57 protein-coding genes and 1 pseudogene (2 of these 58 cut by a window edge) are annotated in these 55444 nt (G+C 71.2%); 29 read left to right on the top strand and 29 right to left on the bottom strand.

The window, feature by feature from the left end; all coding sequences use genetic code 11:
* Nucleotides 1-529: the 5' portion of a hypothetical protein gene (locus VFW71_14820; GenBank protein HEU5004032.1), read on the bottom strand. It extends 164 nt beyond the left edge of the window; the window shows 529 of its 693 coding nt (coding positions 1-529); the start codon lies at nt 527-529; the stop codon falls past the left edge of the window.
* Between the two features lie 18 nt (nt 530-547).
* Between VFW71_14820 and VFW71_14815 the strand changes: the two genes are divergently transcribed.
* On the top strand, nt 548-1180 hold the full coding sequence (locus VFW71_14815) for a VOC family protein (GenBank protein HEU5004031.1): 633 nt from the start codon (nt 548-550) through the stop codon (nt 1178-1180).
* 178 nt (nt 1181-1358) lie between these two features.
* Here the strand turns inward: VFW71_14815 and VFW71_14810 are convergent, their stop codons facing one another.
* Nucleotides 1359-2477 (bottom strand): AI-2E family transporter, encoded by a 1119-nt coding sequence (locus VFW71_14810; GenBank protein HEU5004030.1) that lies wholly within the window; start codon nt 2475-2477, stop codon nt 1359-1361.
* A 236-nt stretch (nt 2478-2713) separates the two neighbouring features.
* On the opposite strand from VFW71_14810, the gene VFW71_14805 reads away from it, so the two are divergent.
* From VFW71_14805 to VFW71_14795, 3 genes are all read left to right on the top strand, one after another.
* Complete coding sequence (locus tag VFW71_14805; protein HEU5004029.1) at nt 2714-3733, top strand: YihY/virulence factor BrkB family protein; 1020 nt, start codon at nt 2714-2716, stop codon at nt 3731-3733.
* A gap of 79 nt (nt 3734-3812) precedes the next feature.
* Nucleotides 3813-5378, top strand: a complete 1566-nt coding sequence (locus tag VFW71_14800; GenBank protein ID HEU5004028.1) for a CYTH and CHAD domain-containing protein — start codon at nt 3813-3815, stop codon at nt 5376-5378.
* Between the two features lie 131 nt (nt 5379-5509).
* On the top strand, nt 5510-5983 hold the full coding sequence (locus VFW71_14795) for a hypothetical protein (GenBank protein ID HEU5004027.1): 474 nt from the start codon (nt 5510-5512) through the stop codon (nt 5981-5983).
* Nucleotides 5984-6042: 59 nt separating this feature from the next.
* Here VFW71_14795 and VFW71_14790 read toward each other — a convergent pair whose 3' ends face one another.
* Entirely contained in the window at nt 6043-6459 is a 417-nt protein-coding gene (locus tag VFW71_14790) for a TraR/DksA C4-type zinc finger protein (GenBank protein HEU5004026.1), read from the bottom strand.
* 101 nt (nt 6460-6560) lie between these two features.
* On the opposite strand from VFW71_14790, the gene VFW71_14785 reads away from it, so the two are divergent.
* From VFW71_14785 to VFW71_14755, 7 genes are all read left to right on the top strand, one after another.
* A complete protein-coding gene (locus VFW71_14785) occupies nt 6561-7490 on the top strand; it encodes an aldose 1-epimerase family protein (GenBank protein HEU5004025.1) in 930 nt (309 codons plus the stop codon).
* 180 nt (nt 7491-7670) lie between these two features.
* The gene (locus VFW71_14780) at nt 7671-9860 is read left to right on the top strand and encodes a glycosyltransferase (GenBank protein ID HEU5004024.1); all 2190 of its coding nucleotides are present in this window, start codon (nt 7671-7673) and stop codon (nt 9858-9860) included.
* Between the two features lie 591 nt (nt 9861-10451).
* A complete protein-coding gene (locus tag VFW71_14775) occupies nt 10452-10862 on the top strand; it encodes a phage holin family protein (protein HEU5004023.1) in 411 nt (136 codons plus the stop codon).
* Nucleotides 10863-10879: 17 nt separating this feature from the next.
* The gene (locus tag VFW71_14770; GenBank protein HEU5004022.1) at nt 10880-11176 is read left to right on the top strand and encodes a hypothetical protein; all 297 of its coding nucleotides are present in this window, start codon (nt 10880-10882) and stop codon (nt 11174-11176) included.
* A 120-nt stretch (nt 11177-11296) separates the two neighbouring features.
* Complete coding sequence (locus VFW71_14765) at nt 11297-11584, top strand: DUF6582 domain-containing protein (GenBank protein HEU5004021.1); 288 nt, start codon at nt 11297-11299, stop codon at nt 11582-11584.
* Between the two features lie 116 nt (nt 11585-11700).
* On the top strand, nt 11701-11955 hold the full coding sequence (locus tag VFW71_14760; GenBank protein ID HEU5004020.1) for a hypothetical protein: 255 nt from the start codon (nt 11701-11703) through the stop codon (nt 11953-11955).
* Nucleotides 11956-12037: 82 nt separating this feature from the next.
* On the top strand, nt 12038-12712 hold the full coding sequence (locus tag VFW71_14755; protein ID HEU5004019.1) for an HAD family hydrolase: 675 nt from the start codon (nt 12038-12040) through the stop codon (nt 12710-12712).
* A 706-nt stretch (nt 12713-13418) separates the two neighbouring features.
* On the opposite strand, the gene VFW71_14750 is transcribed toward VFW71_14755, so the two are convergent.
* Nucleotides 13419-13799 (bottom strand): thioredoxin domain-containing protein, encoded by a 381-nt coding sequence (locus VFW71_14750; GenBank protein HEU5004018.1) that lies wholly within the window; start codon nt 13797-13799, stop codon nt 13419-13421.
* A 144-nt stretch (nt 13800-13943) separates the two neighbouring features.
* Between VFW71_14750 and VFW71_14745 the strand changes: the two genes are divergently transcribed.
* The 4 genes from VFW71_14745 to VFW71_14730 all read left to right on the top strand — a co-directional run bounded on the left by VFW71_14745 (nt 13944) and on the right by VFW71_14730 (nt 16748).
* On the top strand, nt 13944-14948 hold the full coding sequence (locus tag VFW71_14745) for a DNA topoisomerase IB (GenBank protein ID HEU5004017.1): 1005 nt from the start codon (nt 13944-13946) through the stop codon (nt 14946-14948).
* Nucleotides 14949-15072: 124 nt separating this feature from the next.
* Nucleotides 15073-15597: a phage holin family protein gene (locus tag VFW71_14740; protein HEU5004016.1), complete on the top strand. Its 525-nt coding sequence runs from the start codon at nt 15073-15075 to the stop codon at nt 15595-15597.
* Nucleotides 15598-15606: 9 nt separating this feature from the next.
* On the top strand, nt 15607-16008 hold the full coding sequence (locus VFW71_14735; GenBank protein HEU5004015.1) for a hypothetical protein: 402 nt from the start codon (nt 15607-15609) through the stop codon (nt 16006-16008).
* A gap of 74 nt (nt 16009-16082) precedes the next feature.
* Nucleotides 16083-16748 carry a hypothetical protein gene (locus VFW71_14730; protein HEU5004014.1) on the top strand — a complete coding sequence of 222 codons (666 nt, stop codon included), beginning with the start codon at nt 16083-16085 and terminating at the stop codon, nt 16746-16748.
* Nucleotides 16749-16837: 89 nt separating this feature from the next.
* Here VFW71_14730 and VFW71_14725 read toward each other — a convergent pair whose 3' ends face one another.
* A complete protein-coding gene (locus VFW71_14725; protein ID HEU5004013.1) occupies nt 16838-17002 on the bottom strand; it encodes a hypothetical protein in 165 nt (54 codons plus the stop codon).
* 297 nt (nt 17003-17299) lie between these two features.
* Here VFW71_14725 and VFW71_14720 point away from each other — a divergent pair, with 297 nt between their 5' ends.
* The gene (locus tag VFW71_14720; GenBank protein HEU5004012.1) at nt 17300-18316 is read left to right on the top strand and encodes a glycosyltransferase family 4 protein; all 1017 of its coding nucleotides are present in this window, start codon (nt 17300-17302) and stop codon (nt 18314-18316) included.
* A 10-nt stretch (nt 18317-18326) separates the two neighbouring features.
* Here the strand turns inward: VFW71_14720 and VFW71_14715 are convergent, their stop codons facing one another.
* From VFW71_14715 to VFW71_14705, 3 genes are all read right to left on the bottom strand, one after another.
* Entirely contained in the window at nt 18327-19583 is a 1257-nt protein-coding gene (locus tag VFW71_14715) for a divalent metal cation transporter (GenBank protein ID HEU5004011.1), read from the bottom strand.
* A 265-nt stretch (nt 19584-19848) separates the two neighbouring features.
* On the bottom strand, nt 19849-20598 hold the full coding sequence (locus VFW71_14710; GenBank protein HEU5004010.1) for an HAD-IA family hydrolase: 750 nt from the start codon (nt 20596-20598) through the stop codon (nt 19849-19851).
* Nucleotides 20595-22799, bottom strand: a complete 2205-nt coding sequence (locus VFW71_14705) for a glycosyl hydrolase family 65 protein (GenBank protein ID HEU5004009.1) — start codon at nt 22797-22799, stop codon at nt 20595-20597. The genes VFW71_14710 and VFW71_14705 overlap by 4 nt, the downstream gene beginning before the upstream one ends.
* A 276-nt stretch (nt 22800-23075) precedes the next feature.
* Between VFW71_14705 and VFW71_14700 the strand changes: the two genes are divergently transcribed.
* The 3 genes and pseudogenes from VFW71_14700 (at nt 23076) to VFW71_14690 (ending at nt 25001) form a co-directional block, all read left to right on the top strand.
* Nucleotides 23076-24185 (top strand): YbhN family protein, encoded by a 1110-nt coding sequence (locus tag VFW71_14700; GenBank protein ID HEU5004008.1) that lies wholly within the window; start codon nt 23076-23078, stop codon nt 24183-24185.
* A 24-nt stretch (nt 24186-24209) separates the two neighbouring features.
* Nucleotides 24210-24428 (top strand): hypothetical protein, encoded by a 219-nt coding sequence (locus tag VFW71_14695; GenBank protein ID HEU5004007.1) that lies wholly within the window; start codon nt 24210-24212, stop codon nt 24426-24428.
* A 120-nt stretch (nt 24429-24548) separates the two neighbouring features.
* Nucleotides 24549-25001: pseudogene (locus VFW71_14690) on the top strand (phosphatase PAP2 family protein).
* A gap of 28 nt (nt 25002-25029) precedes the next feature.
* On the opposite strand, the gene VFW71_14685 reads toward VFW71_14690, so the two are convergent.
* The 3 genes from VFW71_14685 to VFW71_14675 all read right to left on the bottom strand — a co-directional run bounded on the left by VFW71_14685 (nt 25030) and on the right by VFW71_14675 (nt 25700).
* Nucleotides 25030-25182 carry a hypothetical protein gene (locus tag VFW71_14685; protein ID HEU5004006.1) on the bottom strand — a complete coding sequence of 51 codons (153 nt, stop codon included), beginning with the start codon at nt 25180-25182 and terminating at the stop codon, nt 25030-25032.
* A gap of 84 nt (nt 25183-25266) precedes the next feature.
* The gene (locus tag VFW71_14680) at nt 25267-25464 is read right to left on the bottom strand and encodes a hypothetical protein (GenBank protein HEU5004005.1); all 198 of its coding nucleotides are present in this window, start codon (nt 25462-25464) and stop codon (nt 25267-25269) included.
* A 62-nt stretch (nt 25465-25526) separates the two neighbouring features.
* Nucleotides 25527-25700 carry a CsbD family protein gene (locus VFW71_14675; protein HEU5004004.1) on the bottom strand — a complete coding sequence of 58 codons (174 nt, stop codon included), beginning with the start codon at nt 25698-25700 and terminating at the stop codon, nt 25527-25529.
* Nucleotides 25701-25936: 236 nt separating this feature from the next.
* Here VFW71_14675 and fdh point away from each other — a divergent pair, with 236 nt between their 5' ends.
* From fdh to nrfD, 3 genes are read left to right on the top strand one after another with little or no spacing between them, the layout of a single operon-like run.
* On the top strand, nt 25937-29158 hold the full coding sequence (fdh, locus tag VFW71_14670) for a formate dehydrogenase (protein ID HEU5004003.1): 3222 nt from the start codon (nt 25937-25939) through the stop codon (nt 29156-29158).
* Nucleotides 29155-29946 carry a 4Fe-4S dicluster domain-containing protein gene (locus VFW71_14665; GenBank protein HEU5004002.1) on the top strand — a complete coding sequence of 264 codons (792 nt, stop codon included), beginning with the start codon at nt 29155-29157 and terminating at the stop codon, nt 29944-29946. Before fdh ends, VFW71_14665 begins: the two co-directional genes overlap by 4 nt.
* 3 nt (nt 29947-29949) lie before the next feature.
* Complete coding sequence (gene nrfD / locus VFW71_14660) at nt 29950-30915, top strand: NrfD/PsrC family molybdoenzyme membrane anchor subunit (protein ID HEU5004001.1); 966 nt, start codon at nt 29950-29952, stop codon at nt 30913-30915.
* Here the strand turns inward: nrfD and VFW71_14655 are convergent.
* The 5 genes from VFW71_14655 to VFW71_14635 all read right to left on the bottom strand — a co-directional run bounded on the left by VFW71_14655 (nt 30872) and on the right by VFW71_14635 (nt 34456).
* Nucleotides 30872-31366 carry a MarR family transcriptional regulator gene (locus VFW71_14655; protein ID HEU5004000.1) on the bottom strand — a complete coding sequence of 165 codons (495 nt, stop codon included), beginning with the start codon at nt 31364-31366 and terminating at the stop codon, nt 30872-30874. The two genes, nrfD and VFW71_14655, sit on opposite strands and share 44 nt — an antisense overlap.
* A gap of 85 nt (nt 31367-31451) precedes the next feature.
* Nucleotides 31452-31970: an Hsp20/alpha crystallin family protein gene (locus VFW71_14650; protein HEU5003999.1), complete on the bottom strand. Its 519-nt coding sequence runs from the start codon at nt 31968-31970 to the stop codon at nt 31452-31454.
* Between the two features lie 73 nt (nt 31971-32043).
* A complete protein-coding gene (gene glp, locus VFW71_14645) occupies nt 32044-33264 on the bottom strand; it encodes a gephyrin-like molybdotransferase Glp (protein ID HEU5003998.1) in 1221 nt (406 codons plus the stop codon).
* The gene (locus tag VFW71_14640; protein HEU5003997.1) at nt 33261-33908 is read right to left on the bottom strand and encodes a cytidylate kinase-like family protein; all 648 of its coding nucleotides are present in this window, start codon (nt 33906-33908) and stop codon (nt 33261-33263) included. Before VFW71_14640 ends, glp begins: the two co-directional genes overlap by 4 nt.
* A gap of 5 nt (nt 33909-33913) precedes the next feature.
* Entirely contained in the window at nt 33914-34456 is a 543-nt protein-coding gene (locus VFW71_14635; GenBank protein ID HEU5003996.1) for a hypothetical protein, read from the bottom strand.
* A 103-nt stretch (nt 34457-34559) separates the two neighbouring features.
* Between VFW71_14635 and tal the strand changes: the two genes are divergently transcribed.
* The gene (gene tal / locus VFW71_14630; GenBank protein ID HEU5003995.1) at nt 34560-35669 is read left to right on the top strand and encodes a transaldolase; all 1110 of its coding nucleotides are present in this window, start codon (nt 34560-34562) and stop codon (nt 35667-35669) included.
* A 116-nt stretch (nt 35670-35785) separates the two neighbouring features.
* On the opposite strand, the gene VFW71_14625 is transcribed toward tal, so the two are convergent.
* Together VFW71_14625 and VFW71_14620 are read right to left on the bottom strand one after the other, a co-directional pair.
* Nucleotides 35786-36469, bottom strand: a complete 684-nt coding sequence (locus VFW71_14625) for a DUF222 domain-containing protein (protein HEU5003994.1) — start codon at nt 36467-36469, stop codon at nt 35786-35788.
* Nucleotides 36442-36972: a DUF222 domain-containing protein gene (locus VFW71_14620; protein ID HEU5003993.1), complete on the bottom strand. Its 531-nt coding sequence runs from the start codon at nt 36970-36972 to the stop codon at nt 36442-36444. The genes VFW71_14625 and VFW71_14620 overlap by 28 nt, the downstream gene beginning before the upstream one ends.
* 380 nt (nt 36973-37352) lie before the next feature.
* On the opposite strand from VFW71_14620, the gene VFW71_14615 reads away from it, so the two are divergent.
* Nucleotides 37353-40475, top strand: a complete 3123-nt coding sequence (locus VFW71_14615) for a BTAD domain-containing putative transcriptional regulator (protein ID HEU5003992.1) — start codon at nt 37353-37355, stop codon at nt 40473-40475.
* 85 nt (nt 40476-40560) lie between these two features.
* Here VFW71_14615 and VFW71_14610 read toward each other — a convergent pair whose 3' ends face one another.
* The gene (locus VFW71_14610) at nt 40561-41358 is read right to left on the bottom strand and encodes a methyltransferase domain-containing protein (GenBank protein ID HEU5003991.1); all 798 of its coding nucleotides are present in this window, start codon (nt 41356-41358) and stop codon (nt 40561-40563) included.
* Nucleotides 41355-42422, bottom strand: a complete 1068-nt coding sequence (locus tag VFW71_14605; GenBank protein ID HEU5003990.1) for a phosphotransferase — start codon at nt 42420-42422, stop codon at nt 41355-41357. Before VFW71_14605 ends, VFW71_14610 begins: the two co-directional genes overlap by 4 nt.
* A 204-nt stretch (nt 42423-42626) precedes the next feature.
* On the opposite strand from VFW71_14605, the gene VFW71_14600 reads away from it, so the two are divergent.
* Together VFW71_14600 and VFW71_14595 are read left to right on the top strand one after the other, a co-directional pair.
* Nucleotides 42627-43682 (top strand): class I SAM-dependent methyltransferase, encoded by a 1056-nt coding sequence (locus tag VFW71_14600; GenBank protein HEU5003989.1) that lies wholly within the window; start codon nt 42627-42629, stop codon nt 43680-43682.
* Between the two features lie 88 nt (nt 43683-43770).
* On the top strand, nt 43771-44442 hold the full coding sequence (locus tag VFW71_14595) for an HPP family protein (GenBank protein HEU5003988.1): 672 nt from the start codon (nt 43771-43773) through the stop codon (nt 44440-44442).
* Between the two features lie 3 nt (nt 44443-44445).
* On the opposite strand, the gene VFW71_14590 is transcribed toward VFW71_14595, so the two are convergent.
* From VFW71_14590 to VFW71_14555, 8 genes are all read right to left on the bottom strand, one after another.
* The gene (locus VFW71_14590; GenBank protein HEU5003987.1) at nt 44446-46224 is read right to left on the bottom strand and encodes a glycoside hydrolase family 15 protein; all 1779 of its coding nucleotides are present in this window, start codon (nt 46222-46224) and stop codon (nt 44446-44448) included.
* Entirely contained in the window at nt 46221-47321 is a 1101-nt protein-coding gene (locus tag VFW71_14585; protein ID HEU5003986.1) for an enolase C-terminal domain-like protein, read from the bottom strand. Before VFW71_14585 ends, VFW71_14590 begins: the two co-directional genes overlap by 4 nt.
* A complete protein-coding gene (locus tag VFW71_14580) occupies nt 47318-48913 on the bottom strand; it encodes a GMC family oxidoreductase (protein HEU5003985.1) in 1596 nt (531 codons plus the stop codon). Before VFW71_14580 ends, VFW71_14585 begins: the two co-directional genes overlap by 4 nt.
* Nucleotides 48914-48973: 60 nt before the next feature.
* Entirely contained in the window at nt 48974-49633 is a 660-nt protein-coding gene (locus VFW71_14575) for a gluconate 2-dehydrogenase subunit 3 family protein (GenBank protein HEU5003984.1), read from the bottom strand.
* Entirely contained in the window at nt 49630-50112 is a 483-nt protein-coding gene (locus tag VFW71_14570) for a hypothetical protein (GenBank protein HEU5003983.1), read from the bottom strand. The genes VFW71_14575 and VFW71_14570 overlap by 4 nt, the downstream gene beginning before the upstream one ends.
* A 2-nt stretch (nt 50113-50114) precedes the next feature.
* Nucleotides 50115-51881: a thiamine pyrophosphate-dependent enzyme gene (locus VFW71_14565; GenBank protein ID HEU5003982.1), complete on the bottom strand. Its 1767-nt coding sequence runs from the start codon at nt 51879-51881 to the stop codon at nt 50115-50117.
* A 12-nt stretch (nt 51882-51893) separates the two neighbouring features.
* On the bottom strand, nt 51894-52913 hold the full coding sequence (locus VFW71_14560; protein ID HEU5003981.1) for an SDR family oxidoreductase: 1020 nt from the start codon (nt 52911-52913) through the stop codon (nt 51894-51896).
* A gap of 256 nt (nt 52914-53169) precedes the next feature.
* On the bottom strand, nt 53170-53328 hold the full coding sequence (locus VFW71_14555) for a hypothetical protein (GenBank protein ID HEU5003980.1): 159 nt from the start codon (nt 53326-53328) through the stop codon (nt 53170-53172).
* Nucleotides 53329-53510: 182 nt separating this feature from the next.
* On the opposite strand from VFW71_14555, the gene VFW71_14550 reads away from it, so the two are divergent.
* From VFW71_14550 to VFW71_14540, 3 genes are all read left to right on the top strand, one after another.
* Nucleotides 53511-53747 (top strand): Hsp20/alpha crystallin family protein, encoded by a 237-nt coding sequence (locus tag VFW71_14550; protein HEU5003979.1) that lies wholly within the window; start codon nt 53511-53513, stop codon nt 53745-53747.
* Nucleotides 53748-53829: 82 nt separating this feature from the next.
* Nucleotides 53830-54318, top strand: a complete 489-nt coding sequence (locus tag VFW71_14545; GenBank protein ID HEU5003978.1) for a MarR family transcriptional regulator — start codon at nt 53830-53832, stop codon at nt 54316-54318.
* Complete coding sequence (locus VFW71_14540; protein ID HEU5003977.1) at nt 54315-54809, top strand: universal stress protein; 495 nt, start codon at nt 54315-54317, stop codon at nt 54807-54809. The genes VFW71_14545 and VFW71_14540 overlap by 4 nt, the downstream gene beginning before the upstream one ends.
* Nucleotides 54810-55084: 275 nt before the next feature.
* Here the strand turns inward: VFW71_14540 and VFW71_14535 are convergent, their stop codons facing one another.
* Nucleotides 55085-55444: the final stretch of a TIGR03557 family F420-dependent LLM class oxidoreductase gene (locus VFW71_14535; GenBank protein ID HEU5003976.1), read on the bottom strand. Its footprint extends 603 nt past the window's final position; only the last 360 of its 963 coding nucleotides appear in the window; its start codon lies off the right edge, out of view; its stop codon occupies nt 55085-55087.

Raw genomic sequence — 55444 nt, 5'->3', positions numbered from 1 at the left:
CGGTCAGGTCGCGCGCCGGTTGGCACAGGACGGTCACCGCGGTGCGGGAAGCATCGAAGAGGTTCTGTGGGTCGGCACCCGCCGGCGCCCACCGGCGCCAGGTGGAGGGCAGGACCTGGAGGAACCCCACCGCGTGGTCCCAGACCGGGTCGCCGTCCATCGCCCCGCCGTCGGTGTCGGCGATGATCGCGGTGCCTGGGATCGAGCCGTCCAATGCCGGGCCGATGATGGGGGGCGACACATCCCCGGCGGCACTGATGGCGCGCCCGGCGGCGTTGCCGCTCTCCACCTCGCCGACGGCCAGCAGCACGGCAACCGGCACGACGCAGCCCGCCGGGGCCACCGCCGACGCCCCCTGGTCCGCGGCCAGCACGCCAGCCGGGACAGCCAGCGGGAGGGCCGGATCCCCGGGCGCCGTGCCCGGCAGTGGCGACAAGGACGCCGCCAGCAGGAAGATCACGCCGCAGGGCACCCCGAACAGGGCGACCACCAGCGCCAAGACGACGCTCCAGGCGTGTCGTGGTTCCATACATAGGAGTGTAATCCAGTGTTAAAGATCGATCATATCGTATACAGTGTGACGGATCTTGATGAAGCGGGCGAGCGGCTGCGCCGCCGGTCCGGGCTGGCCTCGGTGCCCGGCGGGCGCCATCCGGGGTGGGGTACGGCCAACCGGATCGTGCCGCTCGGCTCCAGCTACATCGAGCTGATGGCCCTGGTGGACCCCGCCGAGGCACGGAGTGACCCGGTGGGGAGCGGCCTCGCCCAGCTACTGCGGGCCGGGGAGGGACCGATGCTGTGGGTGGTGTCCACCGATGACCTCGATGCGGTCGCCGGCCGGCTGGGGCTCGCCGTCCAGGCGAAGGCGCGGGAGCTGCCCGACGGCAGCCGGGTGTCCTGGCGCACCGCCGGGCTGGAGATGGCCCTGGGCCGCCCGGAGCTCCCCTTCTTCATCGAGTGGGGGGTGCCGCCCGAGCGCCATCCCGGCCGCATGGCCTGCGCCCAGCCCGTGCAGCCCGAGGGCATTGCTTGGGTCCAGGTGCGGGGTGATGCGGGCGCGGTGGCGGAATGGCTCGGGGGCGAGGACGTGGCGTGCCGGGTATCGGGTGGCGGGCCGGGCCCGGACGGCGTGACAGCGGTGGGGATCGCGGCGCCCGGGGGCGAGATCGTCCTGCAGTAAGAGCCAGGAAGAGCTATGGACCCCCCACTTCCTGCCGGAAGCCTGAGGTGCTGCCGACAGGAAGGTTGGGCGCCGCCATTGTTCCCCGCCGACGTGGGCCCAAACCTGGGACCGCCTAGAGTTCTCCCAGGCGGTCGCGGGCCGCCAATGGAGGGCCCAATGGGGGCCGGGGGCGGGACTAGTGGGCCGGTAGCTCCAGCTCCAGCCGGGTCGCCGCCCCCTCGGCCTCGGCCCGGGCCCGGCGCTCCTCGATCAGGTCCTGCAGTGCGATGTTGAGGGCGGCACCGACCGGGATCGCCAGCAGGGCCCCCACGATGCCGCCCAACTCGGCGCCGGCCAGGGTGACCAGGAACACGCCGAAGCTGCCGATGCGCACGGTGTGCCCCATGATCCAGGGGTAGAGGGTGTGGCTCTCCAACTCCTGGTAGACGATGAACAGGACGGCGAAGACCGCCGCCTTCCAGGGATGGGGGTCCAGGACGAAGGTGGCGGCCGTCACCACCAGGCCCCCCAGGCTGGCGCCCACCAGTGGGATGAGGTCCAAGACGAACATGACCGCCGCCAGCACGGCGACGAAGGGGACCCGCAGGGCGAGCAGCGACACCGCCGTCACGGTCGCCGCCAGCAGGCTGATCAGCAGGTTGCCGTTGACGTAGCCGCTCACCGCGTCGCGGATGTCGCGGCCCAGGCGCACCGCCCGGGCACGGCGGAAGTCGTCGAGGATGAGATCCCGGCCCCGCTCGAGCATCGTCGGCCCCTTCAGCAGGAGGAACACGGCGGTGACGGCGACCGTCAAGGCGGCCGCCAAGGCGGTCAGGGCGGACTCCGCCACCCCCAGCACGGTGCTGCGGTGCGTGCCGAGCCACCGGGGCAGCTGTGCCAGGGCGCGCCGGGTGTCCGCCACCAGGTCCACGTGGCGCAGGAAGTGGCCGGCAAGGGGAAGCTTGCGGACCCGGTTGGTCAGGGGCGGGAGCCCCGAGCGGAAGACGCGGGACTGGTGCAGGAAGGGCTGGTAGAGCAGGAAGGCGAAGCCGGCGATGGCGCCCAGGGCCAGCAGGCACACGATGGCCACCGCCAGGCCCCGCCGGGCGAGGTGGAAGTGGGCGTGCACCCAGCTCACGGGATGGTCGAGGGCCAGCGCCAGCACGCCGGCGGTGAGGACGACGACCAGCAAGGTGCGGAGGGCGACGACGAGCGCCGCCCCGGCCACGATGCCCAGGGCGATCAGGATGATCCCGGCGGCGGTCCGGTAGGGGTTTTCCACGGCGGTGGGGTACCCCCGTCCCGCCAGGCCCAATCGCGGCCCGTTTGCGCCCTTGGGGCGCGGGTACCTAAGGGAAGAGGGTGCCTGGGTACCAAGGACCTGCCACGGACGGCGCAACAGGTTAGGCAACACGCAGGAAAGGCGGTGCACTGTGCCCCAGGCCAAGCATCTGCACGCGGTGAGCTACTAGGGGCACCACCTCAAAGGAAATACGTCCTCGAAGACTGCAGCGAGTTGAAAAGGAGATGCAGGGTGTCCAGGGAGGGAGAATGGCGGGGCTAGTCGGGGACGCCAAAGCCCTGTTCCAGCGCTGGCTGCACGCCTTCGACGTGTTCCAGCGGGAGCGGCCGGCCGTGGCCTTTCCCTTCGCGGTGGCCAAGAAGTTCGGTGACGACAACGCCGGGTACCTGGCTTCGCTGGTCGCCTACTACGGATTCTTTTCCCTGTTCCCCCTCCTGCTGGTCTTCGTCACGGTGCTCGGGTTCATCCTCGGCGGGCAGGCGTCACACAAGCTCGTCTCCCAGGTGCTCCGCCACATCCCGATCATCGGGACCACCGACGTCCACCAAATCCACGGCAGCGGGCTCGGCCTGGCGGCCGGCATCATCTTCACGCTCCTCGCCGGCACCGCCGTGATGCAGGCGCTGCAGTACGGCATGAACGAGGTGTGGGAGGTCCCCATCGCCGATCGCCCCGGTGCCCTGCTCGCCCGGGCCCAGGCCGTGATGATGCTCGGCATCCTGGGCGTCGCCAGCCTCGTGGCCGTCGGCCTGTCCGGGCTGGTGGCGGCCGGGGGAACGGTGGTCCCCGGCCTGCGCCTGGTGGCCCCCATCGCCTCGCTGGCCGTCAACACCGCTGTGGTTCTCTTCGCGTTCCGGGTCCTGCCCAAGGCGGACCTCTCCTGGTCCGACGTCCTCCCGGGCGCCCTGGCCGCCGGGGTGGCCCTGACGGTCCTCCAGGTGGTCGGCGGCTTCTACGTGACCCACGTCCTCAACAATGCGGGCAAGACCTACGGCGCCTTCGCCACCGTCATTGCCCTGCTCTCGTGGATCTACCTGGGTGCCCAGCTCACCTTCTACGGGGCCGAGATCAACGTGGTGCGGGTGCGCAACCTGTGGCCGAGGAGCCTGACCAGCCCGCCCACCGAGGCAGACGAGCGGGCCGAGGCCGAGCAGGCGACCAAGCAGCAGCGCCGGGCCGGCGAGTCGATCAAGGTGCATTTCCGCCCGGCTCCGGGTGGCCGTCCCCGGACGCCGTCCGCCCCGCCCCGGGCGGGCTCCCCAGGCTGACGCCCCGGCAGGGGATCGGCTCGGTCCCCACCCGCCGTCACAACTGAAGACCCGTTACGCACCGGTGAAAGGAGGAACCATGCCCGCCACTGACGTTGCCCGCCCGGCCCATTCCCACACCGAGATCGAGGCCAAGCTCCGCGTCGACCCCCTCTTCGCCATGCCCGACCTGCGCGACCTGCCCGGGGTGGCCGGGGTGGTGGCCATGCCCGACGCCGTCCTCCACGCCACCTACTTCGACACGCCCGACCTTACCCTCCTGGCTGCCGGGATCACCCTGCGCCACCGGCGGGAGCCGGAGGCCCCGGCAGGCTCTCCGGGCACCTGGACCCTCAAGCTACCCGGGCAGGCCGGCGGCCTGGCGCTCCAGCGCTCCGAGTTGACCTGGGAGGAACCGGCGGGCGCGATCCCGGCCGAGGCCATCTCCCTCACCCGGGCGCGGGTGCGCCGGGCGGTGCTGGGACCGGTGGCCGAGCTCCAGACCCGGCGGCAGCGCTTCGCCCTCATGGGCGCCGACGGGCTGCCGGCGGCCGAGCTGGACGACGACGTCGTGACCGTGCACGGCGGGCCGGGCGATGGCCGGGTCTTCCGGGAGATCGAGGTTGAGATCACCGATTCCTCGACCACCCGCACGTTGGAGGCCGCCGTCGAGCGGTTGCAGGCCGCGGGGGCCTCGGCGGAGCAGAGTGGGACCAAGCTGGGCCGTGCCCTGGGCGCGCCGCCGGCGGGCCGGCGGGCCAACAGCCCCGTCCGCTTGGGGCCCCGGTCAACGGTCGGCGAGGCGGTCCGGATGTGCCTCGGCGACGGCCTCCGGACGCTTATCGCCCACGACATCGGCATCCGGCTGGGGGGCGACGTCGAGCACGTGCACCAGGCCCGGGTCGCCGCCCGCCGGCTCCGCTCCGAGCTGCGCCTCTTCCGGCCGGAGCTGGAGCCCGACTGGGAGCGTCGCCTGAGCGATGGCCTCAAGCGGCTCGGCCAGGCGCTCGGGGCGGTGCGGGACACCGATGTGATGGTCGCCGGGCTGCAGGATGCGCTGGCCGAGCTGGAGCTGGCCGACGGGGCAGCCGCCGGCTCGCTCCTGAACCGCCTGGTGCGCGAGCGCACCGCCGCCGTCGCGCGCCTGCGGGCCGAGATGGACGGCGAGGCTTACCTGGACCTGCTGGACGCCCTCTCGTCAGCCGCGCTCGCCCCCGAACTGGTGCGGGACGAGGGCGCCGAAGTGCACGACGTCCTGCCCGCCCTCATGCGCCGCCAATGGAAGCGGATGCGGGCGCAGGCCGGCAGCTTGCCGGAGGTTCCCCGAGACGAGGCGCTCCACGAGCTCCGCAAGCGGGCCAAGCACCTGCGCTACGCCGCTGAGCGGGCGGCGCCCGCCCTGCGCGGGACCACCGCCAAGCGCGCCGCGAAGCTGGGCCGCAGGGCCGAGGACCTGCAGGACGTCCTCGGTCGACTCCACGACGCCGGGGTACGTGAGGAATGGCTGCGGGCACAGAAGCGGCTGAAGGAGGGAGCCAGCCTGGCGGCCGGCGAGCTGATCGCCGCTGCAGTCGAGGAGCGCCAGCGCGCCCGCGAGGTCTGGCAGGAGCCCTGGGACGATGCCCGGAAGGCGTGGCGGAAGTTTACGAAGGCGAGTTCTGGGTAACAACCCTCACCTCTATTCCAGAGGTTTGACGCGCCCTTCCTCCCGGGTAATTTACTTCTATAAGGTCCGCACGCTTGTACGTCCCAGACCACGTCTCAGGTAACGAGACATCTGACAAGAAAGGAGCTGCCGTGTCTGAGCAAGAGCGCAGTTACGAAGAGGCAATGAAGAAGGGTCCTACCGGGTCTGGTCCCGTCGGCTTTCAGGTACCCCAGGCGGCCACGCAGACCAAGGACGGCCCGCCCGCGGACGAGGTGAGCCCCAAGGCCATCGGCCCCGAGGCCGACAACGCCAACGGCGCCGCCACGCTGGGTGTGCTCACCCAGGGTGACCGCGAGGGTGCCCTGGAGGCCAACACCCCGATCCGCCAGGAAGTCGTGGGTGCCGCCCAGCCGAGCGCTGACGTCCTGACCCAGTCGGGGCCCAGCCACGGCAGCGAAGGGATGCGCCCGGAGTCGGCACAGGCCAAGGACATCGCGCCCGATGCCGAGTTGCAGGAACGGATCCCCGAAACCCAGCGGGAAAACGAGAGCCCGGCTGGCCTGGGCAAGGGTGTCGGGTTGCCGCCGGGCAGCGCCGGCCGGGAGACCGGTCAGACGCCGTAAGCATTTCCTCCGTCCACGCAGCCGCCCTCACCGGGCGGCTGCGCCGCGTTACGGGTTCCTCAGGAGGCGGCGTGGGCGGCGAAGTCGTAGCCGAGGCTCGCCGAAGCCTTCGATCCGGAGCGCTCGGCCCGGGCCTGGTCGTCCCGGCAGAAGCGGGCCGCCGGCAGGGCGTCCAGGCGCACCTCGCCGATCGGCCTGCCGCACGCCTCGCAGAAGCCGTACGTCCCACCCTCGATCCGCTGGATTGCGTGCTCCACCTCTCCGAGGTTGGCGGTGATCCCATCCAGGATCGACAGGTCCTTGGAGCGGTCGAAGAGTTCCGAGGCGAGGTCGGCGGGATGCTGCGTGTTCCCCCCCACACCCACCGCGTCGGCGGCTTCTGTTGCACTAGTTTCTGCCAGGCTCCGGCGGAGTTGTTGCAGGCGCTCCCGCTCTTCCATCAGGCGCTGGAACGCCTCATTCTCTAGCATCGTCATGCACCCCCTTCGGGCCGGTCCACGAATGATTGCGTTCGTGTTTTCCCCGCGCCACGGCCCGGGAAACACGTAGGTTTGTGAGATCGGCTAGCCTCTGTGGTATGGGCCGATCTGGGACGGGCCGACCGCCGTCCGGGGACCAGTTCCCGCTCGCCTACGGTGAGCAGCGTGCCACGGTGGTCGAGGTGGGCGGCGGTGTCCGGGAGTACTGGAGCGGGGGCCGGGCAGTCCTCGACCCCTATGACGAGGCGGCTATGTGCGACGGGGCGCACGGCACGCCTCTCATCCCCTGGCCCAACCGGCTCGCCGACGGCCGCTACCGCTTCGACGGCACGGACTACCAGGTGGCGATCACCGAGCCTGCCAAGCACAACGCCATCCACGGGTTCCTGCGCTGGAGGCCGTGGCGGGCCACCGAGCGGGCCCCCGATCGGGTGGTTATGGCGGCGACGGTGTTCCCGATGACCGGATACCCCTTCCTCCTGGATGTCACGGTCGAATACCAGCTGGGCCCGGAGGGCCTCACGGTGACCACCACTGCCAGCAACGGGGGAGACGCCGCCTGCCCCTTCGCCTGCGGCCAACACCCCTACCTGTCGCCCGGCGCCGGCCTGCTGGACGACGCCGAGCTGCAGTTTGACGCCGCCACCCGCATTACCACGGATCCCCAGCGCCAGCTGCCGACCGGCCGGGAGGCGGTCGAGGGCACCGCCTTCGACTTCCGCAGCCGCCGGCGGATCGGGGCGCTGGCGGTCGACTACGCCTTCACCGATCTGGCCCGGGACGCCGACGGGCGGGCGATCGTGCGCCTCTGGGGGCCCGACGGGCGCGGCACGGAGCTCTGGGTGGACCGCGCCTACCCCATCGTCGAGATCTACACCGGGGACACGCTGGCTCCCCACCGGCGCCGGCGCGGTCTGGGGACCGAGCCGATGTCCTGCCCGCCCAACGGCCTGCAGGCCGAGGAGGGGGTGATCCGGCTGGAGCCCGGGGAGTCGGCCACCGCTCGCTGGGGGGTACGCCTGCTCTAGTTATCTACTCATTCCTGCCGAGGTTAGAGTCGTCCGGCCTGGGGTACTTAATGCAGCGTGCTGCTGGCGTGGACCTTAACCTGCGTAGTGGCCCTAGGTGTCAGTACGCTTGCGCTGGTACTCCTGGGGTCGAGACTGCGTATTTCCTTTCGGCTTTTGGGGCTAGTCCTGCTCCTGGGAGTGGTTCTGGCGTCCGGTCAAATCGCGGCTGCTATCTGGCACCTCCCCACCACATACGTCCTGCAGGCCGAGATCCTCCTGGTGGTCATCGGCTTGCTGGTCCTGGTCGCCCGGCCAGGGTGGAATCCCATAGGCCACGTCTTCTACGCTTCGTTTTTGGCTGCCTCGATCGCCTACCTGGCCTTCGTCACCGCCCTCACCTTCAGCAGCGGCCTTTCGCTGTTTGGGCTGGTGGCATCCATCCTGCTTCTCGTCCTCGAATTCCTGGCGCTCATCATCTCGGCCTACTTCACCTTCGAGAGCCTGGACGCCACCGTGCGGGCGAAGTTCCGCCGCCGCGACCTCCCCTTTGACCCCTCCTATCTGCCCCGGGTCTCGCTCCAGGTGGCCGCCTACAACGAGCCTCCCGACATGCTGATCGAGACCATCCGCTCGCTGAACGAGGTGGACTACCCGAACCTCGAGATCGTCATTGTCGACAACAACACCCCGGACGAGGAGACCTGGCGGCCGGTGGAGGAGTTCTGCCGGGACATGCCCCGGGTGCATTTCTTCCATGCCGACAACGTGGAGGGCTTCAAGGCGGGAGCCCTTAATCTCTCCCTCCGGGAGTTCACCGACCCGGAAGCCGAGATCGTCGGCATCATCGACGCCGACTACGTGGTGGACCCGGCCTGGCTCAGGCGCACCATCGGGTACTTCGCCAACCCCGACCTGGCTTTCGTGCAGACGCCCCAGGACTACCGGGAATGGCAGGGCGACCCCTACCTCACGGCCTGCTACGACGCCTACGAGTACTTCTTCTCCACCTCGATGCCGTCGCGCAACCAACGGAACTCGATCATCTTCGCCGGCACCATGGGGCTGATCCGCCGCTCCGCCCTGGAGGGCCTGCGGGGGTGGGACGAGTGGTGCATCACCGAGGACGCCGAGGCATCGCTGCGCCTCCTCCGGGCCGGGTGGTCCGGGCTGTACCTGAACGAGTCCTTCGGCCGGGGCATCATGCCGCTGACGTTCTCCGCCCTCAAGGGGCAGCGCTTCCGCTGGTGCTTCGGCGGCGTCCAGATCCTGCGCAAGCACTTCCGGGAGCTGCTGCCCTGGCACCGCGACCCCAACAGCCGCATGACCATCCCCCAGCGCCTCGACTACCTCTTCGGCGGCATCCAGTGGTTCATGGACCTGCTCTACCTGGGCTTCAGCCTGATCCTGGTGGGCACCGGGCTGGACCTGCTGATCACCGGCCACATTGGTCTCCCCCCGCTGCTGGGGGCCGCGCTGTTGCTGCCTGCCCTGCTGATGGTGACCGGGGTGGTGCGAGCGCTCTGGGCGTTGCGGGTGTCCACCGGGATCGGCCTGCGTCGGGCGTTCTTCGCCTTCCTCAACTGGCTGTGCCTGTCGTGGACCGTCTCGCTCGCCTGCATCCAGGCGCTGTTCCGCTCCGAGGGTGTGTTCCTGCGCACTCCGAAGTCCAAGGGCGAGGGCAGCCTCGGGGACGCGTTCAAGGCTGCCCGGCCCGAGACCGCGCTGACCCTGCTGCTCTGGGGAATGGGGATCGCGGTCCTGGTGGCGGGCCACGCCAGTGTCTTCTTCGCGGTCCTGTTCTTCTGGCAGGGGGGCATCTATGCCTCGTCGCTGTTCATGTCCTACCTCAACCAGCGCATGGAGCTGTCCGGGCAGCTGGAGCGCCGCCGCCGCTCGGAGGACCACCGGGAACGCCTCCGGGGCATCGCCGCCTACGCCGCCGGGTTCAGCGCCCTGGCCGGCGTGGGGGTGGTGGCGGCCGCCGTGCTGTTTGCCGGCGCCACGAGCCCATCGAAGCCGTCGCCGCAGCTCCACGTCCCGCAGCGGGCGGCCTCCGACCCGGGGCCGCTGGGCGCGCTGACGCGGATCCCAAGCGCGCCGCAGGACTTCGTGCCCGCCCTGGTCAGCGACAACCCCACCCCGGCCGTGATCGTCAGCCCGACGCCCGGAGCCTCCCCCCTGCCGTCGCCGTCGGAGTCGCCCACGACCGGGTTCTCTCCCAGCCCATCGCCCCGGCGGTCCTTCAGCCCGTCGCCCAGCCCGAGCCCGTCGCCCAGCCCGAGCCCGTCACCGTCGTTCTTGCCCAGCCCGTCGCCCAGCCCGTCGGCCGTGGCCCTGGTGTCGCCGGTGGCCGCGGTCACACCGACGGCCGCCAGCCAGGTGCCGTAACGGCCGCATCGGGTCCTGGGGCTGCCGGGCCGCAAACCAGCTCGCCGGCGGGAGAGCGCGAAAAAGGCGGGCCAATTGGCGGCCCGCCTTTCTGGGAGTTTGCTTACGCTACGGCCTGATCACCTGCCGGTTGGAAGAGTTCGTGGTCCAGTTCCATGTCGGCGCAGTTGGGGCAGACCAGCCAGTACTCCTCTACCCGTGTGCACAACATGCCCTGGCGAATCGGTGCCCCGCAGCCCAGGCACCATGCCGCCTTGTCCTCTTCATAGCGGTCCACTATCGCCTCCTCCCGTGCTGTCCAAGGGGTGACGTATCGGCTTGTAATTACCCTCTGAAGGGGCCCGTCAAACGCCCGGGGATGACCGCCTGGACGTTTGCGGGGGAGATGCCCGGGTATCCGCCACCTCAGTCGTATACTCCCGAGAAAGGACACCCCGTGAGCACAGCGCCCCAGCACGAGACCGACACCCCCGGAAGTGGCGACCAGCCAATGGAAGAGCCGGACGTGGAACAACCAACGGACCCGCAACGCCAGCCCGCCCCGCCCTCTCCCCCGGGCACGCCCGGGTCCGAAGGGCCTCCGGGCGCCTGATGCGCCTGCCCCGGTTCGTCTCCCACGCCGAGGCCGCCGCCGAGGAGGTGCAGACCTCGCTCTCCGGGCTGGCCACCGACGTCGTGCGCCTGGTCCACCTCGAGATCGAGCTGGCGAAGCAGGAGGCGATCGGTCTCGCCAAGCGCAACGGCGTGGCCATCGGGATGATGGCCGCAGGAGGCTTCTGCGCCCTGCTGTTCTTCATCCTCGGGCAGGTCTGGCTGATCGTGGCCCTGGGCCACCCATCGCTGGTGGCGGGGATCGTCACGATCTTCTGGCTCCTGGCGGGAACTATCCTGGTGCTCGTGGGCAAATCCCGGCTGGACATCAAAGCCCCCCGGCGGACGCTGCAATCCCTGAAGGATGACTTGGAATGGGCGAAAGACCAGATCAAACCCTCGCCGAGATAGCGGCGGTGCGGGCGGACATGAGCACCCGGGTCGCCGGGCTGCGGAAGACGCTGCAGAGCTCTTCCAAGTCCGTGCTGCCCGTCGTGCTCGGGGTGGGGGCCTTCGGGGTCACCCTGGGCGTCCTCGTGACGGTGGGGCGCCACCGGAAGCGCTCCAAGGCGATCGACTCGGCGGTGAAGGCCGGCCACATCCCGGAGCCGCTCTCGCACAAGCTGCTCCTCGCCGCGGTGAAGGCGGGCGTGGGGGCCGCGGTGCCCATCCTCCTGCGCCAGCTGGTCGACAAGGCCAAGGAGCACCCGGCCGCGGCCAAGTAGCCAGCCCCTCTCTGGGACACTCCGCGGGACACTCCGCGGCCGCACCTCGCCGACGTATATCTCCGGCTGGGCCGGGTACGCGGTCAGGGTAGGACACGGGTACGGAAAGGAGGCGCCCCCATGGCCACGAGCAAGCACAAGTCGCAGCACGAGTCCGAAGGTCTGAGCACTGAGGAGAGGGAAGAAATGGGCGACGACACCTTCGCCTTCCCCGACGAGCGCAAGGAGCCCCTGAACGACGCCTCGCATGTCCGCAACGCCATCGCCCGCTTCAACCAGGTGAAGGGCGTCAGTGACGCCGACCGGGACCGGGCCTGGAAGCGGATCCTGGCCGCGGCCAAGAAGTTCGACGTCGAGGTCGGCGAGAAGAGCTGGCGCGAACTGGCGCACGGCGGCAAAGGCAAGTAACCGGCTCGTCCACCGCGCGTTTGTCTGCTTGTTTCCGGGTTTTGCCTGCATGGGTTTGCCTGCATGCCTGCGGGGAAGGATTAATCCCGAAAAGACCCGGCACAAGGAGGCATACCATGACCGACAACCCGAACTTGCACGAAGACACCCGGGAGAACCTGGAGTCCATGGAGAACCCGCCTTCCAGCCAGGAAGTGCGCCAGGAACTGGACAAGGAGCCCGGTGACAAGCTGGAGCCCACCGTTGCCGGCGCCGCGGCCGCCAATGAGCGCTTGAAGGAAACGATCGAGCAGTCTTCCGGGATGGGCGGCAAGGGCGACCCGCTCGGGATGGAAACCAAGCTCATCGAAAAGATCGCCGGCAACGACTGACGATACAGCCAATTATTCGAGAAAGTCCGAAGGCGGGCCTGATTCCCTGGGCCCGCCTTCTACGCGCACGAGGGGGTGAGGAATGATGCATGGCAAACCCCGTACACCGGGAACCATCCTTCTCGACGTGGACGGCACCCTGGTCGACACCAATTACCACCACGCCGTGGCCTGGTACCGGGGCTTCCGTCAGCACGGGCTGACGCTGCCCGTCTGGCGCCTGCACCGCCACATCGGCATGGGGGGCGACCACCTGGTCAAGGCGGTGGCCGGTGAGCGGGTGGAGCGGGAGCTGGGAGACGCCATCCGGGAAAGCGCATCGCAGCGCTATGCCGAGGTCATGGAAGAGGCTGCGCCCTTTGCCGGGGCAGCCGACATGCTCGGCGCCCTGCGCGACGAAGGCTGGACTGCGGTGCTGGCCTCGTCCGCCCGCCAGTCCGAGCTGGACCACTACATCGAGATCCTCCATGCCCGCGGGCGGGTGGCGGCGTGGACCGGAGCCGACGATGTGGCGGCCACCAAGCCGGAGCCCGATCTCATCCAGGCGGCACTGGGCAAGGTGGGCGCCACGTCCGGCCTCATGGTGGGCGACTCGGTGTTCGATTGCGCCGCAGCCGCCCGGGCGGGCATCGACTCGGTTGCGTTGCTCACCGGCGGCTTCTCGCGCGAGGAGCTCACCGAAGCGGGGGCGCTCGAAGTGTTCGAGTCTCTCGGTGAGTTCCAGGAATGGCTGGGTCTCCGGGCGGCAGCCAACTGACCGGCGCGGCCGGGTCAGGACGGGCCACGACGACTGATGTCCTGCACCAGATTCGCAAACCCTGTCGTATCTCTGGACTGTAGGCGGCCGTTGGTGAGTAAGCCGCAATCTCCTGGTTCATACCAGAGATCGACATCACTCCGCCCCGGATAGGAGAACGCCACCACGGTGATGTTGCCCCCACCCCAGGCGCAGCCGTTGTTGTGCGGTCGGGCCGTACTGCTGGAATCGGCGGCAACAGACAGGAGCTCGGCCTCGGCCCGGGTCAGAGTTGCCTGCGATGCCGGTGGGGGGGGGCGCGGGCGGGTAGATGCAAACAATTGCACCTGTCGGGTTCCGCGGGACCATCTGGAACGAGAACCCGATACCGCTGTTGCTGACCCCGTTATGGTCGCCAATAGAGGAAGGGCAGCCACCAGAGACGGTAATCCGTGCTGGCGAAGTAGCTGATCCTGTCCACCAGTACGATTGGTATCCAATCACCACAGCCAGAACAACTACCGCGAGCCCTCCCAGGATCATCCAGGTTTTGGGCTTTAGCACAGTATCGAGGATGGTCAGTGGGCTGGAAGGCGGTGGGGAAGGCTGGTTGCCAAACTGGCTTGCTGCTCCTGTTGAATGCATCGACAGCAGACCCCCAGGCAGCCCGGCCGCGCTCCCAGCTAGGGCCTGTCGTGTTGGCTATTTCAGAGCCGAATCATCGCAATCAATATTCTGATGTGGGAGAGGTCATCGGCGGCATCAATTCGCTCGGGCGCCGGGCAAGGAACGGTTCGAACTCCCAGAGGAGCTCGTTCTGGGAGTGAAAGCCATCCATGCGGGCCACCTGCTGCCCATTGACGAACAGAATAAAGGTGGGGAGAAGGGTGAAGTGGAAGAAGTCCTGGGTGACGCCGGAGTAGAGGTCGGTGTCGAGGGCCGCCACCCGCAGCCGGTCCTCTTCCTCCTCCGCAATGCTTTCCAATGTCGGACGCATTTGGTGGCAGGTTGCGCACCACTCGGCAAAGAGATCCACCATGACTGGCAGGCGTGACTGCAGTACCTCACGGGCGAAGTTGGTTTCGTCCAACATTATGATTTTGCTCATTGCCTCCATCCTCCCCGGGTCTACATCCAGGATACCGGGCTCACTGACCGGCCTTCGTCAGGGACTGATGAAAAATCGAGGCCTAGTCGGGGCCGGAACGGGCAAGGAGCAACCCGGGATCGGGTGGGCATAAGCAAGGAGCGAATGCCCAGGTTGCGGAAGGTCCACAGCGATGAGCCGGGAATTGTCCGCCGGCGGTCAGGTCGCGGGTTCAGCTACTGGGACCCGTCCGGGTCGCGGGTCCGTGATCCCGAGGTCCTCGAGCGCATCCGGGGGCTGGTGATCCCCCCGGCCTGGCGCGACGTGTGGATCTGCCTGGACGACCGCGGGCACATCCAGGCCCGCGGGATCGATGCGGCGGGTCGGCGCCAGTACCTCTACCACGCCCAGTGGCGGCTGCGCCGCGACCGGGCCAAGTTCGACCACATGTTGGACTTCGCCCGCGTCCTGCCCAGCCTGCGCCGGGCGGTGGCGGGCGACCTCAATGGCGGGGCCGACCTCACCCGTGAGCGGGTGCTGGCCTGCTCCGTCCGGCTCCTGGAGCTCGGGTTCTTCCGCATCGGCGGCGAGAGCTACGCGGCGAAGCACGAGCACTACGGGCTGGCCACGATCCTCAAGGCGCACGCGCGCCTGGAGGGCGGCTGCACCGTGGTGTTCGACTACGTCGCCAAGAGTGGCAAGCGCCGCCTGCACGCCGTCGTGGACGACGCGGTCTACGAGGTTGTGGCGAGACTGAAGCGCCGTCGAGCTGGCGGCCCAGAGCTCCTCGCCTACCGCACCGGCCGGTCCTGGGTCGATGTCACATCGGCCGATATCAACGCCTACCTCAAGGACCGGTCCGGCGGCGACTTCACCGCCAAGGACTTCCGCACCTGGAACGCCACGCTCCTGGCGGCGGTGCAGCTGGCCACCGCCCGCCCGGCGCCCTCGCACGCCGCTCGGGGGCGGGTGGTGAGCCGGATGTACCGGGAGGTCGCCCGCTTCCTGGGCAACACCCCCGCCGTCGTCCGTTCCGCCTACGTGGATCCCCGGGTGGTGGACCACTACGAGCACGGGGAGACCATCCGGCGGGCACTTGAGACCCCGGCGGGTCCCGACCAACCCATGCCCGAGCCGATTGAAGCCGCGCTGATTGCCCTCCTGGAGTAGGTATTAGGCGGTTGAACTCCACAGCCGCTGGGAAGACCTCCAGTGAGGGAACGGCTCTGCCTGGCGGGGGATTGCCACCGGGTAGGCGGGTCATCTAAATCTGGAAGTAGTAAGGAGGTTGACCGTGCGCGAGCGATACCAGCGGCTGGAAGCGCAAAGCCGCCAACGGCTGAACGGCGGCCCGGCATTGAATGCGGGGGTGAATGGCGGGTCGAATGGCGATCCGGGCACTGTCCCCCTGATGGCGCACGTCCGGTCCGAACCGCCGTTACCCGAGGTCTTGAGTGAGGCTGCCCAAGCATCGAAGCAGCTGTTCACCCAGGAGTTGCAGCTTGCCAAGACGGAGATGACCACCAAGGCCAAACAGGCCGGCAAAGGAGCCGGCCTCCTCGGGGCCGCCGGCATCACCGTGCTCTTCGCCATTGCCGCCTTCAGCGCGGCGGCGATCCTGGGATTGGCGCTGGTTTTGCCGGCCTGGCTGGCGGCTCTGATTGTCGGCGTCGTCTACGCAGTCATCGCCGGGTGCTTCGCCATCGCGGGCCGTGCCGGTGTCCGGAGTGCAACGCCGCTGATGCCGGAACAAACCGTACGGACCCTGGGATCGCTGGGCGGGCAGCTGAGCCGAGCGTGGCGCCGAGGGCAGGCCTGAGGAGGGGCAATGAGCGAGAAAGATGACGGGGCGGCCATCGAGGCCCAGGTGCAGGCGGTGCAGCAGACCGAGCAGCGCTTGGCGGCCGCGGTGGAGCAGTTGGCATACAAGAAGGCGCATGCGAAACAAGAAGCGATCGCCGTGGCCCAGCAGAAGGCCGATCTTCTCCTCGAGAAGGCCGAGGAGAAGAAGGACGAGCTGGTCGCGAGTCTGGTCGACAAGCTGCCCAGCCGGGAGGAGATCCACTCCGCTGCCCACCGGGTGGCCGCCGGGGTAGGTGCCAAGGCCGCGGACGTCCAGGAGATCGCGGTGGAGCGGGCCCGAGATCTGGAGGCAGCGGTCGCCGAGCGCATTGCGAATGTCAAGGAAGCAGGAGCGCAGGCCGTGCTCGAGCAGGAAGGCGGCTCGTAACCCGGAAACGGTGGATGCAAAGGGTGGATAAGGAAGCGAAAGGCCAGGAACCGGAGCGGCAAAAGGAGGATGAGATGGCTACCGAGAACCAAACCACGCAGTACCTCCCGTCCGAGCAGCAGGTGGCGGAGACGGGCGTCAAGGACCGCGTCAGCGCGGCGGGCGCACAGCTCAAGGAGGCGATCCCCGACCGCGACGCCGTCAAGTCGGCCGTGAACGGTGCGGTCGAGCAGGCCAGGCAGGTGCTTCCCGACGGCGACGCCGTCAAGTCGGCCGTGGGCGGGGCGGTCGAGCAGGCCAAGCAGGTGCTCCCCGACCCTGACCAGGTCAAGCAGGAGTTCCTCGACGCGGCCCACCGCCTCCAGGAGATCCTCCCGGATGGTGACGACCTCAAGCAGATGATCGTTCGGGTGGCCGAGGAAGTGCGCGACGACCCCGACATCCGCCAGCACCTGGAGGCCGCCGCCGAGGTGGCCAGCAGCCGGGTGCAGGGGACGGTCGGTGCCGGCATCGACGTCGCGGCGGGCAAGCTCCGCGAGGGCGTGGAGAAGGTCGGTCTCGAGGACCTGGGCTACGTCGCCGAGCGGATGGGCGAGATCGTGAAGGAGGGCGTCGGCGAGCTGGTCGAGGAGACCAAGGGCCGGGCTCTGGACGCCCTCCCCGAGGCGGAGCCTTACGAGCCGGGCAACGCCCAGCCTGCCGGTTCGTCCCGGCAGTCGTCCAAGCCGGCGGGCTCGTAGCCGCACGGCCACAACGAAAAAACCGGGCCCCGAGGGGCCCGGTTTTTTCGTTCTTGTCGGGGAACGGATCCGGCGTCACATCGACCGGACTAGTTCTCCTGGTTGCTCGGGTTGGACTGGAAGCTCTTGTCGGTAGCCTCCTGGCCCTCCTCCGTGCCTTCCTTGTTCGCGTCGGGCGCCCAGCCGTGGGTGTCCTTACCCTCCCACGGAGCGGCGCCCGGCTCGATCTTGCCCTTCGTTTCGTGGCCGGACATCAGCCATCCCTCCTTTCGCATAGCCGACGATATGTCTCTCGGAGAGTTTGCCCGCCATAACCGGACATATTCCTTGGAATAACCTGGGACAAACCCAGCCCATTCCATGCGGAACGGGTGCTGGAAAGCGGCGCAGGGCCGTGCCCGATGTATGGCTGGCCCTTGGTGGGTATCACCATACGGAAGGGGAATGCCGCTGCGCCGCGCGGTACTGCCGCTCCCGGCCGAATCCCTGAGTACCGAACCGACCAACCACATCGCCGCCTGTCTGCCAGGACGTGCTCGTAAGGAGAGCCGATGAGAATTGCCGAAATAGCGCCGATTGCGCTTACCGTTCCGCCCAAAGACTACGGGGGCATCGAATGGGTGGTGGCGCACCTGGCCGGCGGGCTGAGCGCCCGCGGGCACGACGTCACCCTGTTCGCCGCCCCCGGGTCCGCCTCCCCGGCCCGCGTGGTGTCCACCCTGGACCGCCCGGTAGGGACCGGCAACGTGGAGGCGGCCGATGAGCTGGTGCACGCCCTGGCGGCGTACCGGCACGCGGCGGACTTTGACGTGATCCACGACCACACCGTCTTGGGCGTGGCGCTGGGGGCCCTCCAGCCCTCGCCTGTCCCGGTGTTCCACACCCTGCACGGGCCCTGGACGCCGCAGGTCCGGCGCTACTACGGGGCTCTGAACGGCGACGTCGAGCTCGTGGCCATTAGTGAGGCGCAGCGCGCCGAGAACCCCGGTGCCCACTACGCCGGCGTTGTCTACAACGGGGTCCGGGTGGCGAGCTTCCCCTTCCGTGAGGACGACGACGGCTACCTGCTCTTCGTGGGCCGGGTCAACCGGGAGAAGGGGCCGGATGTGGCGGTGGAGATCGCCCGGCGGGCGGGGCTGCCGCTCAAGATGGTGGTCAAGCGGACCGAGCCGGGTGAGCAGCAGTACTGGGAGCAACAGGTGGCGCCCCGGCTGACCGGCTCCGAGGAGGTGCTCGACGGCGTGGGCGAGGCCGAGAAGCTGCGCCTCTATGCCGGTGCCCTGGCCACGCTCTTCCCCATCCAGTGGCCGGAGCCCTTCGGGTTGGTGATGGTCGAGTCGATGGCGTGCGGGACGCCCGTGGTCGCCCGGCCCTGCGGGGCGGCCCGGGAAGTGGTGGCCGACGGCCAGACCGGGTTCCTGCGCAGCGAGATGGACGACCTGGTGGCGGCGGTGGGCCAGGTGCGGAGCCTCGACCCCGGGGCCTGCCGGGCCCGGGTGGAGGAGCGGTTTTCGTCCGAGGCCATGGTGACGGGCTACGAAGCCCTCTTCGAAGCCGCCGGAGCGTAAAGAATGTGACCTACAGCCCCCCGCCGGTGGCGATGAGGGCGACTGCCGCCGCCGCCATGAGGCCCGTGGCGGTCCATCCCAGGATGGTTGCGGTCCGGTGGTTGCGGTGGGAACCCATGAGCCGGGCGTCGCCTGAGATCAGCATGATGACCACGAGGAACGGCGCCGCCGCCAGCCCGTTCACCATCGCCACGATTACCAGGAGGTGGATGGTGTCGATGTGGAGCAACGTGAGGACGGTCCCCCCGATGGTCCCGGCGGCGACCAGGGCGTAGAACACCGGGGCCTCACGGGGCGAGCGGGAGAAGCCCCACGACTTGTGCAGGAGGCCGGCCATGCCGGCGGATCCCGAACCGGCGAGCACGGGGACCGCAAGAAATCCGGAGGCGATGAAGCCCAGGGCGAACAGGACCGAGGACAGCTTCCCGGCGACCGGGCGGAGTGCCTCCGCGGCACTGGCGGCCGATGTCACGTGGGTCTTGCCGTGGGCGCCCAGGGTGGCGGCTGTCGCCACGATGATGGCGAACATCACGATGTTGGAGAAGGCCATGCCGGTGAACACGTCGGCCCGGCTGGTGCGCTCCTTGGTCGCCTGCTCGCCCCGGGGCCGATTTTTGAGCGAGACCGGCCGGCGGCCGCCCTCGGGCTCGGCCCGCAGTTCCTCGACCCGGTGGGCCGACTGCCAGAAGAACAGGTACGGGCTGATGGTGGTGCCGAGCACCGCCACCAGGACTTCGAGGTAGTCCTTCGAGAGCACGACGTGGGGCACCAGCGTGTGGACGGCCACCGACGGCCAGTTGATCTTCAGCGCAAAGAGCACGCCGATGTACGCCAGCAGGGCGGCGCCCAGGATCTTGAACACCCGGGCGATGAGGTGGAACGAGCCCACCATCACCAGCCCGGTGATCAGGACCCCGGCGCCCAACGCCCACCATGCCGGCGATCCGGCGTGCAGGAGCTGCATGCCGGAGCCGATGGCGGCCAGGTCGGCGGCGATGTTCAACGCGTTGGCGGCGATCAGCGCCCCCAGGAGGATGCCGATCAGCACCCGGGCCCAGGAGTGGAACCGCTTGGCCACCAGGGTGCCCATGTCCTTGCCCGTGGCCAGAGCGGTGCGGTCGCAAATTTCCTGGACCGCGGCCATCAGCGGCAGGGTGATCAGGGCGGCCCAGAGCATGCCGAAGCGGAATTGCGCCCCGGTCTGGGCGTAGGTGGCGATGCCGGAGGGGTCATCGTCGGAAGCACCGGTGACGAGGCCGGGGCCCATTGCCCGCAGGTACTGCCGCCAGACCGGCGACGCGCCCTCAGATTTGGTATCGACCTCAGAGCGTGCCGGGTCGCGCTGTCCTGTCCGTGCCAAATCCGTTCCTCCGTATCTGTAGGAACGGAGAATTCCCATTCAGTACCGGTCCGCAAACCTCGGTCGGTTCTTCACCTAATACTTAAGCAGACCTGTCCGAGATTGCCCCCTCCATGCGGCGGCGTACTATGCGGCAACCACGTGCCTAAACGCTGGTAGGGGCCAGCCGGGCTCAGGTCCCGGCGTCCACGTTCAGTTGTTCGATGTCGGGCACGACCACGTCGGCCCCCGCCTCCCGGAGGGCAACGGCCTGTCCCGCCCGGTCGAGCCCCACCACAAAGCCGAACTCCCCCCGGCGCCCGGCGGCGACGCCGGCCAGGGCATCTTCGAATACCGCGGCCCGGCCGGGCGGCAGGTCCAGCCGGCGGCAGGCTTCCAGGAAGAGGGCGGGGTCGGGCTTGCTGGCGAGGCCGAGTGTGTCGGCATCCACGCCGTCCACCTTGGCGTCGAACAGATCAAGGACCCGGGCCGCGGTCAGCACCTCGGTGGCGTTGCGGCTGGCGGACACGACGGCGGTCTTCCGGCCGCTCGCCCGCAGTCGGTGCAGGAGGGCAACGGTGGACTCGTAGCGGTCCACGCCGGCGCTCCTCACCTGATCGATGAAGTAGGCATCCTTGCGGTTGGCCAGCCCACACACCGTCGGGGTGCCCGGCGCATCCTGCGGCGAACCCCAGGGCAGGGACACCCCCCGGGCCTGCAGGAAGCTTTCGGCCCCCTCGTACCGGGTCTTGCCGTCCACGTAGAGCAGGTAGTCCTGCTTGGTGAACGGTTCGGCGTCTTCCAGGAAGGCATCGAACATCCGCTTCCAGGCGGCGAAGTGGGTCCGGGCGGTGTCGGTGACGACGCCGTCCATGTCGAAGATGCAGGCGTCCAGGCGGCCGAGGGGGAGCGCTGGCTCGGTCCGCTCCGGTGGCGGCGTCATCGCCGGAGCTCCGACCAGCCGGCGCCCGGGGTGCGCTCAGCCCGGTACGAGCCCGCCGCCAACCGGGCGAGGGGCGTGCTGCCCGTGGCCACCGCCGCGTCGCCGTCGAGGTCCACCGTGAGGGCGCGGGCCGAGGCTTCGACCGCAACCCGGGTGCCCCGGAACCGGAGGGCGAAACGTAACCGGTCCCACTGCTCAGGGAGCACCGGATCCAGGCGCAGACCCCCGCTCTCCGGCGCCACCCCGCCGAAGCCGAACACCATCGCCTGCCACAGGCCGCCCATTGCCGCCAGGTGCAGCCCCTCCGAGGCGTTGCCCATCCGGTCGTCCAAGTCGACCCGCGCCGCCAGGTCGAGATTGGCCATGGCCGAGGCGAGGTCGCCGGTGCGGGCGGCCAGGGCGGCGTGGATGGCAGGCGAGAGCGAGCTGCCGTGCGCCGTCCGGGGCTCGTAGTACCGGTAGTTGGTGCGGGCGCTCTCCACGGGCACCACGCCGGGCAAGAGGTGAGCCAGCATGACCACGTCCGCCTGCTTGATGATCTGGCTCCGGCGCAACCGCTTGGTGCCCAGGACCCGCTCACCGGCGAAGGGCCGCCGGCCGAAGTCCTCCGCCCGGAGGTCTTCCAGGGCGAAGTACCCGGCGAACTCCTCGTAGAGGCCGGCCTCCGGGCCGGAGGTGTGCAGCCCGCTGGCCAGGCCCGAGGCGACCGCCTCCCAGCCCGCCAGCTCGGAGCTCTCGAACCGCAGCCGGCCGGCCAGCGATTCCCAGCCTCCCGGCCGAGCCTTCGCCATCCAGGCGACCGCCTCGGCGGCCCAGCGCAGGTTCTGGCGCGCCATCACATTGGTGAACGCGTTGTCGGTCACCTCCTCGTGGTACTCGTCCGGGCCGATGACGCCGGTGATGTGGTACCGGCGGTCCTCGCCCACGGTTGCCCGCGAGGCCCAGAAGCGGGCGGTCTCCACCAGCAGCTCGGTGCCCATGTCCGCCATGAAGCCGTCGTCGCCGGTGACCTGCCAGTACTGCCAGACGGCCCAGGCGACGTCCGCCGAGATGTGGATCTCCTGCTGGCCGGTCAGCACGTCCACGGCGGTCCCGTCCGGGAGGCGGATCACCGCCGGTGTGCAGTCCTCGCCGGTATCCGCTCCTTCCCAGGGAAAGAGCGCGCCCCGGTACTCACCTGCCCGTTCCCGGGCCGCGTCGAGGGTCCGGTAGCGGTAGGCAAGCAGTGCCCGGGCGGTCGCCGGGTGGGTGTAGGTGAAGAAGGGCACGACGAAGACGTCGGTGTCCCAGAACACGTGCCCCCGGTACCCGGTGCCGGTGAGCCCCCGGGCCCCGATCGACGCGGTCTCGCACTCCGGGTCCCCCGAGCACATGAGGTGGAAGAGCGCAAAACTCAGCGCGCGCTGGAACTCCGGGGCTCCCGCGACCTCCACCGCGGCATCCCGCCAGCGGTCGGCGACGGCGGCCCGGTGGTGCTGGGCAGCGCGGGCCAGTCCGGCCCCCCGGGCGTGCTCGAGTGCCGAGCGCGCGGCATCCGCCTCCTCCGGGGGGGCGTACGAGCGGTGGAACGCCGCCACCCGGTGCAGCGAGTCCCGCTCGGCATGGGTGGCCACGGCCATGTGGACCTGGCGCTCGGCATGGCCGTGGAGGTGCACGTCGACCTGCTCGGTCCGGCGCACCTCGGCGGACCGCAGGACCGAGTCGGCCTGCACGAACACCGGGGCGGACAGGGCAGCCGGCCTGTCCCCGTGCACCTGCGCCGCCACGGCCAGCAGGCTGCGCTCCGCCATGGAGGCAAAGCGCACGGTCGTGAGGGCCCGGTCGCCGGGCAGGGTCTGGGTCGTGAAGAGCACGCCCTGCGCCAGGTCCAGGATCCGCCGGCATCCCCGGGCCGGGCCCCCCGCGGGCGGGAAGGGGGGCTCGAGCGCGACCCTGATGCTCGCCACGTCCGGGCATGGCACGAGTTCCAGGGACGAGATATCGCCGTCGGCGTTGCCGTAGAACCCCGCCACGAAGCAGGCAGGGTGCGGGATCCCCGCCGAGCCGGGCAGGAGCCCCCGCACCGCGAAGCGCCCGTTACTCACGGTCAGCCAGGACTCGACGGCCGGTTCCTGCGCGGCCTCGACGTCATCGACGATCACGAGCCACGCCGGGTCCTTGGTGGGCGCGAGCCCGAGGGGGAACTCTTCGGTTTCCAGCACGGCGTTTCATCCTTTCGCAGCCTCGTGTTGTGATGGACCCTTCCGTTGTGATGGACCTTCCGATGTGATGCGCCATCGAGGGATCGAGGCCCGGATTCCGACCGGAATGGGTGCGCGCAGGGGAGGTCGGTGGTACTAGGGCGCGATCGACCGGGCGCCCTCGCGCATGGAGCCGGGTTGGGCCGGCCGGAACAGGCCGGCCACGTCGTGGACCATGGTTCGCGGTTACCCGGTGGCCCTGCGCACCAAACGACGTGCGCGGGGTACGAAAGCGGTATGCCCCTCGCTCCGTCCGCTTCCTCTCCGTCGGCGAAGGCCCCGTACTGGCGCCGGGTGATCTCCCGGCACCCCGTGCGCCGGCTGGTCCTCGTGCTGGTGATGGCAGCCGTGGTGGAGTACCTGGTCCTCCCGCAAATTGTGGGTCTCCACAAGTCCGTCCACCTGCTGGGCCGGGTGAACCTGGGCTACGTGCTGCTCGGGGTGGCCCTGCAGGCGGCGAGCCTGGCGAGCTACGCCCGCCTCACGCAGATCCTGCTGCCGAAGGGCGTCGGCCGGTTCTCCCGGGTGTGGCGCATCGACCTGGCCACCCTGGCCATCAGCCACATCCTGCCCGGCGGGGCAGCGGGTGGGGAGGCCCTGGGCTTCCGCCTGCTGACCGGCGAGGGAGCGACCGGCCCCGAGGCGGGCTTCGTCCTCGCCACGCAGGGTCTGGGCTCGGCCGTGGTGCTCAACCTCATCCTGTGGCTGGCGTTGGTGGTGTCGATCCCGGTGAGCGGGTTCAACCCGCTGTATGGCCTCGCCGCCGCCGTCGGCGGGGCCGCCATCGGCCTGTTCGCCGCCGCGGTCGTCCTGCTCACCCGGGGCCAGGACCGGGCCGCCCGGTGGGTGGGGGCACTGGCACGGAGGCTGCCCTACGTCCGGCGCTTCGACATGGAGCGCATCGTCCACGACCTTGCCCGGCGCATCCAGACGCTGACGAATGACCGCGCACTCCTCAGGCGGGCCCTGGGATGGGCGTGCCTGAACTGGGTCTTGGACGCCGCGTCGCTCTACATCTTCCTGGCGGCGTTCGGGCACTTCGAAAATCCGGATGGGCTTCTGGTCGCCTATGGCATCGCCAATGTCCTGGCGGCCATCCCGGTGACCCCGGGCGGGCTCGGTGTGGTCGAGGGGATCCTGGTCCCGACCCTGGTCGGCTTCGGGTCCCCCCGGGGCATAGCCGTGCTGGGGGTCCTGGCCTACCGGCTGGTGCAGTTCTGGCTGCCGATCCCGGTGGGCGCCGCATGCTACGTCGCCCTCGGGCGCCGTAAACCGGTTATCCGGGACGCCCAAGGATTTGCTACGCCCCCAGATGGGAATCATACGGATGGATCCAAGCCAAGCTAGAAGCCATCTTGAAAGGAGAACGACATGGGCCTGGGAACCAGCATCTTCCTCATCGCAGTCGGGGCGATCCTTGACTTCGCCATCTCGGTCAACAATACGCGAGGCTTTAACCTCCACACTATCGGCGTCATCCTGATGGTCGTGGGCATCATTGGCGCCCTCCTCTCGCTGGTCTTCTGGAGCAGCTGGGGCGGCTTCGGTGGTGGCAGCCGGCACAGGACCGTCATCGAGGAAGACGTCTAAGCCATCGAGTTCACCTGTGCCTGCCCGGCGGGGCCTCTCCGGCCCGCCGGGCAGCTGCGCGTCGTCGAACCGCTCGGTACCCTTCGGTTGCGCCGGCACTGATTGGGGCGTGAGCGGCGCATGGGACTGACCAGCACGGAGCGCCAAGCGCTGCCCTGGCCAGTGAGGATCGGCCGGATCTTCCAGGAATCACGCACCTGGTTCGCCCTCGGGACATTGGTGCTCTGCGAGGGCGACGACCGGGCAATCGATGGCGTCGTGTGCGGTGTATCCGGCGCAGTTCTCGCGGTTGTCGTGGCGAACCTTCTCTTGAAGCCCGCGTTCCGCCGCCCCCGGCCCCCGGCGGCACGCCGGCGACTCCATCCGCCCTTAACGTCGTCGTTCCCCTCTGGGCACGCCGCGACGCAGCTCGCATTCGCGCTCGGCGTGATGAGGGCCACCCCCCGCCTGGCGGCGCCGCTCGCCGCCCTGGTCCTCGCGTCGCACGGGGCATTGGTGGCCAGCCGTTCGCACTACCTGACCGACGTGGCGGCGGGTTGGGTAGTCGGGCTCAGCTGCCATTTGGCGGTCCGGCGGGTGTTCGCTGCGGCCGACGCCCCGTTTACGCGTTTGCCGATGGCCCCCCTGCATCCCGGGTGGGACCGGTCACCGCATTGGGACCGTGGTACGGATCGAGGCGCTTCAGGATCTCTTCCTGCTCCTCCTTCATCTCCTCGGCAATAGCTTCCATCTCTTCGATGCCCTCATCACTCATCGCGGCGCATCCTTTCTGTTCTCTCCAGTGACAAAAAAACAAAGGGCCCGGAGACCGGGCCCTTTGTGTCGCGCAGTTCTCTCCTTATCCCTTCGGAGTGCCTCCCGTGACGGGCTCCTGGGGGTCGACCCCGGTGTCATCCCGGGCCGTCGATGTCCCGTGGGGGCGGCCGGCGGGGGTGTCATCGCTGCCGGTCGGGTAGCGCCCGGGCTCGCGGCCCTCACGCTCCACGGTTTCCTCACCTTTGGGAACCCCAGGGACATGCGCTGGGCTCTCGCTCATGATGAGCTCCTTTCGCGTGGATCCTCTCCGGGATCCATCTGTTGGTCGTGACCGCAGGCCGGTCAGCCCTTGGCTGCATCCTTCACATGCTCCCAGGCCTGCTTTGCGCCCCCCTTGGCCTGATCGATGTGCCCCTCCGCTTCCATGGATCGGTCGTCGGTGGTCTTTCCGATCGCTTCTTTGGCCTTGCCCTTCGCCTTGTCAATACCGGCTTCGGCTTTGTCTTCGAGGCCCATGGCCCCCTCCTTTCACGGTCCCCAATTCCACGGTCCTCACCGGAGGTGAAGACGGCTTCGGCATCTGTCGGGTGTGGCTGGGGGTGGCGTCAGCCCGGCGCCCTGAGATATCCATCAGCCAATATCTTCCAATTCCTCCGGCAAACATCTGTTACCAAGTGGTTACCCGAAACCACCGGACCAAAACCGGCCCGTGCGGCGGTGTTAGGTCGCGTCAAAGTGGGTACCGACCCGGCATGGATTCCCGCTTCCCGGGGGCGCGCTTGGCGCGCTGGCCTGCACTCCGCCAACTGGTCGGGAAGGACCGTTGGGGCTTGGGGGAGGCGGCGATCTCCGATCGAACCCGTGGCCTGCGTCCCCGGACCGAGGCGGCCGAGGTGGTCCAATCGGTGTGCCCGTACTGCGCGGTGGGCTGCGGGCAACGGATCTTCGTGAAGGACGGAAAGGTCGTCCAGATCGAGGGTGATCCCGACAGCCCGATATCCCGGGGCCGGCTGTGCCCGAAGGGCGCCGCCAGCAAGGAGCTGGTGACCCGGCCCGGCCGGCTCCGGACCGTGCGGTACCGCCGGCCCTACGGCACCCGCTGGGAGGAGATCCCCCTCAGCCAGGCGATGGACATGATCGCCGACCGCCTGCTGGCCACCCGGCGGGAGGGTTGGGAGGACGTCGACGGCCAGGGCCGCACGCTGCGCCGGACCATGGGCGTGGCCAGCCTCGGGGGCGCCACCCTCGACATCGAGGAGAACTACCTCATGAAAAAGCTCTATACCGCGCTGGGAGCGGTGCAGATCGAGAATCAAGCCCGGATTTGACACTCCAGCACTGTCCCCAGTTTGGGGACCTCGTTCGGCCGGGGCGGCGCCACGACCTTTCAGCAGGATCTGGCGAATGCCGACTGCATCGTCATCCAGGGCTCCAACATGGCCGAGTGCCACCCCGTGGGCTTCCAGTGGGTGATGGAGGCGAAATCCCGTGGAGCGACGGTGATCCACGTCGACCCCCGGTTCACCCGCACGAGCGCGGTGGCCGACCTGCACGTCCCACTCCGCGCCGGGTCCGATATCGCCTTCCTGGGGGGCATCGTGCACTACATCCTGGCGAACGGCCGGGAGTTCTCCGACTACGTCAAGGCCTATACCAACGCCTCGGCAATTGTGAGCCCGGAATTCGCCGACACCGAGGACCTCGACGGCCTGTTCTCGGGCTTCGACCCCGAATCCGGCACCTACGACCAGGCGAGCTGGACCTACGAGGGGACCCGGGTCCAGTCCTCCGCCGGCCAACGGGAGCAGGCGGGGTCGGCGGCGGGCGGCGAGTTCGGGGGCCACGGGGAGGCGGGTACCGGGCACGCCGCCCACACCGACCCGACGCTGCAGCACCCCCGCTGCGTGTTCCAGATCCTGAAGAGACATTTCGCACGCTATACGCCCGCGGTGGTCGAGGAGCTGTGCGGGGTGCCGCAGCCGGTGTTCCTACGGGTGGCCGAGGCCCTGTGCGCCAACTCCGGGCCCGAGCGGACGTCCGCCTTCGTCTACTCCGTGGGCTGGACCCAGCACAGCGTCGGCGTGCAGTACATCCGCACGGCGGCCATCATCCAGCTCCTGCTGGGCAACATCGGCCGCCCGGGCGGGGGGATCATGGCCCTGCGGGGCCACGCCAGCATCCAGGGGTCCACGGACATCCCGACGCTGTACAACCTGCTGCCCGGCTACATCCCGATGCCGCACGCCCACACGCATTCCAGCTTGGGGGAGTTCATCGCCCGGGACGGCGCCGAGAACGGCTACTGGGGCCACATGGACGCCTACGTGACCAGCCTGCTCAAGGCCTGGTGGGGGCCGGCCGCCACGGCGGCGAACGACTACTGCTTCGACTACCTGCCCCGCATCAACGGTGACCATTCCAGCTACCAGAGCATCCTCGGGATGCTGGACGGGACCGTCAAAGGGTTCTTCGTCATCGGGGAGAACCCGGCGGTCGGCTCGGCCAACGGCAGCCTGCACCGGCGGGCGCTGGCCAACCTCGACTGGCTGGTGGTGCGGGACTTCGCCGAGATCGAGACCGCCTCGTTCTGGTACGACAGCCCGGAGATCGAGTCGGAGGAGCTGCGCACCGGGGAGATCGGCACCGAGGTGTTCTTGATGCCGGCGGCGGCGCACACCGAGAAGGAGGGCACGTTCACCAACACCCAGCGCCTGCTGCAGTGGCGCCACAAGGCGGTCGAGCCGCCCGGCGATGCCCGCTCCGACCTGTGGTTCTACTACCACCTCGGGCGCATCGTGCGGCAGAAGCTGGCCGCCTCGGGCGACGCGCGGGACCGGCCCGTGCTGGAGCTCACCTGGGACTATCCGGTGAGCGGGCCGCACGAGGATCCCGGCGCCGGGGCGGTCCTGCGTGAGATCAACGGGTGGGACGGTGCTGGGCATGCGCTGGACACCTACACGCAGCTGAAGGCCGACGGCTCCACGGTGTGCGGCTGCTGGATCTACTGCGGCTGCTACGCCGGCGAGGAGAACCAGACCGCCCGGCGGACACCCGGCGACCGCCAGAGCTGGGTGGCGCCCGAATGGGGCTGGGCCTGGCCCGCCAACCGCCGCCTGCTCTACAACCGGGCGTCGGCCACCCCGGGTGGTGAGCCGTGGTCGGAGCGCAAGGCCTACGTCTGGTGGGACGCGGCCAAGGGCGAGTGGACCGGCCACGACGCCGCCGACTGCACCAAGACCATGGCTCCGGACTACCAGCCGCCGCCCGGAGCCCGGGCGGAGCACGCCCTGCGGGGCACTGACCCGTTCGTCATGCAGTCCGATGGCCTCGGGTGGCTCTTCGTGCCCCACGGGCTGAAGGACGGCCCGCTGCCGGTGCACTACGAGCCCGAGGAGTCGCCCTTCCGCAACACCCTGTACCGCCAGCAGTCCAACCCCGCCCGGCAGCGCTTCGACCGGGAGGGCAACCGGTACGCCTCGGAGCCCGGGGCCGGGGTCTTCCCCTACGTGTTCACCACCTACCGGCTGACCGAGCACCACACCGCGGGCGCGATGTCGCGCACCCTGCACGTGCTGTCCGAGCTGCAGCCCGAGATGTTCTGCGAGGTCCACCCCGAGCTAGCCGCTGAACGCGGCCTCACCCACGGTGGGTGGGCCACGATCGTCACGCCCCGGGCGGCCATCGAGGCCCGGGTCCTGGTGACCGACCGGATGGCCCCGCTGCAGGTGCAGGGCCAGCGGATCCACCAGGTGGGCCTGCCCTACCACTGGGGGAGCCAGGGCCTGGTGACCGGCGATGGGGCCAACGACCTGGCGTCGATCGTGCTGGACCCCAACGTGCACATCCAGGAGGTCAAGGCAGCCACCTGCGACATCCGGCCCGGGCGCCGGCCCCGGGGGCCGGCGGTCAGCCGCCTCGTGGCCAGCTACCGGGAGCGGGCCGGCCTGCCCGCCGATCTACGAGGCGCCCGGTGACGCGGCTCTCGGATCCGGCCGCCCGGGCCGGGTGGGAACCCGGGCCGGAGCGGGTGGGCTTCTTCACCGACACCAGCGTCTGCATCGGCTGCAAAGCGTGCGAGGTGGCGTGCAAGGAGTGGAACGGGGTTCCCGAGGACGGCCTCGCCTTCCTGGGCACCTCCTACGACAACACCGGCGGCCTGGGCGCCAGCACGTGGCGCCATGTGGCCTTCATCGAGCAGTCCGAACAGGGCCTGCGTTGGCTGATGAGCTCGGATGTCTGCAAGCACTGCACGTCCGCCGCCTGCCTGGAGGTGTGCCCCACCGGCGCCCTGATCCGTACGGAGTTCGGGACGGTGGTGGTGCAGGAGGACGTGTGCAACGGGTGCGGCTACTGCGTGCCGGCGTGCCCCTTCGGGGTCATCGACCAACGCCCGGAGGACGGGCGGGTCTTCAAGTGCACCTTGTGCTACGACCGGCTCCACGGTGGCCTGCAGCCCGCGTGCGCCCAGGCCTGCCCCACCGAATCGATCCAGTTCGGCCCCCTGCTGGAACTGCGCCGGCGGGCCGAGGGTCGGCTGCAGACGCTGCACGAGGCGGGGGAGGAGGGGGCACAGCTCTACGGCGCGGATCCGGCCGACGGGGTCGGTGGCTTCGGAGCCTTCTTCCTGCTGCTCGACCGTCCCGAGGTCTACGGCCTGCCCCCCGATCCTCGGCCCGCCGAGCTGCCCCGGATGTGGCGCCGGGCCGCCCTGGCCGCGGGCGCCCTGGCGGCGGGCGCCCTGGCGGCGTTCGTTCGCTCGTAGCCCATGCCGCCCCGCGAGCAGCCGATGGTGCCCCGGGCCACCCCGGAGAGCTACTACGGGCGCCCGATCCTGAAGGAGCCGGTGTGGAAGTGGCCCATCCCGGCCTACCTGTTCACCGGCGGCCTGGCCGGCGGATCGGCGCTCCTGGCGGCCGGCAGCCGGCTCACCCGGAACCGGCGGCTGGCCCGGCAGAGCCGCCTGGTGGCGCTGGGCGCGCTCGGACTGAGCACCGGGTTCCTCATCCGGGACCTCGGCCGCCCCAGCCGCTTCGCCAACATGCTGCGGGTCTTCAAGCCCACCTCGCCGATGAACGTGGGGTCCTGGATCCTGTCCGCCTTCGGCGCTGCGCTCGGGGTGGGCGTCGCGGCCGACTCCCTCGCCCTGCCGGCGGCCGGTGCTCTGGCCGATGGCGCGGCGGCATGCCTCGGCCCGGCGGTGGCCACCTACACGGCGGTGCTTCTCGCCGATACCGCGGTGCCGGCGTGGCAGGCGGCGGGCGACGACCTGCCGCTGCTCTTCGCCGCCGGGGCGGCGGCGAGTGCGGGCGCGTTGGGGGTGTTCCTGGCCCCGGCGCAGGACGCGGGGGCCGCCCGCCGCCTCCTGCTCGGGGGTGCGGTCGCCGAGATCCTGTCCGCCCAGCGGCTCCGCCGGCGGCTGGAGCCCGACGTGGCCCGGGCCTACCACGAGGGGCGGGCCGGGGCTCTGGGCCGGGCCTCCACGGCCTGCACCGTCGCCGGGGCCGCCGCGGTGGTGACCGGTTCGTTTGAGAAGCTGGGGGCGGTGGCCGTTGCCACCGGGGCGGCGCTGGAGCGCTTCGCCGTGGTGGAGGCGGGCCGGGCGTCGGCCCGGGACCCCGAGGCGACTGTCGGCCCGCAGCGCCGACGCATGGCGAGTGCGGCGGCGGGCGGTGACGGAGGCCGACCCGCTATGAGCCCCCGCGACGGCTCCCGGGGGGCGGCTCCTCGCTGAGGCCGGAGACCACCCGGGCCAGCAGCACGGCCAGCGCGGCCCGGTCTCTGGTATCCAGCACCGCCAGCGCCCGGTCGGCGTCCCCGAGGTAGGTCCCGAGCGAGCGTTGCAGCACTGCCTGGCCCGCCTCGGTGAGGCAGATCAGCACCCCCCGGCGGTCGTCGGGATCGGGGCTCCGGGTGACCCAGCCGGCCAGTTCCATGCGGTCCGCCTGCCCGGTCATGCCCCCCGATGTGAGCTGGGCGCTGCGCGCCAGCTGCCCCTGCGAGAGGCGGTACGGGGGGCCGGCTCGCCCGAGGGCGTTCAGCACCTCGACATCCCGCGGGGTCAGCCCCTCCAGGGCGAGGGCGCGGCTCCGGACCCGGTCCAGGTGGCGGGCAATGTGCTCCAGGTGCCCGGCCAGTCCCAGGGAGGCCCCGAGCAGCCGCGCCTCGCTCTCCAGTCCCGCCATCAGTGGCCTCGGTCCCCTCGGTCCCCTCGCGAGGGAACCCGCAGAGAGGTCTCTGCGGGTCCTCCCTTCCGGACTGCGCTCGACCCTACGCTTCGTGCCCGTCTGCCGCCGGCATGGCCGTGGCGGCAACCTGCACCGGGATCCGCCGGGGCGCCGATTCCTGGGCCGCGCCCGGGATGGTGACCTCGAGCACGCCGTTGTCGTACGACGCCTGGATGCCCTCCGGGTTCACGCCCTCGGGGATGGCCAGGGTGCGCTCGAAGGATCCGTAGCGGCGCTCGACTCGCATGTAGCGGTCGTCCTTGGTCTGTTCCTCCTGCCGGCGCTCGCCGCGCACGGTCAGCACGCCGTCGTGCACCGAGATCTCGACGTCCCGGGAGGGGTCGATGCCGGGCAGTTCGGCCCGCACCACGATGTCCTTGTCCCGAGCGAGCACGTCCACCGCCGGCATCCAGGCCCCCGACTGCTGGCCGCCCGACGCCAGGGCCGGGGTCCCACCGAACATCCCTGCGCCTGCCAGGACGTTGCGCATCAACTGGTCGGTCTCCCGCTGCAGCTCGTTGAAGCTGGACCAGGGGGAGAACCGCCGCACTGCAATTGCCATACCAGTCACCTCCTCAGCCAGTCATACCTTGCTACACAGATGATAGCTGACAAGAAGCTTACTGTCAAGATTCTTACTGGCAGCCGGGCTCGGTCAGCAGGGCCACGTCGATCTCGTCGCCCGCCGGCCGGGAGCCGGCTCCGGGTGCAACGTAGGCCCAACCCTGGGCCGCCGCCAGCGCAGCCACCATGCCGGCACCCTGGTGCGCCACCGGCCGGGCGAGCAGCCCGCCCTGCCCGTCCCGCCAGACCTGGACGGCGACCAGCCGGAGCCGGTCGGGCGACCCTTCGAGGGGCTCGGTGAGGACCGCCCGGACGGCGGGCCGGGGGAGCGCCGGGCGGCCCTGGAGGCGCAGGATGACGGGCCGGGCGAGCACCTCGAAGGCAATGAGCGCCGCCCCCGGGTTCCCGGGCAGCCCCACCAGGGGCCGGTCGAAGAGCTTGCCGAAGGCGAAGGGCTTGGCGGGGCGGAGCGCCACCTGGAACGGATCGATGTGGCCCACGGTGTTCAGCCGGCGGACCAGGTCGCGCTCGCCCGCCGACACCCCCCCGATGGTGAGCAGCAGGTCGCATTCGAGGGCGGCCTGGCCGAGGGCGGCCATGATGTCCGGGGCGCTGTCCGGGACGGGGGGGTGGGGGCAGGCGTAGGCGCCGATCTCGCCGAGCAGCATGGCCAGGGCGGGGGACACGGCGTCGTGGATGTCTCCGGGGCCAAGCGCGTCGCCGGCAGCGCGCACCTCGCTGCCCGTGGGGACGATCGCCACCCGGGCGGGCGGGTGCACGACCACGTGACGGATGCCCAGCGCGGCGCACGCCGCCACCTGGCCCGGTCCCAGCACGGCTCCCGCGGGCACGACGACGTCCTGCTCGGTCACGTCCTCGCCCGCCCGGCGCACGTGCGCGCCCGGCGGGGCACCGGCGGGCACCACGACCCAGCCCTCCTCGACAGCGACCGCTTCCACCGGGATGACGGTGTCGGCCCCCAGGGGCAGGGCCGCGCCGGTGGCGATCTGGACCGCTTGGCCCTCGCCGACCGACCCACCCCACGGCTCGCCCGCCCAGGCGTGCCCGGCAATGCGCAGGCGGACCGGGCCGGAGCCGTGCAGGTCGCTGGCCCGCACTGCGAAGCCGTCCATGGCCGAGTTGGTGAAGCGGGGGAGCCGGGACGGGGCCCGGACGGGCTCGGCGGCCACCCGTCCGGCGGCCGCGCGCAGGGGGAGCGCCACCGGCAGCAGTGGCGAGACCGTGGCCAGCATCCGGTCCACCAGCTCCTGCGCCGGCACGAGCACGGTCACGTTGCCTGGCGGTTCATGTGCGTCCGGGCGGCCTCCACGATGATCCCGGTGCACGCCGCGAGGTCGGTCTCGCCGGTGTCCAGGGTCAGGTCGTAGAGCTCCGGGTCGTGCACGTCGCGGCTGTAGAAGCGCCGGACATACTGCTCCCGGGTGCGGTCGGTCGCCACCAGGCGCCGGCGCGCCTCCTGCTCGTCAATGCCCTCGATGCGCATCCCCAGGGCGAGCCTAGTGGCTTCGGGGCCATCCAGGCGGACATGCAGGCATCCGGGCTGCCTGCCGAGGAACGCTGCCGCCCCCCGGCCGCGGATGACCCCGCCCCCCCGGCGGACGAGGTCCAGGATCCCCGCCTCGTTGGCGGCCCGGAAGCGCTCCTCGTCACTGAGGGGCGCCGTGGGCGGGGGAGCGATCGCGCCCACGGCCGCCGGCATCCGGGCGGCGGCCGTGAAGAGCCGGCGCAGGACTCCGTCGGCGTGCTCCTCGAGGCTCAGGCCTTCCCGCGCTGCCTCACCGCCCGCCCGGGCGACCGCCTCGGGTGCCCACGCCCGGTCCCAGTACGGCAGTCCCAGCTCTTCGGCCACCCGGGGGCCCACGATGCTCCCGCCGGCCCCGTAGCTGGATGAGATGGTGACGACCAGGGCCGCCATCGGTCTCAGCCGGTGGGCCGAGAGCGTGCCCGGCGGTGCACGAGGCGGTACGCCAGCGCACCAGACAGGCCGTAGACCAGGTGGACCCCGATGTCCTTGGCCACCGAGGAGGGCTCCTCCTCGGTGACCCCCCGGTAGAGGCCGAGTGCGCTCAGGACGCCGTAGTTCGCACCCCAGACCAGAGGACCGTAGAGCACGGCCCAGGCCCAGCGCCCCCGGTCCAGGGAGCCGGCCACCAGCCCGAACAGCGCCCCCCACAATGCCCCGGTGGCCACGTGCACGGCCGCCGTTGTGGGTTGGGCCTTGCTGGCGTCGAGCGGCTTCTGGCGCAGGCCCTCGATGAGGCGCCGCCCGAACTGCCCGGGGGCAGGAGCGGAGTCCCAGCCCCGGACCGCCCGGGCCAACTCGAAGTCCTTGAAGCTGCCGGTGCTGCCCGAGCGGCGGGCCTCGGCGTAGCGCACCGCGTCCATGGCGATCGTCCCCATGAGCCCGGCGGCGGCCCCGTCGACCACCGTGCGAAGGGGCGAGGGAGCGGTTCCATTGCGCATGAAGGGCTCCTTTCTCCGAACCGTCCACCAGGACCCTTACCCAGGCAATCGGGGTACATACACTGCTGACAGGGGCAGCCTGTCTCGAGAATGGAGAGTCACCATGCTTCGGACCAAGCTGCAACGGCTGTACGAGGAGCAGGGGCAGAGCCCCTGGTTGGACAACCTCACCCGCCCTTACCTGCTGGAGGGGACCCTGGCCCGGATGGTCTCCGACGGCATCCGGGGCGTGACGTCCAATCCCACGATCTTCGCCAAGGCCATCGAAGGGTCGGACGCCTACGACGAGCAGTTCGGCCGCCTGATCGCCGAGGGCCGCCCCGTGGAGGATGCCTACTGGGAGATGGTGCTGGAGGACATCAACCACGCCCTCCGCATCCTGCGCCCCACCTACGACGAGAGCCGGGGCGACGACGGCTTCATCTCGGTGGAGGTGGCTCCCGAGCTGGCCCGGGACACCGAAGGCACCATTGCGGCCGCCCGAGGCCTCCACGAGCGGATCGCGCAGCCCAACGTGCTGGTCAAGATCCCTGCCACGGCGGAGGGCGTGCCGGCAATCAAGACCATGGTGGCGGAGGGCCGGAGCATCAACATCACGCTGATCTTCTCGCTCAGCCGCTACGCCGACGTCATCGAGGCGTACCTCAGCGGCCTGGAGACTTTCCTGGCCACGGGCGGGGACCCGAGGCAGGTGCACAGCGTGGCGTCGTTTTTCGTCAGCCGCGTGGACACCGAGGTGGACAAGCGGCTGGGAGCCCTGGGCGACTCTGGGAAGGGCCTGCTGGGCAAAGCGGCCTTGGCCCAGGCCCAGGTTGCCTACCAACTCTTCCGCGAGCAGTTCTCCGGGGAGCGCTGGGAGCGCCTGGCCGCGGCCGGGGCGCATCTCCAGCGGCCGCTGTGGGCCTCCACCTCCACCAAGAATCCTGCCTACCCGGAGACCCTGTACGTCGATGAGCTCATCGGCCCGGATACTGTCAATACGTTGCCGGAGAAGACCATCACCGCCTTCGAGGACCGGGGCGTGCTGGCCCGCACCATCGACGCCGACGCCGATGGGGCGCGCCGTGCCCTGCAGGCCCTGGCCGACCTCGGCATCGACATGGAGGACGTGGCCCACACCCTTGAGGATCAGGGAGTGGACAACTTTCACAAGGCCTTCCAAGAGCTGCTGGGCGCCCTGCGGGACAAGAGCCAGGCCCTCGCCCGGCGCTGACACCGGCCCGTCCCGCAGAACGGCAGCCTTCGCCTCGCCGGAACCCCGCCCGGGCCGCCCGGCCCGCGTGTCCACCCCCGCCCCCTCGGGGCGGGCGAGACGCGTCCGGGCCATCGTCACTCCCGGCTCCGTAAGGCGGCCATGAGATCCATGCCCGCCACCGCCGGCAGCCCCGGCGGTGTGTGGGGCACGAAGAGGGTCCCGTCCGGCCGCAGGAACTGCAGCTGGTCCCGGGCCCCCGGCCCGGGCTCGGGATTGCCCGTCACCGACCAGCCCCCGTCGTGCACCAGGGTGTGATGCCGTTGGCACAGGAGGGCCAGATTCCGCACCTTGGTCGGCCCGCCATCGGCGGAGTGGATGAGGTGGTGGCCGTGCAGATGGCGGCGGGCGCCGCAGCCCGGGAACCGGCAGGTCTTGTCCCGGTACTTGAGCTGACGGGTGATATGGGGCGGGATCGCCTGGCGGGCCGCCCCGATGTGCACGATGGCTCCTCCCATCTCCAGCACCGCCTCGATCCGCCCGTCGCACGCCAGCCGGCGCACCACCGAGGCCGGGATGGCACCCCCGCTCTCCAGCTCCCCTATGCCCCGGCCCGACACCAGGGCCTCCACCGAGACGTGCACCACGACGCAGGCCCGGTCCGGGTCGGCGTCCTCCCGCAGGGCGGTGGAGGCCAGCGCCACCAGGCCCTCGGCGGCCCGGACCTCGGGCGGGTCGAACGCACCGGTAGCCGGGTCGGGCTCGTCGGTCTCCGCCCGCTGCACCGCGGCGATCACCGCTGCGCCCTCGGCGGGGGGCAGGCTGCCCCGGAAGGTGGTCCAGCCGTCGGCCGAATGCGACCACGAAAACCTGGCCGGGGCCGTTCGCCGGATTCCTGGGCCGCCACCTGCTCCTGGCGGCGCACCGCGGTGCGCAGGAAGTCGGCGGGCAGGGCCTCGGCCTCCGCAGTCACCCCCGCATCGGTCACCGCCCCCGAGGCATCCCCGCCCACCAGCTTGGCGGCCGCGGCCGCAGATTCCAGGTTCAGCGCCCCCGAGGACAGCGACGACGCCAGCGCCGGCAACCCGGGCAGCGCCGCAGCGAGGCCCACCCATTCCGAGGCGGTGGCGTAGGTGACGTGCAGGCCGGCGACCAGCCAGGCGGCCATCGACTTGGCCCCGTCGGCCCGCCAACCCTCCCGGGCGTCGAACGCAGCGATCAAGGAGATCAGCTCCGCCTGGGCGGCCACCACCACGGCATGCTGCGAGGAAATCGCCCCGGCCAGCTCCGCAGCCGGCATCGCCTCCAGCATCGCAGTCTCCATCCCGCTCTCCTTGCATCCATCTACACGAACACCAGTTCGATAACCAGGACACTAGCACACGGGTACGACAGGGAACGGCCAAAAACGCGCCCCAGCAAAAAAAGTCGCCAGAATTTTGATGTGGGCACCGCGCGAGGCGGGACACCGCATGAAGACAGCCCGTCAGCAGGGTTCTATTGAGAGGTTCTATTGAGAGGAACCCCCGGCACCAAGGTGCGGCGGCAATCGGTTGCCCGGGAGGCCGCACAGCTTGGTCCCGTGATCAGGAGCCCCCAGGCCCTTCGACGCCCCTGAACCCGTCCACCCAGGGTGGCCCTTCCCGGCGACTCGAAAGCGGGAGACCCGCACCGCTGAGCCCGCCCTCGCTTCATCATGGCCCCATGCAGGATCTGCGGATCCGGTTGCTCGGCGACCTCCGGGTCGAGGGCCTGGACGCGGCAGCGCTCGGTAGCCGCAAGGCCCGCACCCTCGTGGCGGCGCTGGCCCTGGGCCGCTCCAGGCCGGTCGGCGTCGATGTGCTCGTCGACATCCTGTGGCCCGAGGGCGCGCCGGCCGATCCCGCCCACCAGGTGGCCGTGCTGGTCAGCCGGCTGCGCCGGGTGCTGGGGGCGGGGCGCCTGGCGCGTTCCGGAGCCGGCTACACGCTCGCCTGCGACTGGGTCGATGTCGTGGCTCTGGGCGACCTCGCTGACGAGGCGGAGCGCCGATTCCAGGCCGGGGCCTTCGCCGCCGCCCGCACGGCAGCAGGCGCCGCGCTGGCGATGGTGCGCGGCCCCTTCCTGGCCGGCGAGGCCGACGCCGAGTGGGCGGCAGCGGAACGGGCGGCAGCCAGCCGGGCGATCGGGCGCGCACAGAGAGTGGGCGCCAGTGCCGCCCTTGCCGCCGGGGAGCCGCTGGTCGCCGCCGAGCTGGCCGAGCAGGCCCTCGCCCGCGACGGCTACGACGAGGCGGCGTTGCGCACCCTGATGGCGGCGCTCGGCGCCAGCGGCAGGCCGGCCTCGGCGCTGGCGGCGTACGCCCGGTTCGCCGAGCGTCTCGCCGAGGACCTGGGTACCGACCCCGGTGCGGAGACCTCCGACCTGCACGCAGCCCTCCTGCGGGGGACGCCCTTCGACGCCCCGCAATTCGCCGGAGCGCCGGCCGGCCCGACGGCCAGCGCCCTCCCCGGCCGGGCCCCCGAGCTGGCCGTCCTGGACGCTGCCCTAGCACGCGCCGCCGGGGGGCAGGCCAGGGTGGTGGTCGTCGATGGTGAGGCGGGCATGGGCAAGACCCGGCTGCTCCGCACCTGGGCGGCACTCGCCCAGGCAGGGGGCGCCCACCTAGCGTTCGTGACCTGCGACGAGTTGGGCCGGACCCTGCCCCTGCAACCGGTCCTCGAGGCCATCGACCTCCTGACCGCGGGAGGTCGTGACGCTCCCGAGGCGGCTGGCCTCGGCCTGCTGCTCCCGCTGCTGGGCCGGTCGGGGACGGGCGAGGCCGCGACGCTCGCCGCACTGACCGATCCCGGCGCTGGCCAGGCCCTCCTACTGGGCGCGCTCCGGACTGCCGTGCGGGAAGTGGCCGCAACGGCTCCCGCGGTCATCGTGCTGGACGACGCCCATGCCGCCGACGCCGCCACCCTGGCCTGGGTCGCCCAGGTGGAGCGGGCGCTCGCCGATGCCGCCGTCCTGGTGGTCCTCGGTGTGCGCTCGGGCGAGGGATTCCGGCTCGACGCCGGCACCGTTCTCCGGCTCGGTCCGCTGGACCGCGCCGCAGTGGCTGCCATCGTGGGGGCCGAGCGCGCCGACGCCGTCTTCGGGCGCAGCGCCGGCAACCCGCTCTTCGCTGTCGAGCTGGCGGCTGCCCCGGACACGGGGGAGGTCCCGGCCTCGATCACCGAGGCGGTGTCCCGCCGGTGCGACCGGTTGGGTCCGGCGGCCAGGACCCTGCGGGCGGCGGCCGTGCTCGGGCCCGAGGTCGACCTGGATGTCCTGGTGTCGGTCACCGGCGGCAGCCCCGTGGAGTTGCTCGACCACCTGGAGGAGGGCGTGCGCCGGGGCCTCCTCGAGGACCGGGGCGGGGTGTTCGCCTTCCGCCACGCCCTGATCCGGGATGCCCTCCACGCCGCGGTGTCGCCCGCCGCCCGGTCACTCATCCACCGGGAGGCATCCCGGGCGCTTGTGTCCCGCCGGCTGGTCCCGCCCCTCGTCCTCGCCCACCACGCCCGCCTCGGTGGCGAAGCGGTGGAGGCCTCGATGGCGCTGGTCGCCGCGGCCACCGCGGCTCTGGACCGCTTCGACGCCGAGGCGGCCATCGCCATGCTGGACACCGCCATCTCCCTGTCCGACGGTGCCGCCCCCAGGGTGCTGCGGGCCCGGGCCCGAGCGGTTCTCGGCCGCTACACCGATGCGGAGGAGGACCTCGCCGCGGCCCGGACCCTCGGAGCCCGGGAGGAGGCGGACGAGGTGGAGGCCTGGGTCGCTCACTTCCAGCGCCAGTTCGACCGGGCGCTGGCCCGGGCAGACGACGGCGCCCACCACGGCACCGACCCGGCCCTGCGGTCCGTCTGCCTCGGGCTCGGGGGCTGGGTCTCGCTGGCCCGGGGCGATCTTGCCGGTGCGGAGCTGCGCTTGGCCGAGGCGGTGACCGAGGCACCGGACCCCGGCCTCCCGGCGGTGTGGTTGGGCTGGCTGCGGTTGAACCAGGGCCGGCCCGAGGACACGGTTGCCCTGACCCGCAGCGCCCTGGCCGTGTCCACGGCGTCGCTGGGCTTCCCCAACGCCTACGCCGGCATGTCGGCCGCCATGGCGCTGGCGATGCTGGGTCGTCCCGACGAGGCCCTGCGCACGCTCGACGCGCTCGACGCCGACATCGAGCGGATGGGGGCTTGGCGCTGGGCGCCCCGCGCCCGCAATGTCCGCGCCTGGGTACTGCGCAGCCTGGGCGAGGGGGAGCGGGCCGACGAGCTCAACGCCGAGGCGATCGAGACCTCGCAGGGCGTGGCCATGCTCGAGTCCCACACCCACGGCGTCCTCGACCTGGCGGACGGCCGCCTGCAGGCGGGCGACCTCGCGGCTGCTCACGAGCTCCTGGACCGGGGGGTCCAGCTGGCCGCCGGTGAGTTCTCGTTCTCCTGGCGGTTACGGCTGCGGGCCCGGCTGCTGCGTGCCCGCCTGGCCATGGCCGCCGGCGATCCGCATGCCGCGGCCGAAGAAGCGGGCGGTCTCGCCGGGGATGCCTCGGCCCAAGGAGCCGTCCGCTACGAGGTGCAGGCCGCGCTGGTGGCGGCGGCGGCCGCCCGGCGGGCCGGGCGGGAGGTCGATCCCCAAGTGGCGGCGGCGGCCTTGCAGCGCCTCCCGCGTCTGGCGGGCCTGGAAGCCTGGCGGCTCACCGCCGAGGTCGCCGACGCCTTCGGCTCGCCCGGCTGGCGGGGACTGGCCGCCCGCCAGGCCGAGGCCCTGCTGGCCCGGGCCGGGCCCCACGCCGACCGGCTCCGCAGTGCCGTAGCGGCCCGGCTGGGATAGAAACGTCAGGTTCTTGGTGGCGCACGGGGCGGGGTCGGCAGGGACGGATTGCCTGGGGGACGGCGCCCCTGCCCCCGCCCTGCCCTCAGGCCCGCGCGGCCAGCACCACCATGCGGAGCGTCCAGCCCTCGCCGTCCAGGATCGTCTGGACGGCCGCGGCCCCCAGCTGGCGCACCGCCGCCAGGGTCTCGGGCGCGGCCTCGGCCCGCCAGGCCGTGTAGTGGGGCAGCGCCAGCCGGTAGTCGACGATGGCCGCCGCCGTCGGGCCCTCCAAGCGGGCGGAGACGGTGCGGGCTTCGACTTCCACCAGCCCTGCTTGCGTGGCCAGCGCCCCCAGCCGGTCGGGGTCGCCCGAGACGGCGTCGAGGTCCCGTTTCATCTCGCCGTACCACCCCGGTGGGACCCATCCCGCCCGCCGGGCGACCTCGTCGATTGCCGCCTTCACCGGGTCGTCCTGGACGGCGGGCCACGTCGAGGCCAGGACGGCGCCGCCCGGGCGCAGGACCCGGGCCGCCTCCCGGAGGGGCTGCTCCGGCGGGAGGTGGTTGAGCAGGAAGGCGCCGACCCAGGCGTCGAAGGAACCGTCGGCGAAGGGCAGCCGGAGGGCGTCGGCCTGGACGCCCGGCGGCCGGGCAGCCCGCCGGTGCGCCAGCATGGCGGCGGAACGGTCCACGCCGACGACGCGGAGGCCCCCAGCCGCGGCCAAGGCGTCGGCCACGAGGCCCGTGCCGGTGCCGGCATCGAGCACCCGCATGCCCGGCTCGAACCGGATGGGGCTGCAGCGCTGCACCAAGAGTCGCGCCAGGGGCCGGTAGACGACGGCGGCGCGCTCCGCCCACCCCTCGGGGTCTTCGTATCCGGCCTCCACGGGCTCCGCGGTCACGCCAGCCCGAGGCACCGGGCACCCCGGCCCGCCCAATGACGCCACCAGTCCATCTCGGCCTGGTCGCCCAGGGCCTTGTTCCAGCCCAGCTGCATCGTCGTCGCCAGCATCTCCACGGCGAAGGCGTCCTCCCACCAGGGGGCGGTGGCGACGCCGCAGCGCTCCAGCTCCTGCCGGTAGGCCGCTGCGGTGTCGAGCTTGGACTCCGGGAGCCGGGCGGCGTTGATCGACAGGTACCAGGCCAGGTCGGCGAGGGGCGACGCCTCGCCGGGTAGCTCGCCCCAGTCGAGGAGCACCGTGCGGCCGTCGGGCTGCTCGCCGAGGTTCCCGGCCTTCCAGTCCCCGTGCACCAACGTGTGCGGCAGGGCGGCGAGAGCATCCAGCAGGGGTGTGGCGTCCGTATGGAGGGCGGCGATCACCCCGGCCAGCTCCGGGGCCAAGCCCCGGAACGCCGCCCACCCCTTGACCGTCATCTCCAGGATGGGCGGGAGCACGCCTCCCCGCCGGGCTTCCAGCCCCGCCATGGCGGGTGTGAAGAACACGTAGCGGTTGGCAAGGGGTGTCAGGCCCACGGTGTCTCGGAAACCCCAGAAGGCCGCGTGCAGCGCTGCCATGTGGGCCAGGAAGCGCCGGTGCTGGTCCATCGGGAACACGATGTCGCCGGGGGGTAGCAGGCGGTCGCCGACGTCGCGCATGAGGATGGCTCCCACCCGCCCCTCGAGCGCGCATCCCACCGTGGCGTGGTCGATGACCTCGGGCAGCGCGTCCAGCACGCCGGACTCCCAGAGGGCCACGTAGCGGTGGCCCACGTCCCCGGTTGCCCGCATGAAGATGTCGTCGCGGAGGTCCTGGTACTTCAGGACGTGGCGCACGCCTCCGATCACCACCCACTCGAACCGGGCGCCCGAGTAGGAGTCCTCAGGGACCATCGGCGACCGGGTGCCCGATCCCACCAGTGCCGCCACCGACGGGGCCACCACCTGCCGGACGAGGGTGCCGGCGGGCCGCGGGGGCACGCTCTTGGCGGTAGTTGGGCTGCGGGTCGGCTCGCGGACTGCGGTCATCACGGCATCCTCCTCGGACCGGGCGGTATGTGCTGGCACATCGTTGTCCGGCCGGGTTGCAGTTTGCTTGCAACCCGGTTGCAGCCGCCGTCCCGTTCCCCTGCAACCGGGCTGCTACCCGGAAGCGGGAGCCTGCCCTCCATCGCCGACGGGCAGCGGGCACGCCGGCAGCTCCACGGGAGCAGGGCGAGAAGGAGGAGTGGGATGGCTCTTGATCAGGCAGTGCTGGAGCGCTTCATCGGCGGTTTTGTCGGCGACCTCGGGGCGACGTTCTCGGCCCCCCTGGTGGTCATCGGGGACCGGCTGGGCCTGTACCGGGCGCTCGCCGAGCACGGGCCGCAGACGACGGCCCAGCTGGCCGGCCACACCGGGTGCGCCGAGCGGTACGTGCGGGAGTGGCTGCTGAACCAGGCGGCGGGCGGCTACGTGACTGCCGACGAGGCCGCCGAGGTGTTCTCGCTCAGTGAGGAGCAGGCGTTCTGCCTGGCCGACGAGGAAAGCCCGGCGTTCCTCCCGGGCGGCATCATGCTGGCACTGTCCACCGCTCGGGACCTCGACAAGATCGAGGCGCGTTTCCGCACCGGCGAGGGGCTGGGCTGGCACGAGCACCACCAGGACCTCTTCACCGGCACCGAGCGCTTCTTCCGTCCGGGCTACGTTGGCAATCTCGTTTCCGCGTGGCTCCCGGCTCTGGACGACGTGCCGGCCAAGCTGGGGGCGGGGGCCGCCGTCGCCGATATCGGGTGCGGCCACGGCTCGTCCACGATCCTGATGGCCCAGGCCTTCCCGGCATCGACCTTCACCGGGTTCGACTACCACGAGGCCTCCGTCGCCACCGCACGCAAGCGAGCCGCCAACGCCGGCGTCGGTGACCGTGTGGCCTTCGAGGTGGCGGGCGCCGCCGACTACCCGGGCACCGGCTACGACCTGGTGACGTTCTTCGACTGCCTGCACGACATGGGGGACCCAGCCGGCGCCGCCCGCCACGTGCGCTCGACCCTCGCCCACGACGGCACCTGGATGATCGTCGAGCCGATGGCGGGCGAGAGCCCCGCCGACAACCTGAACCCCGTGGGCCGGATCTTCTACGGCGCCTCGACCACCATCTGCACCCCCTCGGGGATGCTGGGCGACGGTGCAGCGCTGGGCAGCCAGGTCCCCCAGGCCACCTGGGCGGCGATGCTGGCCGAAGCCGGCTTCCGCCGGTTCCGCCGGGCCGCCGAAACGCCCTTCAACCGGGTGTTCGAGGCCCGGCCGTAGACCCAACTCGATGTCCGGTGCCCCACAACCGGGCTCACGAGGGTAGATACAGAAACGGGCGGGCGCCACCAGGGAACGGAGAGTCACTATGCCGCGGACTCGCCGGCTCCGGGGGGTCAACCGGCCCCGCTACGGCGTCCACGCCCGCGTCGTGCAGCGCTTCGGGGTCCGGGGGGACGCCCTCTACGTGACGATCGCGGTCTCGCTCACCATGGCGGTTGCCGGGGTGGCCGCATGGCTGCTCCGGCGGCCGCTCATCTTCCCGAGCCTGGGCCCGTCGGTCTTCCTGTGCTTCGAGTCGCCGATGGACCCCGAGGCCAGCCCGCGCAACACGCTGGTCGGCCATGCGGTGGCGCTGCTGGCCGGTGTCGCGGCGGTCCACGCCTTCCGGTTGACGCATACCGGCGAGTTTGGCGCCGCCTTCTCCGTGAGCCGGGGGGTGGCCGCCGGCCTGTCGGTGGGCGTGACCGAGGGGCTCCTGGTGCTGATCCGGTCCCCGCATCCCCCGGCGGGGGCGACCGCGCTCATCGTGGCCCTGGGGTTGCTGGCGAAGCCGGTGGATCTCCTGGCGCTCATGGTAGGCGTAGTGCTGGTAGTGGCAGCGACCTGGGCCCTCAACCGCGCCCTGGGCATCCCCGTGCCCATGTGGGCACCGCTGTTCCCGGACGAGCACCCCCCGGACGAGCACCCCCCCGACGAGCACCCCCCGGACAAACGGATCCCGGACGAACGGATCCAGGACGGGCGCCCCCGGGGATGAGGCTCACCCGCACAGCGCCACCGCCGCAGCGATGTGCGAAAGGTGCGTCAGGCCCTGAGGGAAGTTGCCCAGCGCCTCCCCCGATGCCGACGACTCCTCGGGGAACAGGCCGAGCTCGTTGGCCGCCGAGCGTGCCCGGTCGAACCACTGCCGGGCCTGCTCACGGCGGCCCTGCAGTGCCAGGATCTCCGCCAGCCAGAACGTGCACGCCAGGAACGTCCCCTCGGTGCCCGGGAGCTGGTCGTCGCTGCGGTAGCGGCGCACCAGGCCCCCGTCCTCCAGATCGGCGGCCACCGCATCGGTGGTGCGCACCATGCGGTCGTCGGTGGCGGCCACGAAGTCCACCGTGGGCAGCAGGAGCAGGGCGGCATCCAGCTCGGCCGAGCCGAACGCCTGGCGGAACACCCCCCGCACCGGGTCGTACCCGTCCCGCTCGACGGCGGCGCGGATCTCGTCCCGCACCCCTGCCCAGCGTTCCACCGGCGCCGGGCTGCCGGTTGCCCGGGCCATGCGGACGGCCCGGTCGAGCGCCGCCCAGCACATCACCTTGGAGTGCACGAAGTGCTGGGGGTTGCAGCGCATCTCCCAGATGCCGGAGTCGGGCTCGGGCCAGAGTTCCACCGCCCGATCGACCACGCTGACCAGGAACCGCCAGTACTCCTCGTCGGGGGAGTGGCCGCGCTCGTGCCAGCGCCAGGCCAGCTCCACCAGGTAACCGAAGGCGTCCAGCTGGCGCTGGCCGGCGGCGGCGTTGCCCACCCGCACCGGGCGGGACCCCCGGTAGCCCGCGAGGTCCACCTCCACCTCGGTGAGGCGGCGTTCCCCGCCGACGCCGTACATGATCTGCAGCGACTCCGCCGATCCGGCGGTGGTGCGCTCGATGAAGCCCCGCAGCCGATCGGCCTCCGAGGTGCAGCCGACCTCGGTCAGGGAGCGCACGCTGAACTGCGAGTCCCGGATCCAGCTGTAGCGGTAGTCCCAGTTCCGGCTGCCGCCGATCTCCTCGGGGAGCGACGCCGTCGGGGCCGCAACCACGGCGCCGGTGGGGGCGAACGTCAGCCCCTTCAGCACCAGCGCCGAGCGCACCACCTCGCCGTGGAACGGGCCCTCGAGGGCCACTGAGGCGCCCCAGGCCTGCCACCAGTCCACCGTGGCCTCCACCCGCTCGTCGAGGGCATCGGGCCCCGGCCCGGTCGGCGGCGACGGGTCGATGTCCTCCGGCCGCCAGTAGGCGACGGAGAGCCGCCGGCGCTCGCCCGCCGCCACCCGCACTGCGCCGGTGAGGTCGTGCGTGGAAGTGCGCTCCAGGGCCATGTCGCTGCTGATCACGAGCGCATCGTTGCCCCCCACCGCACTGAACAGGGTGGGGGCGTGCTGGCGGACCCAAGGCCGGACACCGCCGTAGTCGAAGCGGGGGCGGACCTCGACCGAGAGCGGCACCGATCCCTCCAGGCCCTCCACCAGGCGGATGAGTTCCCGGTGGGCGCCGCCCGTTGCCAGGCAGTCGGTGACCCGCGCCCGGCCCTCCGGGCAGTCAAAGGTAGTCGCCAGCACCAGCGACCGGCCGACGTATTCCCGGCTCGAGGAGAAGTCACCCGAAGACGGCCTGACCTGGCAGCAGCCACCTCCCTCCCAATCCAGCAGCCGGTCGAAGACCGGGCCCGAATCGAAGCGGGGCATGCAGCACCAGTCGACCGCCCCGTCCCGGGATACCAGGGCGGCACCCTGGCAGTCGGACAGGAAGGCGTACTCGCCGATAGGCGGGGGGGAGCCGTCGCTCACGGCCGCCACCGGTCGGCGTCCGCCTCCTTCAGCTCCAGGCCGATGCCCGGGCGGGACAGGTCGGGGCGCAGCTCGCCGCCCGCCGGGGTCAGGACGCCATCGAACAACAGGCGGTCCACCCGGGCGTGGTCGTGGAAGTACTCCAGGTGGCGCAGGTTCGGCACCGCGCACGCCGGATGGGCGTGCAGGGACTGGGCGCAGTGCCCGGAGATCTCCAGGCCGTGCGCCGCGGCGACCGCCGCCGCCCGCAGCCAGTCGGTGATCCCGGCGCACCGCGACGCGTCCGCCTGCAAGACGTCCACCGCCCCCGCGGCGCACATGCGCTGGAAGTAGGTGAGGTCGTAGCCGTATTCGCCGGCGGCGACGTCCGCCTCGATCAGGCCGCGCACCTCGGCGAGCCCCGGGAGGTCGTCGGAGGACACCGGCTCTTCAAACCACGTGACCCCGAGGCCCCCGGCTGCACGCGCCAACCGGACCGCCTGCTTGGCCGAGAACGCGCCGTTGGCATCCACGAACAGTTCCGGCCCGGAGCCGATCGCGTCGCGCGCGACGCGCATGCGGTCCAGGTCGCGCGCCGGGCGGGTGCCCCAGTCGGTGCCGATCTTCATCTTCACCCGGGGGATGCCGAGGTCGTGCACCCAGCCGCCGAGCTGGGCGCCGAGCCGGCCGTCGGTGTAGCTGGTGAACCCGCCGCTGCCGTAGACCGGCACCGTCTCGCGCACCATGCCCAGCAGGCGGGCCAGAGGCAGGTCCAGCAGCCGCGCCTTCAGGTCCCACAGCCCGATGTCCACGGCAGCGATGGCGGCCGACGCCACCCCCGGGCGTCCGGCATTGCGCACCGCGGCCACCATGCGGGCCCAAGTCCCGCCCACGTCGAGTGCATCCGATCCCACCACCTGGCCATGGAGCAGCTCGGTGATCAGGTTGGCGCACGCCGGGCTGCCGTACGTGAAGCCCAGCCCCCGGACGGTGCCGACCCAGGGTTCGGCCACCACCACGGTTGTGGCCTCCCAGGTCATCGTGCCATCGGCCTCGGGTTCCTCCGTGGGGACGGTGTAGACCCGGATGTCCAGCCGATCGATGGGTGCCTCGGTCATGCGCTCGCCGCGCCCCCCGCCAGGTGGTCGGCGCACCGGGCCGCCAAGGCCATGATGGTGAGGGCCGGGTTGGCAGCCCCCTGCGTCGGCAGCACGCTGCCGTCGGTGACGTAGAGGTTGGGGACGGCGAAGCTGCGCAGGTTGCGGTCCACCACCCCGGTCTCGGGACCGGCGCCCATCCGGGCGCCGCCCACCAGGTGGGCGTAGCGGGCGATGGTCACCGTGTCCTGCGCCCCGGCGGCGTCGAGGATCTCCGCCATCTTCTGGCTGCCCGCCCGCATCAGGGCCCGGTCGTTGTCGCACTGCGTGTAGTCGAAGCGGGCGACAGGGATCCCGTGCCGGTCCCGCTCCTCGTCCAGCGTCACCCGGTTGCCGGGCAGCGGGAGGAACTCGCACAGCACGCCCAGGGTGGCCCAGTGGACGTAGTCGCACAGGTACTCGCGCAGCACGTGGCCCCAGTGGCCCTCCGCCACGACGTGCTCCGCCCAGGTGATCGGCAGCGGGCCGATGCACTGCACCGAGTACCCCCGCCGGTAGTCCGCCCGGGGATCGGTCTCGTAGAACGCTTCGGTGGACACCTCGGGCGGCGGCGCCTTGTACATGCGCACCTCCTCCGGGAAGCGCCCCGCGGTCTGGGCGGCCCCCTGGACCATCACGTAGCGACCCACGAGGTCGTGGTCATTGCCGACACCATCGGGGAACTGGCGGCAGGCCGAGTTCAGCAGCAGGCGGGGGGTCTCGATCGCATACCCGGCCACCGCCACGGCCCGGGCGCGCTGGCGGCGCTCGACGCCGTCGCGGAAGTACACGACGCCGCTCGCCCGGCCGCGGTCGTCGATCTCGATACTGCGCACCATCGACCCCGACCGGATCTCGGCCCCGTGGGCCAGGGCGTCGGGCACATGCGTGATCAGCGTGGAGGCCTTGGCGTTGACCTTGCAGCCCTGCAGGCAGAAGCCGCGGTAGATGCAGTGCGGCCGGTTGCCGAAGCGCCCGTTGGTGATGGCCACCGGCCCCACCCGCACGTCGATGCCCAGCCGCTGGCACCCGCGCTGGAAGATCATGCCCAGGCCGCTGACCGGGTGGGGCGAGTGGGGATAGCCATGCGGGTCGCCCCAGGGCCAGTGCTGGCCGGCCACCGGGAGCTCCGCCTCCAGGGCCTCGTAATAGGGCCGCAGCTCCTGGTAGGTGATCGGCCAGTCGGCACCCACCCCGTCGGCGGTGTAGGTCTGGAAGTCCGAGGGGTGCAGGCGCGGCGTGTAGCCGGCGAAGTGCACCGTGCTCCCCCCCACGCCCCGCCCCGAATTGTTGGACCCCAGGGGGACCGGGTCCCCGCCGCCGATGACCCGGGGCTCGGTCCAGTAGAGGGGGTGGGAGCCGGCCTCGTCGCTCACCCAGTCGCGGTCGGGTTCCCAGAACGGCCCCGCCTCCAGGGCGGCAACCTTCCATCCCTTCCGCGCCAGGCGCTGGGTGAGCACCGCCCCGCCCGCGCCGCAGCCGACCACCACGAGGTCCAGCTCTTCCTCGTCGTCGAAGCGCCGCATCGAGGCCCGCAGGGCGTGGTTGGTCCGGCTGCCGTCGTTCGGCAGCAGCCAGGCAGACTCGTTGCGCTGCCGAACAGAGTTCAACGGATCGAGATCAACGGACGGCGTTCAACGGGCGGCGTGATCACTGTCTTGGCGCTGCCGGGCGGCCTCCACGCGCCGTGCCCAGGGCTCGGGATCCTCGGCGTCCACCTCCCGCACCTCCCAGGGCTCCCGGCGGTCCAGGCCGAGTGCCTTGTACCCGCGGGGGTAGGCGGGACCCCCGAAACCCATCTCGTTCCACGCCGAGGGATGCGAGTAAAACCCGGTGCAGGCGTAGCGCATCCACAGATTCCAGACCCGGCTGGCGGGCAGCTCGTGCCACGTTTTGGCCGTGCGCACATTCTCCAGCAGGCGGTTCTGCGCCCGCCGCTTCAGCTCCCAGAAATGCTGCCCCTCGACGGCGCGGGCGTCCTCGTCCAGCGCCGCCAGGGAACGCCGCCATGCCTCGCCGTCCTCCGGGAGGTCGTCGTGGTGCCACCCGTCGGTCTCGCCCTCCGCCAGGCGGGCGTCGATGTGCTCCAGCACCGGGATCCGGCTCTCATCCTCCGGCGGGCCGTCCTGGGCCAGCAGCCGGTCCAGCAGCGGCCGGGCGACGCGCTCCTCATCCACCGTGAAGAAGCGCAGGGGGGGAGGCGGGGCGAGGCGGGCCAGCACCACCCCGGCGGTCACCAGATCCCACGAGCCCGCCTGCTGCAGCACGTCGTAGCCCGGGAAGCGCGGCTTCATGACCGCTCCCGGCGCAGGATGGCAGCCAGCAGGCCCATGCCGCCCACCATGGCGAACAGCAACGGGGCGAACAGCGGCGGCCCCATCTCGACGTTGTAGCGGGCTGCTCGCCAGCCTCCCGGCCGCTGGGCGATGCCCCGCACGTGCAGGTAACTGCCCTGGAGGCCGTTGGCGACCGCCACCGCCGAGACCAGCGGGAGGGCGGTCTTGGCGCAGCGCCGGCTCAGCACACCCGCCACCCCCGCCGCGGCCACCACCGGGGTGAGCGCCACCGGCAGCCACATCATCGTGTTGCCAAAGCTGGCCCGGTCGTGCTCGAGGAAGATCTCCGCCCCGGTCACCAGCGCCGCAGCGGCGGTGAGGCCGGAGAGCGAGCGCTCGAAGCGCCCGTGCTCGATGTTGGCCACCAGGTGGTCGATCCCCTGCGCCGGCGACCCGTGGGGCCGAGGGTGGGCCCGCCGGCGGGGCAGCGTCGGCATCCTCACGACTTCAGCTCACTCAGCTGGTCCCGGAACAAGGTCGAGGCGATGGTCGCCTTGTGGGGCTGGCCCCGCAGGAAGGCCTCGGCGAACTTCTTGGCCTGCTGGTAGGTCACCTTGGGCGGCAGCGGGGGCTCGTTGGGGTTGGTCAGGACATCGACCACCGCCGGCCCGGCATGGGCCAGGGCTTTGGCCACGGCGGGCTCCACATCGCCCGGATGCTCCACCCGCAGCCCGAGGGCGCCGTTGCTCTCGGCGAAGCCGGCGAAGTTGGCGACGCCGTTGTGGCGCACGCCGAACTCCGGGAAGCCCAGCACCATCTGCTCCCACAGGATCTGGCCGTACTCGGCGTTGTTGTTGATGAAGACCTTGATCGGCAGGTCGTGGCGGATGGCGGTCAGGAACTCCGCCATCAGCATGGCGAAGCCGCCGTCGCCGATGAAGGCGATCACCTGGCGGCCCGGGAACGCCCACTGGCAGGCGTTGGCATAGGGCAGCCCGGGGGCCATGGTGGCGAGGTTGCCGGAGAGGAAGAAGCGGCGGTCCCCCCGCATGTCGAAGTGCCGTGCCGCCCAGGTGGCAATGGTCCCCGAGTCGCAGGTGAGGATGGCGTCATCGCCCGCCAGCCGGTCGATGACCCGCATGAGGTACTGGGGCTGGATGGGGTCGCGCTCGGAGTCTTCGAGGGCGGCCATCTTCTCCCGCCAGTCCCGCATCCGGGACTGGGCCGTCTCCAGGAAGCTCCGGTCGGTGCTGCGCTGCAGCAACGGGAGCAGGGCCTGGAGCGTGCTGGCAGCGTCGCCCACCAGCGGCACCTCGGTAGGGATGCGGCTCCCGACGTTCACCGGGTCGGTGTCCACCTGCACCACCCGCACCGCATCCGGCTTGGGCAGGTGCTTGGTGTACGGGAAGTTGGTGCCCACCATGAAGAGGGTGTCCGCCTCCTCCATGGCGTCCTCGGAGGGTCGGGTGCCCAGCAGGCCGATGCCGCCGGTGGTGAGGGGGCTGTCGTCGGGCACAGCCGCCTTGCCCGGCAGGGTCTTGACGATCGGGCTGCCCAGGACGTCGGCCACCGCCAGCAGCTCGGTGCGGGCCCCGAGCGCGCCGGCACCGGCGAGCAGCACCACCTTGGTGCCCGCGTTCAGCACCGCCGCGGCCCGCTCCAGGTCCGCCGGCCTCGGCACTCCCGGGGCGGCGAGATAGGTGGGGGCGCTGGCCGGTGTCCGGGCCGGGGCCACCGCCTCCCAGGGGTTGGTCTCGGCGTCGGCCACCTGGATGTCGTTGGGGATCGTGATGTGGGAGACCGTGCGCCGGGACAGGGCGGTGCGCACTGCCAGGTCCACCAGCGTGGGGATCTGGGCGGGCACATGGACGAAGACGTCGTACTCGGCCACATCCTGGTAGAGCTTCTCGAGGTGCACCTCCTGCTGGTAGCCGGTGCCCAATAGCTGGGTTTCCTGCATGCCGGTGATCGCCAGAACCGGCTGGTGGTCCAGCTTGGCGTCGTACAGCCCGTTCAGAAGGTGGATGCCGCCCGGCCCGGAAGTGGCCAGGCAGACCCCGAGGCGCCCCGTGGCTTTGGCGTAGCCGCACGCCATGAAGGCGGCCGCCTCCTCGTGGTGAACCAGCACGAAGCGGAGCTTGTCCTGGTGGCGGCGCAGGGCCTCCATCAGGCCGTTGATCCCGTCGCCGGGCAGGCCGAAGATGGTGTCGACGTCCCAGGCGATCAGGCGCTCGACCAGTAGTTCCGATGCAAGTGTCTTGCTCATGACCTCGCTCCTTTACTTCCCGTGCGGCGATCGGTGCCCACTGCGCAGGTAGGCGGCCGCGGTTGCGGTCAGCGCCAGACCGCCGGCCGCCCCGGCCAGCGTCGCCCGGTGAGCCGTTGCCCACCATTGCGCGCTGCGGGGGTGGGCCCGGCGGTCGAAGATTCCGTGGGCGCCGTAATCGGTGTCGGCGTCCTGCGGCTTCCAGAGGTTGGCCGGCCGGTCGGGGTCCTTCGGCTGGTCGGTTTGCTGGCTGGAGAAACCCGTCCGGCCCAGGTACCAGTCCAGCGCGCCGGGGAGCACCGCATTGGCGATCAGGGTGGCGGCCGTCGAGGCCCCGACCCACCACTCCCGGCGGTCGTGCTCGGCGGCCCACGCCACCGCCCGGGCGGCGACCTCGGGCTGGTAGATGGGAGGAACGGGCTGCGGGTGGTTGGGCAGGCGGGAGAGCACCCAGCTGAACTGCGGCGTGTTGAGGGCCGGCATCTGCACCATCGTGATGCGCACCTTGCTGCCCCGGTGGCGCAGCTCGCAGCGCACCGACTCGGTGAACCCCTGGATGGCGTGCTTGGCGCCGCAGTAGGCGCTCTGCAGCGGGATGCCGCGGTAGGCGAGGGCCGAGCCCACCTGCACGACGACGCCCCGGTTGCGCGGCACCATGCGGGTGAGGGCCGCCCGGGTGCCGTGGACGAACCCGAGGTAGCTGACCTCGGTGACCCGCCGGAACTCGTCGGGGTCGATCTCGAGGAACGGGGCGAACACCGACGAGAAGGCGTCGTTCACCCAGACGTCGATCGGGCCGAACTCCTGCTCAACGGCCTGCGCCGCGCGGTCGACCTCCCCGGCGTCGGCGACATCGGTGGGGATGGCGAGTGCCCGCCCGCCCGCCTCGGCGACCTCCCGGGCGGCGGCCTCCAGACCGGCGTCCCCCCGGGCCAGCAGGCCGATGCGGGCGCCCGGCCGGGCCATCTCACGTACCACCGCCCGGCCGATCCCGGCCGACGCCCCCGTCACCACCGTCACCTTCGAGTCCACCGACGTCCCGTCCTCGTGCCTGGCGCATCGCTTCCTGCTGCGGATGCCTCATTGGTGCGATGCCCACCGCGGGGCACGGACAAACACCGTTCGGGGAAGTTCTCGAAGCCGACGTCTCACAGGGCGGGCCAAGACTCGGCCGCGCCCGAGAGCCTCTCGACTCCCAACGATGGTAAATTCCGGCTTACGCTCGCAGTTTGATGCCTGCCGGGTTAGCGCTCATAATTCGCGCTCGGGCTCAGACGGAAGCGGGGCTTCAGGTGGCAGGAATTTCGGGGTCGGGCACCGCTGGCTCGACGGGCATGGCCGGGTCGCGGGGGTCCAGGCGGCGCTCGGCCCAGCCGGTGAACCAGAGCACAAGCCAGGCGAAGGCGAGAAGGAGCCCGGAGGACTGCAGCAGGCCGGCCATTGACATGTGCGGATTCTTCCGCTCTCCGGGCCGCGCCAAACCTGGGCCCGGCGAGATGTCCCGGTGCCGGTCAACCGGGCGGCCAGGCACGGTTAGGCGAGGATTCCCTGGGTATATCTGGAACCACGAACACCGATTGAGCCATAGTCAACGGGTGGTCTTTCGCCCGGGCAACGACGGAGGCACCCATGAATAACGATGCCGAGTTTCTGGTACGCGTCCAGCTTCCCCACGCCGGGCTCCGACCCGATGTCGACGTGTCCGCCCTGGACTCCACTCTCGATGTCCGCGTGGGCTACCAGGGCGAGTCCTCTCTGGTCCGCAGCATCCCGCTGCCCACCGAGTGCGGGGACTGCGGGATCCAACTCAGCATCCACCGCGGCGTGCTCGAGGTCCGGGTGCCCGTCCCTACCGGGGGTTCTTAACGGTCCCTGCCCCGAGCCAGCCGGATCCCCAGCCCGACAGGTCTATACTTCTACCTATATAGGTTGAGCTATGGATCGGACCATGGAAAGCAACGATCCCTCGGGCGCTGCGGAGGCGCTGTTCCGGTTGCTGGCGGCGGTGGTTGTGCGCACCAGCAGGGAGATCAGCCTCACTGCCCTATCAACGTTGGCGACGCTGGAGCGCGCCGGCCCCCGGCGGATCACGGAGCTGGCCGCCAGCGAGGGCGTCGCCCAGCCGTCGATGACCGCGGTGGTGACCGCCCTGGAGCGTTCCGGGTTGGTCGCCCGCCGCCGGGATGCGGGCGACCAGCGGGTGGTGCTGGTGGAGCTGACCGGCGGGGGAGCGGGCTACCTGTGTGCCCGCCGGCAGGCGGGGGCCGACACCTTCGCCCGCCTGATCGGCCAGCTGAGCCGGCCCGATGCCGACGCCCTCCGGGCGGCCCTACCTGCCCTCCAAACGCTCGCGGCCCTGGCCGATGAGGAACGCCCCCCGACGCGGCGGGAAGCCCGGCTGGCCGGGGCCGGCGTCCCAGCGGAGGTACCGGCATGAGCGCGCGCCCGCTCCCGGACGGGGAGCCGGCGTCCGCTGCCGCCGATCGTCTGGAGCCGGCGACCGTCGTGGTCGGGCTGGACGGCTCGGAGCCCTCCTGGGACGCCCTGGCCTGGGCCTGCGGGGAGGCGCAGCGGCTCGGGGGCCGGGTACTGGCGGTCCTCGTCAGCCCCGACGCCCCGTCGGCGGTCTCCGCGGCGGCGGTGTCCGGGGTCGTGGCCGACGCCACCGCATTGGACCAGGCTGCTGCCGAGCGGGCCCGTGAGCTGGACCGGGAGCTCACCCGGCGGACGGCGGGCCTCGATGTCGAGATCGCCTTCGTACATACCAAGGGCGACCCCGCCCGAGAGCTGCTCGCCCTGGCGGCCAGCCACCGGGCGGACCTCATCGTCGTCGGGAGGTCCCGGAAGGCCCGCCACCGCATTGCCGGTTCCATCGGGCGCCACCTGGTCTGCGGCCGGCAGGCCCCGGTCGTGGTCATCGTGCCCTGAGGCTGCGCACTAGCCCAGTGTCCCAGTGGCCCAGTGGCCGGGTGGTGCACCCGACGTCGGGGCCGTGCCAGCCAACTGCCGGAGCCGGCCGCAGTCCACTCCGAGCGGCGGCCGGACTCGCCCTGGCGGATCAGGAAGATCGAGGACATAGCGCCTCGCTCTGAGCAGTCTGTGAGTTTTGAGGGTGCTATACGGAACTGAGCACTCACAGACTGCGCGGAGGGTCTGGGCAATCGATCGGCGGCTCGCCGGCGCCTCCCCGGCCGGGGCCTTGGCTAGTCCGCCAGGCCCTCCAGGCGCGGGCGGAGCTCCCGGGCGTAGAAATCGAGGAAGCCGGCCTGGTCGTCGCCGATCTGGGTGACGAAGATCTCGTCGAAGCCCGCCTCGACATAGCGGGTGATCGCCGCGACGTGGCGTTCCGGATCCGGCCCGCAGGCGATCCGCTCGGCCACCATGTCCTCGCTCACCAGCGCAGACGCCTGCTCGAAGTGCGCCGGGACCGGCAGTTCCTGGGCGAGTTCGCCCGGGACCCCGGTGGTGCGCCACCGTTCATGGGCCAGCTTCCGGGCGGCGCCCTCGTCGGCGCCCCAGCACACCTTCAACGCTGCGAGGGTCGGGCCGCGCCCGCCCGCCTG

It is taken from the genome of Actinomycetota bacterium (genome assembly GCA_035765775.1).
Lineage (GTDB): Bacteria > Actinomycetota > CADDZG01 > JAHWKV01 > JAOPZY01 > DASTWV01.
The sequence above is the reverse complement of the archived record's forward strand: the minus strand, read 5'-3'. Positions and strand labels throughout refer to the sequence as shown.

Coding starts and splice junctions, on each gene's coding strand:
- VFW71_14805 (HEU5004029.1), top strand. CDS start 2,714: ATGGCGGGGCTAGTCGGGGACGCCAAAGCCCTGTTCCAGCGCTGGCTG.
- VFW71_14800 (HEU5004028.1), top strand. CDS start 3,813: ATGCCCGCCACTGACGTTGCCCGCCCGGCCCATTCCCACACCGAGATC.
- VFW71_14790 (HEU5004026.1), bottom strand. CDS start 6,459: ATGACGATGCTAGAGAATGAGGCGTTCCAGCGCCTGATGGAAGAGCGG.
- VFW71_14785 (HEU5004025.1), top strand. CDS start 6,561: ATGGGCCGATCTGGGACGGGCCGACCGCCGTCCGGGGACCAGTTCCCG.
- VFW71_14775 (HEU5004023.1), top strand. CDS start 10,452: ATGCGCCTGCCCCGGTTCGTCTCCCACGCCGAGGCCGCCGCCGAGGAG.
- VFW71_14770 (HEU5004022.1), top strand. CDS start 10,880: ATGAGCACCCGGGTCGCCGGGCTGCGGAAGACGCTGCAGAGCTCTTCC.
- VFW71_14765 (HEU5004021.1), top strand. CDS start 11,297: ATGGCCACGAGCAAGCACAAGTCGCAGCACGAGTCCGAAGGTCTGAGC.
- VFW71_14760 (HEU5004020.1), top strand. CDS start 11,701: ATGACCGACAACCCGAACTTGCACGAAGACACCCGGGAGAACCTGGAG.
- VFW71_14755 (HEU5004019.1), top strand. CDS start 12,038: ATGATGCATGGCAAACCCCGTACACCGGGAACCATCCTTCTCGACGTG.
- VFW71_14750 (HEU5004018.1), bottom strand. CDS start 13,799: ATGAGCAAAATCATAATGTTGGACGAAACCAACTTCGCCCGTGAGGTA.
- VFW71_14745 (HEU5004017.1), top strand. CDS start 13,944: ATGCCCAGGTTGCGGAAGGTCCACAGCGATGAGCCGGGAATTGTCCGC.
- VFW71_14735 (HEU5004015.1), top strand. CDS start 15,607: ATGAGCGAGAAAGATGACGGGGCGGCCATCGAGGCCCAGGTGCAGGCG.
- VFW71_14730 (HEU5004014.1), top strand. CDS start 16,083: ATGGCTACCGAGAACCAAACCACGCAGTACCTCCCGTCCGAGCAGCAG.
- VFW71_14725 (HEU5004013.1), bottom strand. CDS start 17,002: ATGTCCGGCCACGAAACGAAGGGCAAGATCGAGCCGGGCGCCGCTCCG.
- VFW71_14720 (HEU5004012.1), top strand. CDS start 17,300: ATGAGAATTGCCGAAATAGCGCCGATTGCGCTTACCGTTCCGCCCAAA.
- VFW71_14715 (HEU5004011.1), bottom strand. CDS start 19,583: ATGGGCCCCGGCCTCGTCACCGGTGCTTCCGACGATGACCCCTCCGGC.
- VFW71_14710 (HEU5004010.1), bottom strand. CDS start 20,598: ATGACGCCGCCACCGGAGCGGACCGAGCCAGCGCTCCCCCTCGGCCGC.
- VFW71_14700 (HEU5004008.1), top strand. CDS start 23,076: ATGCCCCTCGCTCCGTCCGCTTCCTCTCCGTCGGCGAAGGCCCCGTAC.
- VFW71_14695 (HEU5004007.1), top strand. CDS start 24,210: ATGGGCCTGGGAACCAGCATCTTCCTCATCGCAGTCGGGGCGATCCTT.
- VFW71_14685 (HEU5004006.1), bottom strand. CDS start 25,182: ATGAGTGATGAGGGCATCGAAGAGATGGAAGCTATTGCCGAGGAGATG.
- VFW71_14680 (HEU5004005.1), bottom strand. CDS start 25,464: ATGAGCGAGAGCCCAGCGCATGTCCCTGGGGTTCCCAAAGGTGAGGAA.
- VFW71_14675 (HEU5004004.1), bottom strand. CDS start 25,700: ATGGGCCTCGAAGACAAAGCCGAAGCCGGTATTGACAAGGCGAAGGGC.
- nrfD (HEU5004001.1), top strand. CDS start 29,950: ATGCCGCCCCGCGAGCAGCCGATGGTGCCCCGGGCCACCCCGGAGAGC.
- VFW71_14655 (HEU5004000.1), bottom strand. CDS start 31,366: ATGGCGGGACTGGAGAGCGAGGCGCGGCTGCTCGGGGCCTCCCTGGGA.
- VFW71_14650 (HEU5003999.1), bottom strand. CDS start 31,970: ATGGCAATTGCAGTGCGGCGGTTCTCCCCCTGGTCCAGCTTCAACGAG.
- VFW71_14640 (HEU5003997.1), bottom strand. CDS start 33,908: ATGGCGGCCCTGGTCGTCACCATCTCATCCAGCTACGGGGCCGGCGGG.
- VFW71_14635 (HEU5003996.1), bottom strand. CDS start 34,456: ATGCGCAATGGAACCGCTCCCTCGCCCCTTCGCACGGTGGTCGACGGG.
- tal (HEU5003995.1), top strand. CDS start 34,560: ATGCTTCGGACCAAGCTGCAACGGCTGTACGAGGAGCAGGGGCAGAGC.
- VFW71_14620 (HEU5003993.1), bottom strand. CDS start 36,972: ATGGAGACTGCGATGCTGGAGGCGATGCCGGCTGCGGAGCTGGCCGGG.
- VFW71_14615 (HEU5003992.1), top strand. CDS start 37,353: ATGCAGGATCTGCGGATCCGGTTGCTCGGCGACCTCCGGGTCGAGGGC.
- VFW71_14605 (HEU5003990.1), bottom strand. CDS start 42,422: ATGACCGCAGTCCGCGAGCCGACCCGCAGCCCAACTACCGCCAAGAGC.
- VFW71_14600 (HEU5003989.1), top strand. CDS start 42,627: ATGGCTCTTGATCAGGCAGTGCTGGAGCGCTTCATCGGCGGTTTTGTC.
- VFW71_14595 (HEU5003988.1), top strand. CDS start 43,771: ATGCCGCGGACTCGCCGGCTCCGGGGGGTCAACCGGCCCCGCTACGGC.
- VFW71_14585 (HEU5003986.1), bottom strand. CDS start 47,321: ATGACCGAGGCACCCATCGATCGGCTGGACATCCGGGTCTACACCGTC.
- VFW71_14575 (HEU5003984.1), bottom strand. CDS start 49,633: ATGAAGCCGCGCTTCCCGGGCTACGACGTGCTGCAGCAGGCGGGCTCG.
- VFW71_14570 (HEU5003983.1), bottom strand. CDS start 50,112: ATGCCGACGCTGCCCCGCCGGCGGGCCCACCCTCGGCCCCACGGGTCG.
- VFW71_14565 (HEU5003982.1), bottom strand. CDS start 51,881: ATGAGCAAGACACTTGCATCGGAACTACTGGTCGAGCGCCTGATCGCC.
- VFW71_14555 (HEU5003980.1), bottom strand. CDS start 53,328: ATGTCAATGGCCGGCCTGCTGCAGTCCTCCGGGCTCCTTCTCGCCTTC.
- VFW71_14550 (HEU5003979.1), top strand. CDS start 53,511: ATGAATAACGATGCCGAGTTTCTGGTACGCGTCCAGCTTCCCCACGCC.
- VFW71_14545 (HEU5003978.1), top strand. CDS start 53,830: ATGGAAAGCAACGATCCCTCGGGCGCTGCGGAGGCGCTGTTCCGGTTG.
- VFW71_14540 (HEU5003977.1), top strand. CDS start 54,315: ATGAGCGCGCGCCCGCTCCCGGACGGGGAGCCGGCGTCCGCTGCCGCC.